51 protein-coding genes and 2 pseudogenes (1 of these 53 cut by a window edge) are annotated in these 57,031 nt (G+C 72.3%); 29 read left to right on the top strand and 24 right to left on the bottom strand.

Annotated elements, in window-relative coordinates; genetic code table 11:
- From ACLJQM_RS45930 to ACLJQM_RS45920, 3 genes are all read left to right on the top strand, one after another.
- A protein-coding gene (locus ACLJQM_RS45930; protein ID WP_247018560.1) for a helix-turn-helix transcriptional regulator crosses the window boundary here: on the top strand, positions 1-392 show its 3' portion. The gene continues 505 nt to the left of window position 1, outside the view; the window shows 392 of its 897 coding nt (coding positions 506-897); its start codon lies beyond the left edge, outside the window; it ends in the stop codon at positions 390-392.
- Positions 393-472: 80 nt separating this feature from the next.
- On the top strand, positions 473-1,315 hold the full coding sequence (locus tag ACLJQM_RS45925; RefSeq protein WP_410636390.1) for a carbohydrate-binding protein: 843 nt from the start codon (positions 473-475) through the stop codon (positions 1,313-1,315).
- A 133-nt stretch (positions 1,316-1,448) separates the two neighbouring features.
- The gene (locus tag ACLJQM_RS45920; protein ID WP_247018565.1) at positions 1,449-2,195 is read left to right on the top strand and encodes a thioesterase II family protein; all 747 of its coding nucleotides are present in this window, start codon (positions 1,449-1,451) and stop codon (positions 2,193-2,195) included.
- A 25-nt stretch (positions 2,196-2,220) separates the two neighbouring features.
- Here ACLJQM_RS45920 and ACLJQM_RS45915 read toward each other — a convergent pair whose 3' ends face one another.
- Positions 2,221-3,237 carry a chitinase gene (locus ACLJQM_RS45915; RefSeq protein WP_410636447.1) on the bottom strand — a complete coding sequence of 339 codons (1,017 nt, stop codon included), beginning with the start codon at positions 3,235-3,237 and terminating at the stop codon, positions 2,221-2,223.
- A 350-nt stretch (positions 3,238-3,587) separates the two neighbouring features.
- Positions 3,588-3,836 carry a hypothetical protein gene (locus ACLJQM_RS45910; protein ID WP_247018567.1) on the bottom strand — a complete coding sequence of 83 codons (249 nt, stop codon included), beginning with the start codon at positions 3,834-3,836 and terminating at the stop codon, positions 3,588-3,590.
- Positions 3,837-4,152: 316 nt separating this feature from the next.
- On the opposite strand from ACLJQM_RS45910, the gene ACLJQM_RS45905 reads away from it, so the two are divergent.
- Both ACLJQM_RS45905 and ACLJQM_RS45900 read left to right on the top strand, forming a co-directional pair.
- On the top strand, positions 4,153-4,329 hold the full coding sequence (locus ACLJQM_RS45905; RefSeq protein WP_247018569.1) for a zf-HC2 domain-containing protein: 177 nt from the start codon (positions 4,153-4,155) through the stop codon (positions 4,327-4,329).
- 45 nt (positions 4,330-4,374) lie between these two features.
- Positions 4,375-5,007, top strand: coding sequence for a class I SAM-dependent DNA methyltransferase (locus ACLJQM_RS45900; protein WP_410636389.1), 633 nt, complete (start codon positions 4,375-4,377; stop codon positions 5,005-5,007).
- A gap of 3 nt (positions 5,008-5,010) precedes the next feature.
- Here ACLJQM_RS45900 and ACLJQM_RS45895 read toward each other — a convergent pair.
- A pseudogene (locus ACLJQM_RS45895) lies at positions 5,011-5,910 on the bottom strand (Lrp/AsnC family transcriptional regulator).
- An 83-nt stretch (positions 5,911-5,993) separates the two neighbouring features.
- On the opposite strand from ACLJQM_RS45895, the gene ACLJQM_RS45890 reads away from it, so the two are divergent.
- The gene (locus ACLJQM_RS45890) at positions 5,994-7,118 is read left to right on the top strand and encodes an MFS transporter (RefSeq protein ID WP_410636388.1); all 1,125 of its coding nucleotides are present in this window, start codon (positions 5,994-5,996) and stop codon (positions 7,116-7,118) included.
- A 301-nt stretch (positions 7,119-7,419) separates the two neighbouring features.
- On the top strand, positions 7,420-7,824 hold the full coding sequence (locus ACLJQM_RS45885) for a hypothetical protein (RefSeq protein WP_410636387.1): 405 nt from the start codon (positions 7,420-7,422) through the stop codon (positions 7,822-7,824).
- Here ACLJQM_RS45885 and ACLJQM_RS45880 read toward each other — a convergent pair.
- Both ACLJQM_RS45880 and ACLJQM_RS45875 read right to left on the bottom strand, forming a co-directional pair.
- A complete protein-coding gene (locus ACLJQM_RS45880; RefSeq protein WP_247018575.1) occupies positions 7,802-8,209 on the bottom strand; it encodes a hypothetical protein in 408 nt (135 codons plus the stop codon). The two genes, ACLJQM_RS45885 and ACLJQM_RS45880, sit on opposite strands and share 23 nt — an antisense overlap.
- Positions 8,210-8,253: 44 nt before the next feature.
- A complete protein-coding gene (locus tag ACLJQM_RS45875; RefSeq protein ID WP_247018577.1) occupies positions 8,254-9,123 on the bottom strand; it encodes an oxidoreductase in 870 nt (289 codons plus the stop codon).
- Positions 9,124-9,437: 314 nt separating this feature from the next.
- On the opposite strand from ACLJQM_RS45875, the gene ACLJQM_RS45870 reads away from it, so the two are divergent.
- On the top strand, positions 9,438-12,044 hold the full coding sequence (locus ACLJQM_RS45870) for a tetratricopeptide repeat protein (protein WP_410636386.1): 2,607 nt from the start codon (positions 9,438-9,440) through the stop codon (positions 12,042-12,044).
- A gap of 27 nt (positions 12,045-12,071) precedes the next feature.
- Here the strand turns inward: ACLJQM_RS45870 and ACLJQM_RS45865 are convergent, their stop codons facing one another.
- The 5 genes from ACLJQM_RS45865 to ACLJQM_RS45845 form a co-directional block, all read right to left on the bottom strand.
- Positions 12,072-13,298 carry an RNA polymerase sigma factor gene (locus ACLJQM_RS45865; RefSeq protein WP_410636385.1) on the bottom strand — a complete coding sequence of 409 codons (1,227 nt, stop codon included), beginning with the start codon at positions 13,296-13,298 and terminating at the stop codon, positions 12,072-12,074.
- Entirely contained in the window at positions 13,295-13,618 is a 324-nt protein-coding gene (locus tag ACLJQM_RS45860) for a YciI family protein (protein ID WP_360782313.1), read from the bottom strand. Before ACLJQM_RS45860 ends, ACLJQM_RS45865 begins: the two co-directional genes overlap by 4 nt.
- A gap of 37 nt (positions 13,619-13,655) precedes the next feature.
- On the bottom strand, positions 13,656-14,270 hold the full coding sequence (locus ACLJQM_RS45855) for a dihydrofolate reductase family protein (protein ID WP_410636384.1): 615 nt from the start codon (positions 14,268-14,270) through the stop codon (positions 13,656-13,658).
- A gap of 91 nt (positions 14,271-14,361) precedes the next feature.
- A complete protein-coding gene (locus tag ACLJQM_RS45850; RefSeq protein ID WP_410636383.1) occupies positions 14,362-15,072 on the bottom strand; it encodes a hypothetical protein in 711 nt (236 codons plus the stop codon).
- Between the two features lie 45 nt (positions 15,073-15,117).
- Positions 15,118-16,299 carry a glycoside hydrolase family 3 N-terminal domain-containing protein gene (locus ACLJQM_RS45845; RefSeq protein WP_410636382.1) on the bottom strand — a complete coding sequence of 394 codons (1,182 nt, stop codon included), beginning with the start codon at positions 16,297-16,299 and terminating at the stop codon, positions 15,118-15,120.
- 137 nt (positions 16,300-16,436) lie between these two features.
- Between ACLJQM_RS45845 and ACLJQM_RS45840 the strand changes: the two genes are divergently transcribed.
- The 5 genes from ACLJQM_RS45840 to ACLJQM_RS45820 are packed head-to-tail and all read left to right on the top strand — an operon-like array spanning position 16,437 to position 21,409.
- Positions 16,437-17,015 carry a helix-turn-helix transcriptional regulator gene (locus ACLJQM_RS45840; RefSeq protein WP_360782319.1) on the top strand — a complete coding sequence of 193 codons (579 nt, stop codon included), beginning with the start codon at positions 16,437-16,439 and terminating at the stop codon, positions 17,013-17,015.
- A gap of 8 nt (positions 17,016-17,023) precedes the next feature.
- On the top strand, positions 17,024-18,280 hold the full coding sequence (locus tag ACLJQM_RS45835) for an ABC transporter substrate-binding protein (protein ID WP_410636381.1): 1,257 nt from the start codon (positions 17,024-17,026) through the stop codon (positions 18,278-18,280).
- The gene (locus ACLJQM_RS45830; protein WP_360782323.1) at positions 18,280-19,185 is read left to right on the top strand and encodes a carbohydrate ABC transporter permease; all 906 of its coding nucleotides are present in this window, start codon (positions 18,280-18,282) and stop codon (positions 19,183-19,185) included. Before ACLJQM_RS45835 ends, ACLJQM_RS45830 begins: the two co-directional genes overlap by 1 nt.
- Entirely contained in the window at positions 19,182-20,006 is an 825-nt protein-coding gene (locus ACLJQM_RS45825) for a carbohydrate ABC transporter permease (protein WP_247018591.1), read from the top strand. Before ACLJQM_RS45830 ends, ACLJQM_RS45825 begins: the two co-directional genes overlap by 4 nt.
- Positions 20,003-21,409: a GH1 family beta-glucosidase gene (locus tag ACLJQM_RS45820; protein ID WP_410636380.1), complete on the top strand. Its 1,407-nt coding sequence runs from the start codon at positions 20,003-20,005 to the stop codon at positions 21,407-21,409. The genes ACLJQM_RS45825 and ACLJQM_RS45820 overlap by 4 nt, the downstream gene beginning before the upstream one ends.
- Here ACLJQM_RS45820 and ACLJQM_RS45815 read toward each other — a convergent pair.
- A complete protein-coding gene (locus tag ACLJQM_RS45815; protein ID WP_410636379.1) occupies positions 21,368-24,997 on the bottom strand; it encodes a BTAD domain-containing putative transcriptional regulator in 3,630 nt (1,209 codons plus the stop codon). The two genes, ACLJQM_RS45820 and ACLJQM_RS45815, sit on opposite strands and share 42 nt — an antisense overlap.
- Positions 24,998-25,135: 138 nt before the next feature.
- Positions 25,136-28,369: a BTAD domain-containing putative transcriptional regulator gene (locus tag ACLJQM_RS45810; protein ID WP_410636446.1), complete on the bottom strand. Its 3,234-nt coding sequence runs from the start codon at positions 28,367-28,369 to the stop codon at positions 25,136-25,138.
- 267 nt (positions 28,370-28,636) lie between these two features.
- On the opposite strand from ACLJQM_RS45810, the gene ACLJQM_RS45805 reads away from it, so the two are divergent.
- Genes ACLJQM_RS45805 through ACLJQM_RS45790 form a run of 4 tightly spaced genes read left to right on the top strand, consistent with a single transcriptional unit; the run spans position 28,637 to position 31,153 of the window.
- Positions 28,637-28,897, top strand: coding sequence for a WXG100 family type VII secretion target (locus ACLJQM_RS45805; protein WP_247018598.1), 261 nt, complete (start codon positions 28,637-28,639; stop codon positions 28,895-28,897).
- Complete coding sequence (locus ACLJQM_RS45800; protein WP_247018600.1) at positions 28,894-29,151, top strand: hypothetical protein; 258 nt, start codon at positions 28,894-28,896, stop codon at positions 29,149-29,151. Before ACLJQM_RS45805 ends, ACLJQM_RS45800 begins: the two co-directional genes overlap by 4 nt.
- 46 nt (positions 29,152-29,197) lie before the next feature.
- Positions 29,198-29,800 carry a helix-turn-helix transcriptional regulator gene (locus ACLJQM_RS45795; protein WP_247018602.1) on the top strand — a complete coding sequence of 201 codons (603 nt, stop codon included), beginning with the start codon at positions 29,198-29,200 and terminating at the stop codon, positions 29,798-29,800.
- Between the two features lie 27 nt (positions 29,801-29,827).
- Positions 29,828-31,153: an amidase gene (locus tag ACLJQM_RS45790; protein WP_410636378.1), complete on the top strand. Its 1,326-nt coding sequence runs from the start codon at positions 29,828-29,830 to the stop codon at positions 31,151-31,153.
- A gap of 66 nt (positions 31,154-31,219) precedes the next feature.
- On the opposite strand, the gene ACLJQM_RS45785 is transcribed toward ACLJQM_RS45790, so the two are convergent.
- From ACLJQM_RS45785 to ACLJQM_RS45770, 4 genes are all read right to left on the bottom strand, one after another.
- Positions 31,220-32,404, bottom strand: coding sequence for a cell division protein DivIVA (locus tag ACLJQM_RS45785; protein WP_410636377.1), 1,185 nt, complete (start codon positions 32,402-32,404; stop codon positions 31,220-31,222).
- 116 nt (positions 32,405-32,520) lie between these two features.
- Positions 32,521-34,515 (bottom strand): SDR family oxidoreductase, encoded by a 1,995-nt coding sequence (locus tag ACLJQM_RS45780; protein WP_247018611.1) that lies wholly within the window; start codon positions 34,513-34,515, stop codon positions 32,521-32,523.
- Between the two features lie 100 nt (positions 34,516-34,615).
- Positions 34,616-35,290, bottom strand: coding sequence for a class F sortase (locus tag ACLJQM_RS45775; protein ID WP_410636445.1), 675 nt, complete (start codon positions 35,288-35,290; stop codon positions 34,616-34,618).
- Between the two features lie 460 nt (positions 35,291-35,750).
- Entirely contained in the window at positions 35,751-37,184 is a 1,434-nt protein-coding gene (locus tag ACLJQM_RS45770) for a collagen binding domain-containing protein (RefSeq protein ID WP_410636376.1), read from the bottom strand.
- 321 nt (positions 37,185-37,505) lie between these two features.
- Here ACLJQM_RS45770 and ACLJQM_RS45765 point away from each other — a divergent pair, with 321 nt between their 5' ends.
- Positions 37,506-38,339 (top strand): Bax inhibitor-1/YccA family protein, encoded by an 834-nt coding sequence (locus ACLJQM_RS45765; protein WP_360782338.1) that lies wholly within the window; start codon positions 37,506-37,508, stop codon positions 38,337-38,339.
- A gap of 206 nt (positions 38,340-38,545) precedes the next feature.
- Positions 38,546-39,253 carry a hypothetical protein gene (locus ACLJQM_RS45760; protein ID WP_410636444.1) on the top strand — a complete coding sequence of 236 codons (708 nt, stop codon included), beginning with the start codon at positions 38,546-38,548 and terminating at the stop codon, positions 39,251-39,253.
- 51 nt (positions 39,254-39,304) lie between these two features.
- Here ACLJQM_RS45760 and ACLJQM_RS45755 read toward each other — a convergent pair whose 3' ends face one another.
- Complete coding sequence (locus ACLJQM_RS45755) at positions 39,305-39,640, bottom strand: peptidase inhibitor family I36 protein (RefSeq protein WP_410636375.1); 336 nt, start codon at positions 39,638-39,640, stop codon at positions 39,305-39,307.
- Positions 39,641-39,911: 271 nt separating this feature from the next.
- On the opposite strand from ACLJQM_RS45755, the gene ACLJQM_RS45750 reads away from it, so the two are divergent.
- Positions 39,912-41,180, top strand: a complete 1,269-nt coding sequence (locus ACLJQM_RS45750; RefSeq protein ID WP_410636374.1) for a YeeE/YedE family protein — start codon at positions 39,912-39,914, stop codon at positions 41,178-41,180.
- 67 nt (positions 41,181-41,247) lie between these two features.
- Here ACLJQM_RS45750 and ACLJQM_RS45745 read toward each other — a convergent pair whose 3' ends face one another.
- Both ACLJQM_RS45745 and ACLJQM_RS45740 read right to left on the bottom strand, forming a co-directional pair.
- Entirely contained in the window at positions 41,248-42,468 is a 1,221-nt protein-coding gene (locus ACLJQM_RS45745) for an acetyl-CoA C-acetyltransferase (RefSeq protein ID WP_410636373.1), read from the bottom strand.
- Between the two features lie 101 nt (positions 42,469-42,569).
- On the bottom strand, positions 42,570-43,547 hold the full coding sequence (locus tag ACLJQM_RS45740; RefSeq protein ID WP_410636372.1) for a GlxA family transcriptional regulator: 978 nt from the start codon (positions 43,545-43,547) through the stop codon (positions 42,570-42,572).
- A 101-nt stretch (positions 43,548-43,648) separates the two neighbouring features.
- On the opposite strand from ACLJQM_RS45740, the gene ACLJQM_RS45735 reads away from it, so the two are divergent.
- The 8 genes from ACLJQM_RS45735 to ACLJQM_RS45700 all read left to right on the top strand — a co-directional run bounded on the left by ACLJQM_RS45735 (position 43,649) and on the right by ACLJQM_RS45700 (position 51,717).
- Positions 43,649-44,239 (top strand): cysteine hydrolase family protein, encoded by a 591-nt coding sequence (locus ACLJQM_RS45735; RefSeq protein ID WP_410636371.1) that lies wholly within the window; start codon positions 43,649-43,651, stop codon positions 44,237-44,239.
- 552 nt (positions 44,240-44,791) lie between these two features.
- Entirely contained in the window at positions 44,792-45,739 is a 948-nt protein-coding gene (locus ACLJQM_RS45730) for a pentapeptide repeat-containing protein (RefSeq protein WP_410636370.1), read from the top strand.
- A 13-nt stretch (positions 45,740-45,752) separates the two neighbouring features.
- Complete coding sequence (locus ACLJQM_RS45725) at positions 45,753-45,953, top strand: hypothetical protein (RefSeq protein WP_247018628.1); 201 nt, start codon at positions 45,753-45,755, stop codon at positions 45,951-45,953.
- A gap of 140 nt (positions 45,954-46,093) precedes the next feature.
- The gene (locus ACLJQM_RS45720; protein WP_247018631.1) at positions 46,094-47,464 is read left to right on the top strand and encodes a cystathionine beta-synthase; all 1,371 of its coding nucleotides are present in this window, start codon (positions 46,094-46,096) and stop codon (positions 47,462-47,464) included.
- Between the two features lie 128 nt (positions 47,465-47,592).
- Entirely contained in the window at positions 47,593-49,101 is a 1,509-nt protein-coding gene (locus ACLJQM_RS45715; RefSeq protein WP_410636369.1) for a hypothetical protein, read from the top strand.
- Positions 49,102-49,486: 385 nt separating this feature from the next.
- Positions 49,487-49,882 (top strand): hypothetical protein, encoded by a 396-nt coding sequence (locus tag ACLJQM_RS45710; protein ID WP_410636368.1) that lies wholly within the window; start codon positions 49,487-49,489, stop codon positions 49,880-49,882.
- 97 nt (positions 49,883-49,979) lie between these two features.
- Positions 49,980-50,420 carry a hypothetical protein gene (locus ACLJQM_RS45705; protein WP_410636367.1) on the top strand — a complete coding sequence of 147 codons (441 nt, stop codon included), beginning with the start codon at positions 49,980-49,982 and terminating at the stop codon, positions 50,418-50,420.
- Positions 50,421-50,559: 139 nt separating this feature from the next.
- Positions 50,560-51,717: a cystathionine gamma-synthase gene (locus ACLJQM_RS45700; protein WP_247018639.1), complete on the top strand. Its 1,158-nt coding sequence runs from the start codon at positions 50,560-50,562 to the stop codon at positions 51,715-51,717.
- Between the two features lies 1 nt (position 51,718).
- On the opposite strand, the gene ACLJQM_RS45695 is transcribed toward ACLJQM_RS45700, so the two are convergent.
- Positions 51,719-52,162, bottom strand: coding sequence for a VOC family protein (locus ACLJQM_RS45695; protein WP_247018641.1), 444 nt, complete (start codon positions 52,160-52,162; stop codon positions 51,719-51,721).
- Between the two features lie 9 nt (positions 52,163-52,171).
- Entirely contained in the window at positions 52,172-52,435 is a 264-nt protein-coding gene (locus ACLJQM_RS45690; protein ID WP_410636366.1) for a hypothetical protein, read from the bottom strand.
- 96 nt (positions 52,436-52,531) lie between these two features.
- Here ACLJQM_RS45690 and ilvA point away from each other — a divergent pair, with 96 nt between their 5' ends.
- Positions 52,532-53,734, top strand: coding sequence for a threonine ammonia-lyase (ilvA, locus tag ACLJQM_RS45685; protein WP_247018645.1), 1,203 nt, complete (start codon positions 52,532-52,534; stop codon positions 53,732-53,734).
- 52 nt (positions 53,735-53,786) lie between these two features.
- On the opposite strand, the gene ACLJQM_RS45680 is transcribed toward ilvA, so the two are convergent.
- From ACLJQM_RS45680 to ACLJQM_RS45670, 3 genes and pseudogenes are all read right to left on the bottom strand, one after another.
- Entirely contained in the window at positions 53,787-54,629 is an 843-nt protein-coding gene (locus ACLJQM_RS45680; RefSeq protein WP_410636365.1) for a ferredoxin, read from the bottom strand.
- Between the two features lie 2 nt (positions 54,630-54,631).
- Complete coding sequence (locus tag ACLJQM_RS45675) at positions 54,632-55,456, bottom strand: hypothetical protein (protein ID WP_410636364.1); 825 nt, start codon at positions 55,454-55,456, stop codon at positions 54,632-54,634.
- A 25-nt stretch (positions 55,457-55,481) separates the two neighbouring features.
- A pseudogene (locus ACLJQM_RS45670) lies at positions 55,482-57,031 on the bottom strand (hypothetical protein); the annotation flags it as partial.

Genomic DNA, 57,031 nt, shown 5'->3' with positions numbered 1-57,031 from the left:
ACGTCCTCGTCGTGCGCGCGGGACGGCTGCCGGGGACGCCGGAAGCGCCGCCCGCGCCCGCCGGGGCGGTGGCCGCGGAGTTCGCCCGGCTCGCCGCCCGCACCGAGCTCGGGCTGTGGTCGGTGACCGCGCACGCCGAACGCATCGGCGTCACCCCCGGTCACCTCACCGAAGCGGTGAAGGCGGCGACCGGCCGCACCGCCGCGCAGCTGCTGCGCGAGGCCCGGACGCGGGAGGCCCAGCGGTTCCTGCTCCGGACGGACCTGACCGTCCGGCAGGTCGCGAGCCGCGTCGGGTTCGCCGACCCGGCCTACTTCTGCCGGTTCTTCCGCCGCGAGACCGGGCTCAGCCCCGGCGACTTCCGCCGCGTCGGGGAGATTCACCACGACTGACCGGTCCAGTCCATCGTCGCCCGCCCGGTGCGCTGCCTACGTTCGAGGGGATCCCCCGACGCCCCCACGAGGAGCAAGGCATGGACGAAGAGAACAAGCTCAGCCGCAAGACGGTGCTCAAGGCCGCGCTCGCGGCGGGTGTCGCCGCGCCGGTCGCGCTGATCGGCGGCCCCGCGCTCGCCCGCACCACCGTCGCCACCGGCACCGTCCCGGCGCTGACCCCCGAGTGCCACGACGGCGACGAGCCGACGATCGAGCAGACCGAAGGCCCCTACTTCAAGCCGAACTCACCCGAGCGGACCAACCTCGTCACGCCCGGCACCCAGGGCACCCGGCTCACCGTCACCGGGTACGTCTTCGGCCTCGCGTGCCAGCCGGTGAACCGCGCGCTGCTGGACTTCTGGCAGGCCGACGTCAACGGCGCCTACGACAACACCGGCTACACGTTCCGCGGCCACCAGTACACCAACGCCCAGGGCGCGTTCACGCTCTCCACGATCGTGCCCGGCCTCTACCCGGGCCGGACGCGGCACATCCACGTCAAGGTGCAGGCCCCCGGCCGGCCGATCCTGACCACGCAGCTCTACTTCCCCAACGAGCCGCGCAACAACACCGACACGATCTTCGACGCGCGGCTGCTGATGACCGTGCGCGACAACGGCTCCGCGAAGGAGGCCGCGTTCGACTTCGTGCTGAACGTGCCGCAGACCGGCACCCCGACCCGGCCGACGTCCACGACGACGCCGACGAGCGGGCCGACCACCTCCACGCCGCCCGGGGGCACCTCCTGGGCGGTGGGCACCACCTACGCGGCGGGTGCCCGGGTCACCTACGGCGGCGGGGGATACGTGTGCCTGCAGGGGCACACGGCCCAGCCGGGCTGGGAACCCCCGAACGTCCCCGCCCTGTGGCGGGCCGGGTGACGTCCCCGCCGAGGCGCTCCTGAGGAGGGAGGGAAGAACCGGCGGGTCCCGGTCCGCACACCGGGGCCCGCCGACCCCAGAATCCGCCCGTTAGGGGTCGACGCGGGGCGGGGCGCCTGCCAGATTGGCGAGCATGAGCATTTCCCTCGAGGCCGCGGAGTGGATCCGGCGCTTCCACCCGGCGCCGACCGCGCCGGCGCGGCTGGTGTGCTTCCCGCACGCCGGGGGCTCGGCGAGCTACTTCCACCCCGTGTCGGCCGCGCTGGCGCCGTCGGTGGAGGTGCTGGCCGTGCAGTACCCCGGCCGCCAGGACCGCTACGCCGAACCGCCGGTGGACGACCTGTTCGTGCTCGCCGACCAGCTGGTGGACGTGCTCGCGCCGGAGCTCACCGGGCCGGTCGCGTTCTTCGGCCACAGCATGGGCGCGAGCCTGGCGTTCGAGGTGGCGCGGCGGCTCGAGGAGCGCGGCACGCGGCTGCTCGCGCTGTTCGTCTCCGGGCGGCGCGCGCCTTCGGCGTTCCGCGACGAGCGGGTGCACGAGAAGGCCGACGACGAACTGCTGGCCGAGGTCAAACGGCTCAGCGGCACCGATTCGCGGGTGCTGGAGGACGACGAGATCCTCCGCATGGTGCTGCCCGCGCTGCGCAGCGACTACAAGGCCGCGGAGCTCTACCGCTACCGCCCGGGCCCGGACGTGGGCTGCCCGGTCGTCGCCCTGATCGGCGACCGCGACCCGAAGGTCACCGAGGCCGAGGCGCGGCAGTGGGCGGAGCGCACGTCCGGCGGGTTCGAGCTGCACTCGTACCCGGGCGGGCACTTCTACCTCAACGACCACGCCGCGGCGGTCATCCGGCTGATCGGCGAACGGCTCGCCCGCTGAGCGAGCGAGCCGTCCGCGTCCCGGATCAGCAGTAGAGGTTCGCGCCGGGGTCGACGCCGAGGACCGAAGCGATCTGGCGGTACTTCGAGACCCGGCTCTCGACCTGGGCGGGGTTGCCGCCGTTGCACTCGATCGAGCCGTTGATGCTGCGGATCGTTTCGCCGAAGCCGCGGCCGTTGACCATCGCGTTGTGCGGGGTCATCGTGCCGGGGCCGCTCTGGGTGTTCCAGTACCAGAGCCCGGTCTTCCACGCGACGGCCGAGTTCTGCTCGACCTGCCAGGGGTTGCCGAGCAGGTCGATGCCGAGCGCGTCACCCGCGGCCTTGTAGTTGAAGTTCCAGCTCAGCTGGATCGGGCCGCGCCCGTAGTACGCCGCCTGGCCCGCGGGGCAGCCGTAGGACTGGCTGTAGTCACAGTAGTGCGGGTAGTTGGCCGTGTTCTGCTCGACGATGTAGACGAGGCCGCCGGTCTCGTGGTTGACGTTCGCGAGGAACGCCGCCGCTTCCTGCTTCTTCACGGTGTCGCTGCCCGTGTTCGCGAAGCCGGGGTAGGCCGACAGGGCCGCGGTCAGGCCGCTGTAGCTGTAGAAGCTGTTGCGGCCGGGGAAGATCTGGTTGAACTGGGCCTCGCTGACGACGAACGAGCCGGGGTTGCCCGGGTTCGTGCCGCCGCCGCAGTCGTACGGTTCCCAGTACCAGGTGCTGATGACGGGGTCGTAGCCCGGGTTGGCGTTCTTGGCGCGGTAGTAGCCGCCGTTGGTGTACTTGACGACCGCGCCGACGTCGTACCACTGGCCGGCGACCCAGTTGGGCGCGGTGCAGGTCGTGCCGCCCCCACCGTCACAGCTGTAGGGCTCCCAGTACCAGGTGCTGATGATCGGGTCGTAGCCCGGATTCGCGTTCTTGGCGCGGTAGTAGCTGCCGTTGGTGTACTTGACGACCGCGCCCACGTCGTACCACTGGCCCGCGACCCAGTTGGGCCCGCTGCAGGCGGCGGCCGCGGCCCGCGGGGCCTGGCCGGTGGCGGCGGGCACGCCGAGCACGAGTGCGGCGGCGGCGGCGAATGCTGACAGGACCGCGACAAGACGTCTTCTCAAGACTGGCTCACTCCTTCGGCCACGACGGAGTCCGGGCGCGGGGGCGCCCGGTGTCGGAGGGGGTTGTGCTCATCCGGCCGAGACGAGGGTGACACCGGTCACTAGAGCAGATTGGTCTAGTCCAGTCAAGAAACCCGGCGATCCGGGCAACGGGTCTGCGCGAACGTCCGCCGGGACGCGGCCCTGGATCCGGTCGGCGAGGCGGTACTTCACCGCGGGATCACGCGGTTTCGAGGTCGTGGCCGTGCGTGGGTTCGAGCGCGGGAGTGGCCGGGACGGTGCCCGGCCGTCCCTCGTCACCGCGCTTGCGGGATCCGCACCCGTGCGGCCGGCGCGAACTGCAGGATGCGCTGCAGCCGGGCGCGGCCCAGCCGGTGGAGCATCTCCCCGAGCTCCTCCGGCGCGATGCTCCCTTCGAGGTCGACCCGCGTCACCTTGACGACGCGGTCGATCTCCGAGGCGGGGAGCCGCCCCGCGAACTCCCCGGCCAGCCACACCCCGACCTCGTCCACGACGTCGTCCGCCCGGTGGCTCCGTACGGTCATCGCTCTCCTCGTTTCGGATCGCCCTGCTTCTCCAGGTCGAAGCCGGAAAATCCCGGTCCGACGCAGGTCGGACGACGCAGCCGGGGACCCATGACGCGGAATCGCCGAAGTTCCGCGCACAAATGCTTTCCGTGTCGTGACCGGTGGGTACCGTGACCGCTTTTGTCACTCACACGGACCGTCTGCCGCCGGTAGTTGTCCGCCGATCGGGTGGAAAACGAGGGAACCTCGCCGATGGCGCGTCCCGGCCAGGACCCTGGAGACGTCCGGTAGTGCGGGTGTTCCTTCGCGGGACGCGGAAACGGAGACGCGATCGATGGGCCGGTACGACCGGACCGACCTCGGGGCCTACAGCCTGGGGTTGCTCGAGACCGCCGAGGCGGCGCGCGTGGAGCGGCACCTGGCGGCGTGCCAGGACTGCCGCCAGGAGGTCCGCGAGTTCGAGGCCGTCCGCAGCATGCTCGACCACCTCGCCGAGGTGAAGTCCACTTAGGACGGTCGCCGGAAACTGTCGGTGCCCGCCGGTACGGTCCGCGGCGTGACCGACGACCAGTTCCTCGACCCCACCCGGGCCACGTACGCGATCGTGGCCGAGAGCTACGACAGCTTCGTGCCCCCGCTCGCCGAAGACGTCCAGGACCGCGCGCTGTTCACGGCGTTCGCCGACCTCGTCCGCGACGGCCCGGTCGCCGATCTCGGCTGCGGCACGGGTCGCGTGACGGCGTTCCTGGCCGAAGCCGGCCTGGACGTCGTCGGTGTCGACTTGTCGCCGGAGATGCTCGCCGTCGCCCGTCGTGAACATCCTGACCTGCGGTTTTTCGAGGGATCGCTGCTCGCGCTGGACCTGCCGGACGGCGGTCTCGCCGGCGCGGTGGCGTGGTATTCGATCATCCACACCCCGCCGTGGCGGCTGCCTGCGGTGTGCGCCGAGCTGTTCCGGGTGCTGCGCCCGGGCGGCTACCTGCAGCTGGGCTTCCACGTCGGCGACCGGCGGCACCACCGCAGCGACGGCTACGGCCACGACGGGTTTTCGCTCGACATCTACTGGCTGCCGGTGGAGCGGGTCTGCGGGCTGGTGACCGACGCCGGGTTCGAGGTCGTCACGCAGGTGCTGCGCGATCCGGCGGCGCGGGTGCCGCAGGGGAGGGTGCTGGCGCGGAAACCGGAGTGAACTTCAGCGGGACGCGGCGGCCTTGATCGTCCGCAGCACGGGCGCGGTCTCCAGCGTCCGGATCGCGTCGAGCGCACCCAGCCGGTGGGTCAGGTAGTGGTGCAACGCGGCCGCGTCCGGGCAGAGGGCGAGCGCGACCAGGTTGGCCGGGCCGGTCGTCGCGGCGACGAGGGCGAGTTCCGGGTGCGTCGCCAGCGTCTTCGCGACGTGGTCGAGGTGCGCCGGCGCGACGCCCATCCAGAGCAGCGCCTGCGTCGTCGCGCCCAGCAGGGCGGGGTCGAACTCGAGGTCGAAGAACACGGTGCCGCCGGCCTGGAGATCGGCCAGCCGCCGGGCCACGGTCGCCGCCGACCAGCCGGTGGCCGTGGCCAGCTCGGCGAGGCTCGCGCGCCCGTCGCGCTGGAGCGCGGCCAGCACGCGGCGTCGTCACCGGTCAGCGGCTTGCCTTCGCCCGGCGACGGCGGTGTCAGCGCCGCGTCGAGCGCGTTCGCCCGGCCGAGCCACGCGGTCGGGCCATCGAAGTAGCGGTGCAGGAGCTGGTGCGCCGACACGGCCGTGACGCTCCCCGTGCGCGGGATGTCCCGCAGCAGCAGCGAATGGTCGCTCGCGGCGGGCGTCTGGACGTTCACGCAGATTTCGGTGCCGCCGGAAATGAGCTTGATCCACGCGGTATCGGCGCGGCGCGCGGGCGAGGTCCCGCGCGGCGTGCGGTGTCGCGGTCAGCCGGACCATCCACTCGGCTTGCCCGGCGCGTTGCGGATCCGGCAAGCCGACGACGCGAAGTCCCGCTTCGGCGCGAAGCCGCCGGTAGCGCCGCGCGACGGTCTGCGTGGAGACACCGAGGACGTCACCAACCTTCGTGAACGGCGCCCGGCCGTCGACGTGCAGCGCGCGGTCGAGCACGGCGGCGTTCGATCCAGAGTGGCGGCCAACGAAGGGGACACCTCGTGCCGACCACCACGCGTCACCGCTGGGCCGCACTCGCCGTGCTGCTGACCGCCGAGGCGATGATCCTGCTCGACGCCACGATCGTCCAGGTCGCGGGCCCGGCGATCCACACGGCGCTCCCGGGCCCGGCCGCCGACATCCCGTGGTTCAGCGCGGCGTACACGCTGCCGTTCGCGGCGTTCCTGATCACGGGCGGCCGCCTCGGCGACGTCCTGGGGCGCGCCAAGGTGTTCAAGATCGGCGTGGCGGGCTTCGTGCTCGCGTCGCTGGCGTGCGCGATCGCCCCGGACGCGAGCGTGCTGATCGGCGCACGGGCAGTGCAGGGAGCGGCAGCGGCGCTGGTCATCCCGCAGACGATCGGCTTGATTCGCGCCCTTTTCGAGGGCGACGAGCTGGCGAAGGCCCTGGGCACGATTGGCCCGGTGATGGGCCTGTCGGCGGTGACCGGACCACTGCTGGGCGGATTCCTCACACAGGCGGCGTCGTGGCGGGCGGTGTTCTTGGTGAACGTCCCGCTCGGCCTCGCGATGCTCCTGGCCGCCGGCTGCTGCGCGAGGATCGGGCCACCACCCACCCGCTCGACCCAGCCGGAGCGCAGTCACGTGCAGCTCGACCCGCCGCCGGATCGCGGCTCGACCAGGTCGGCACCGCAGGTCTGGGTGAAGATCGGGCGGCCGCCCGCCCGCGGCTCGACCCGGTCAGTACGGGGCTGCGCGGGGAACGGCCTGCTATCCGCCCGGGGTTCGATCCGGCCGGTACGGGGCTACGCGAGGAAAATCCCGCTACCCGCCTGGGGCTCGATTCGGTCGGTACGGGGCTGCGTGAGGAACGGCCTGCTATCCGCCCGGGGTTCGATCCGGCCGGTACGGGGCTACGCGAGGAAAATCCCGCTGCCCGCCTGGGGCTCGATTCAGTCGGTACGGGGCTGCGCGGGGAACGGCCTGCTACCCGCCCGCGGCTCGACCCGGCCGGCACGCGGCTGCGTGAGGAACAGCCTGCTACCCGCCCGCGGCTCAACCCACCCGGCGCGGGGCTGCGCGAGAAACAGCCCACTACCCGCCCACAGCTCGACCCGGCCGACGTGGCGGGGCCGCGCAAAGACCGAGCCACCCCTCGCCCGCGGCTCGACCTGGTCGGCACCTCGCTCGTCGTCGCCGGCGTAGGACTGCTCGTGTTCCCGCTGATCGACCCCGCCGGGACCGACTGGCGCCTGCTCGTCGCCGGTGCCGGGTTGCTCGTCGGGTTCGGGTTCCACCAGCGCCGGTCGGCCGCGCCGCTGGTCGAGCCGAGCCTCTTCGCCCACCGCGGGTTCCCGGCCGCGCTCGTCGGCTCGCTGCTGTTCTTCGCGGCGATGACCGGGCTGATGCAGGTCGTGCCGATGCAGCTCCAGCTCGGCCTCGGCGCCGACGTCCGCACCGCGGGCCTCACGCTGCTGCCGCTCTCGGCCGGGCTCGCCGTGTCGTCGTGGTTCGCCGGGGCGAAGCTGGTACCTCGGTCGGCGCGCGCGTGGTGTTCGGCGGGCTGGCGCTGTTGCTGGTCGGCATCCTCGCCGCGATCGCCGTCGACGCCTCGGTGCGTGGCTACCCGTGGCCGCTGCCGGTCGCGCTCGCGCTGTGCGGGCTCGGGATGGGCACGTTCACGGTGCCGTTCTTCACCGCGGCGCTGGCCCGCGTCCGGCCGCACGAGACGGGCTCGGCGGCCGGGCTGCTCAACGCCGTGCAGCAGCTGGGCGGCACCCTCGGCGTCGCCCTCCTCGGCGGGCTCTACCTGGGCAGCGGCACGGCGGCGGCACCGCTCGGCCTCGGGGCCGGGCTGGTGGCCGCCGCCGCTGCCGCCGTGGTTCCGCTCAGTAGTCGTCGCGGCCGGTGAACTGCTGCTCCAGCAGCTCCGCCGCGCCGGCGACGAGCTCGAGGGGGTCGGTGAACTCGTTGATGTCGAGGTTGATCAGCGGGAGCGAGTGGCGCAGCACGAGGTGGTCGCCCATCACGGCGATCCCGCCCACCACGATCGCCTCGCCGACCTCGGTCAGCACGGCGAGGAGGTCGACCTCGTCGTGCCGGGCGAACGGCGTCGCGATCTGCACCCAGTCCTCGCGCTGGTCGAGGATCTCGCGGGCGATCACGACGATCTGGGCGCGCTGTTCGGTGTCGGGATCGTCGCCGAAGATCAGGCGGATGCGGATCTCGTCGGGCTCGTCGCGCACCACCCGGTACGACTCCCTGATGTAAGCGACCAGATCGTCCCACTGCGCCACGCTTTTCTCCGTTCTCGTGCCTGTGTGCGCGCTCAGCGTAGCGATCAGGGGGCGCCGATCCGGTCGAGATCGGCGAGAACGTCGGCGGGCAGTTCGAGCTCGGCGGCGGCGAGGTTCTCCCGCAGGTGCTCCGGCGACGAGGTCCCCGGGATCAGCAGCATCGACGGCGACCGCTGCAGCAGCCAGGCGAGCGCGACCTGCATCGGCGTGGCCCCGACCCGCGCGGCGCAGTCGTCGAGCGCCCCGGACTGCAGCGGGCTGAACCCGCCGAGCGGGAAGTACGGCACGAAGGCGATCCCTTCGGCGGCGCACTTGTCGACGAGGTCGTCGTTCTCGCGGTGCGCGAGGTTGTACTGGTTCTGCACGCACACGACGGGCGCGATGGCCTTGGCCTCGTCGAGCTGCTCGGCGGTGACGTGGCTGACGCCGAGGTGCCGGATCAGCCCCTGCCGCCGCAGGTCCGCGAGCACCCCGAACGGTTCGGCGAGCGACATCGGCACGGGGTAGTCCCCGGCGGCGTTGCTCAGCCGGAGGTTGACGACGTCGAGCGCGTCGACGCCGAGGTTCCGCAGGTTGTCGTGCACGGCCTGGGTGAGCTCATCGGCCGACAGCGCGGCCGGCCAAGCCTTGTCCTCGCTGCGCTTCGCGCCGACTTTCGTGACGATGCACAGGTTTTCGGGGTACGGGTGGAGCGCTTCCTTGATGACCGCGTTCACGGTGTGCGGCCCGTAGTAGTCACTGGTGTCGAGGTGGGTGACCCCGGCCCCGACGGCTTCCTTCAGCACGGCGACGGCGGTGTCGTGATCCCGCGGCGGCCCCCACACGCCGGGGCCGGCCAGCTGCATGGCGCCGTATCCCATGCGGGTGACCGGGATTTCGCCGCCGAGGGGGTAGGTGCCGCCCAGGTTCGCCATGGCGCTCCTTTGCTTCGAGTGCGTCTCGTGAGGAGTCTAGGCGAGGTCCTCACGCGACCGGTTTTGTCGGTGGTGCGCGGTAGGATTGAATTGGGGGCTGCTCACGACGATTTCCGTTGTGGGGCAAGGGAAATCATTGGTCGGTTTCACCCGATCCAGCGATGATCTTTCGTACGCTTGTTCGGTAGCGTTGGTGGTGTGGCCGGGAGAGTCGACCTGCGAAAGGAGATCGTCATGAAGGCCTGAGACTGCTCGACCTAGGAGGAATGGCATTGCGAAGAACCACCCTGGTTCCGATCCGGGACAATCTCTCGGTGGATGCGAAGACGCACGTCGACAACACCATCGATGCGGGCCGGGACATCGGAACGGTCGTGCAGGCAGGCACCATCGGAACTGTCAACCTGGCCGCATCTCCGGCCGGCACCGCCGTGGCCGTGGTGCTGCCGGTGCGAAGTGACGTCGGAAAGTACGCCGAGGTCTTCGTGGGCCGCGAGGACGAAGTCGAGCGCCTGTCGTCGCAGCTGCAGCCCGGTTCCGGGGCTTCGGTCTCGTACGTCGCCGGGATGGGCGGTGTGGGCAAGACGGCGTTGGCGTTGCACTGCGCGCGGGCTGTGGGCGAAGCCGGTTGGTTCCCCGGTGGCGTCTTCTCGGCGGACATGCAGGGTTACCGAACTGACGGCGGCGTTCCCGCACGAGCGATGCTGCGACCGTTGATGCGGCTCCTGGGGGCCGACCCCCACGAGATCCCCGTGGACGTGGGCGAGCAACTGGCCGCCTACCAGCAGGTGCTCGACCAGTTGGACCGGTCGGGTAACGCGGTCCTGCTGGTTCTCGACAACGTCTCCAGCGCGGAACAGATCCAGGGGTTGCTCCCCGCCGGCGGTGTTCACCGGGTGGTGATCACGACCCGCGAAACCCTGAGCCTTCCCGGGGCTCGCGGTTTCTCCCTCGATGTGCTGACGAACGAGAACGCGAGCGTTTTGCTCGACAGGGCCATCTGCGATCTGACTCCGGACGAGCGGCGGCTGTCCGCGGATCCGATCGGGACGCGGGAACTGATCCGTACTTGCGGGCGGCTCCCGCTGGCTTTGCGGATCGTCGCGGCCCTGCTCGTGGACGAACCCGCGTTGACACCCGCCCGGCTGGCCGCCGAACTGACCGAGGCCGGGATCGTGGGCTTCGCGCACGGTGAGCGAGCGTTGGCGGCGGTGCTCGACCTTTCCTGGCACCGCTTGCTCCGCCGCAACCGGGCCGCGGCCCGGCTGTTGCGGCTGCTCTGCCTGACCGTGGGGCCGGATTGCCCCACGGAAGTCGCCGCCGTGCTCAACGGCTCGTCCGACGCTCGCACTGTGCCACTGCTCCGCACGCTGCGTCAGGCACATCTGCTCGCCCATGCCGACCAGCGCTGGCGGATGCACGACCTCGTTCGTGCCCATGCGGAAACCTGCGACGCCGGTCTCAGCGTGTCCGATCTTCAGGCGGCTGACACCCGCCTGGTCGACCACTACGTCTTCACCACACAAGACGCCGTGTTTCGCATGGCCGACCTTGCGAAAAGACCAGGTCACCACCGTTTCGACCGCACCGAAGATGCCGACCGCTGGCTGGTCACCGAATACCCCACGCTGCTCGCGGTCGCGCACAAGACCGCTGAAGCAGGGAACCACCGCTACGCCATGGTTCTGTGCAGTCACTTGTTCGCGTACCAGAACAGGCACGGCTACCTGACCGATCTGCTCATGACCTCCCGACTCGGTTATGCCGGCGCGTGCCTTTCCGGCGAGATCGCGGCCCGCGCGGACGCGGCGAGCAACCTCGGCATCGCGCTGAACAAAGTCGGACTGATCGCCGAGGCGATCGACTTGTTCCGGGTCGCCATCGACCTGCACACCGAGAACGGCAGCACCCACGATGCCGCGAAGGCCTGGAACAACCTGGGAAACACGCTCGGCGCGGCGGGGCGGCGCGACGAGGCGGTGCACGCTTGCCGCACCGCCGTCGACGCTTACCGGAGAGCCGGCAACGTTCGGAAAGAGGCGGCCGCGTGGATCAACCTGGGTAGCGCACTGGCAGCTGATGAGCAGCCGGAGAACGCGGTCCTCGCCTTTGAGAAAGCCGCCGAGATGTGCCGGGAGATCGGCGACGTGGGGACCGAGGTGACGGCCTGGTCCAGTGCGGCGGGCGCGCTGCTGGACGCGGGCCAGTCCGAGGACGCCGTCCGGGCGGGCAACACCGCCGTCGCGGTCGGCCAGGCGAACCGGAACGTCGCGGCCGAGGCCGCCGCGTGGGCGAGCCTCGGCTTCCTCTACCAGCGCCTCGGCCGCTCCCGGGAAGCCGATGACGCTTGCCGGCGGAGCATCGCGATGGAGGGCCGGGAAGAACCGACGGGGACGGTCGCGTTGCGGTGGACCCAGTTGGGCCACGCGAGATCCGAAGAGGGGGACTACACCGGAGCCGCAGCGGCGCACCGGGAAGCTGTTCGCGCTTACCGCCGCATCGGCGACTGGCACGGCGAGGCGATGACATCGAACAACCTCGGGCACGTTCTGGCGGAGTCGGGCGATCGTCGAGGAGCGGCGGCCGCGCACCAGACCGCGCTGAGTCTCACCCGGGCTCACGACGACCTTTTCGGGCAGGCCATGACGCTGGCGAACATCGGTGCCCTGAACAACAGGACGGGGGAGGTAGCCGCGGCCGGTGCGGCCTTCAGCGACGCGACTGCCCTGTTCCGCCGCATCGGAGATGCCAAACGAGAAGCCGATGCGTGGCTTCACCGCGGCATCTGCCTGCACGACCACACTCGGGCGGAAGCGATTGCCGCTTACAAAAACGCGTTGTCCATCTATACGGAGGCGAACAACAAAGAGGGCATCTCGTCGGCAACCCGATGGCTGGTGAGTTTGCTGGTCCCCCGATGACGAACGAACCCCGGAAGCAGGTGATCGCTACCCGAGCTGGTCGCGGCGACGGCTCAACGACGCCGTCTCCGCGGTGTTCCCCGCCAGCTCGATGGCCCGGTCGTACGCCTCCCGCGATTCCGCGCTCCGGCCCAACCGGCGCAAGAGATCGGCGCGAGTGGCGTGGAACGAGTGGTAGCCGGCCAACTTCGGCTCAAGACGGTTTACCGCCGCCAGTGCCACGTCCGGGCCGTCGAGTTCGGCGACCGCGATGGCCCGGTTGAGGGCGACGATCGGTGACGGGTCGATGCGGACGAGCTGGTTGTACAGGGCCAGGACCTGCGACCAGTCCGTGTCGCGCATGTCGCGGGCGGACGTGTGCACGGCGTTGATCGCCGCGAGGATCTGGTAGCGGCCCGGCGCCACCCCGGCGGCGAGGCGTTCGCGCACCAGCTGGTGGCCCTCGGCGATCAGGGACGTGTCCCAGGCTCCGCGATCCTGCTCGTCGAGGGCGACCAGCTCACCGCCGGCGGAGAGGCGGGCGGGGCGGCGGGCCTCGGTGAGGAGCATCAGGGCCAGCAGGCCCGTCACTTCGCCGTCGGACGGGAGGAGGGCGCGGATCAGGCGGGTGAGGCGGATCGCCTCGGCGGTCAGGTCCTGGCGGACGGGGTCGGTGTCCGGGCCCGTCGCGAGGTAGCCCTCGTTGAAAACCAGGAAAAGCACCGCCAGCACACCGGACACACGGGAAGGGAGGTCCTCGGCGGAGGGCACACGATACGGAATGCGAGCGGCTTTGATCTTGGCCTTCGCGCGGGTGATCCGCTGGCCCATCGTGGTCTCGGCGACCAGGAAGGCGCGGGCGATCTCGGGCACCGTCAGGCCGCCGACCATGCGCAACGTCAGCGCCAGGCGGGCGTCCGTCGCCAGCGCCGGGTGGCAGCAGGTGAAGATCAGCCTGAGCCGGTCGTCGTCGATGGCGCCGAGGGGCTCGGGTGGGTCGTCGTCGTACACCATCAGAGCCTCCTTCTGCTTGTCGTCGCGTTTGCTCTCGCGGCGGATGCGGTCGATCGCCTTGCGGTTGGCGGTGGTGGTCAGCCACGCGCCGGGGTTGGGCGGAACGCCGTCGGACGGCCAGCGCTCGACGGCCGTCGCGAACGCCTCGGCCGCCGACTCCTCGGCGATGTCGAGGTCACCGAAGCGTCTGGTCAGCGCGGCCACCACCCGGGCCCACTCCTCGCGGTGGGCCCGGGTCACCGCCTCCTCGACGTCGCTCACTGGAACGGCCGGACCTCGATCTTGCGGTCGCAGACCTGGGACGCCTCGGTGGCGAGCTTGAGCGCGACGTCCAGATCGGGGGCCTCCCACACCCAGATCCCGGCGAGGTACTCCTTGGACTCGAGAAAGGGCCCGTCGGTGAGCACCGCCTGCTCGCCGCGGCTGTCGACGACCGTGGCCGCGTCGGTGTCCGCGAGGCCGCCCGCGAAAACCCAGTAGCCCTCCTCGATCAGGCGGTCGTTGAACGCGCTGATGGCGGGCTGCCGGTCCGTGCTGCCGGGGTTGTCCTTGTCGTCGATGACGGAAACCAGGTAGCGCATCGGGAAATCAACTCCTGTGGTTCGGGGGATGAGGACTTCACACCGCCGGCGCGTACTGCGGGCGACCGGCCGGCCGGAAGACCTGGATCGTGACGCCCTTCGAGTCGACCCGCGACTCGACCAGGTCGAGCGCGAGATCGGGGCCGCTGTCCGGGAACAGCCGCGTGCCCTGGCCGACGACGACCGGGATCACCAGCAGGATCATCTCGTCGACCAGGTCGTTCGCCAGCAGCCACCGGGTCAGCGTGCCACTGCCGTGCACCTGCAGCTCGCCACCCGGCTTGGCCTTCAGCTCGCGGACGGCCGCCGCGAGGTCGCCGGGCAGCACCGTCGTGCCCGGCCACCGCGGGTCGGTGAGCGTGGCCGAGGCGACGTACTTCGGGGTTTCGGCCAGTGCCACGCCGATGGGGCTGGTGCGCAGTTGCTCGATCGTTCCCCAGGAGCCGGCGAACAGGTCGTAGGTGCGCCGGCCGAACAGGAACGCGTCCGCGCGCTGGTAGGTCCGCGCGATGAACGCCCGGGTCTCGTCGTCGCCCTTGCCGAGGGCCCAGCCGCCGCGGTCGAACCCGTTGCGGCGGTCCTCGGCGGACGCGCCGCCGTTGCCCTGCACGACTCCGTCGACGGTCAGCTGGGTCACGGTCGTCAGCTTCATGATCGGGGCTCCTCGGCCTCGGTGCCGCCCCCGCGGGCGGCCTCACCCCTGCTACGAACACCCTCGCGCCGATCCGACACCGTCGCCGGAATTATTTTCGGAGACCCGCGGCGGACGCCACGAGGGCCATCGGCCAGCGCGCCGACGGCGGCCACGGCCCGGCCACGGCGGCCAGCTGTTCGGCGGGGAGCCGGCCGCCGGTGGCGAGGCAGCAGCGGACGAGGGCGCGGACCTCGTCGACCGCCGGGCCCAGCTCGCGGTCCGGCGCCGGGCCGGTGGCGGCCGGGCCTGCCAGGATCGGCGCGCCCTGCCCGCCTGGCCCGAGGTCGACCGCTGGGCCCGGCTCGACGTCTCGTGCCGGGCTCGGCCTGAGGTCTCGTGCCGGGGTTGGCCTGAGGTCTCGTGCCGGGCCCAGCTCGAGGTCCCACAGCTTCAACGCGTGCACGGCCGCTCGTCGCGACAACTCCGGCGTCGACGCGTACCAGTGCCCGCTCATCCGGCTCCGCGGCGGATCACCGGGTGGCGGCGGCCGCCGGCCGAGCCGCTTCTCGTGCACACGCGACGCCACGTAAGCCGTGACCTCCGCGCGCCACACCGCACGGCTGGCCTCCAGCGCCTCCAACGCGCGCAGCAAAGCCCGCTCGTGCCGCTGGTACGGCCCGGCCAGCTCGGCGAGGAAGCTCAGCGTCGCCCGGTGCCCGATCGGGTGGTAGAGACCCACGCACGAACACAGGGCCGCGACCCGCCGGCCGTGCGCCAAGCGACCGTCCCGCACCCGGCGTGCCCGCTCTCCGAACCCCATCGGGCGACACTACCGATCTCGCGGCGGCGCATCGAGCGGGAAAACTCAGGCGCAGAGGCCCTTGCCCCGCAGCACGCGCGTCACCGACTCCTGCACCCGCGCCGCCGGCAGCTCGCCGGACTGGACCGCCTTCACGAGCCGGTCCAGCACCTCGTCGACGCGGCCGCCGGAGGACCACAACGCCTGGTCCGCGCCGGCCTGCAAGGCCTTCAGCACCGCTTCCGGCAGCGAATACTGCGCCGTGATCGCCTTCATCGCGCCGAGGTCGTCGGTGAGCACCGGCCCGGTGAAGCCGAACTCGCCGCGCAGCAGCTGGTAGGCGGGCGGGGAAAGGGACGCCGGGACCCCGCCGGTCAGGTCGGGGACGTCGAGGTGGCCGACCATCACCGCGACCGGGCCGTAGTCGGCGAGGTCGCGGTAGGGGACCAGGTCGACCGAGCGCAGCTGCGCGAGCGGGGGCGTCACCACCGTGCCCTTGTGGGAGTCGCCCGAGCCGTGGCCGTGGCCGGGGAAGTGCTTCAGCACCGGCTGGATGCCCGCGTCGCGCAGGCCCTCCGCGAACGCCATCGCGTACGTCTTCACGCGCGCCGGGTCCGGGCTGAAGGACCGGTCGCCGATCACGTCGTCGTCCTCGGCGCCGGTGACGTCGGTGTCCGGGGCGAAGTCGACCGTCACGCCGCGGGCGCGCAGCTGGCGGCCGCGGTCGGCGGCCAGGGCGCGGACCTGCGCCGGGGACTTCGTCGCGGCCATCGTCCGGGCCGACGGGATGTCGCCGTCGAGGTCGTCGATGCGCTGGACGCGCCCGCCCTCCTCGTCGACCGACACCGCGACCGGGACCTTGGCCACCGCCTGGACCGCGGCCAGGGCGCGGTCTTTCAACAACGCTGTTGCGTTACCCCCGACGAAGATGCCGCCGACCTGGTGTTCGCGCACCAGGGAGACCGTGGCGGCGGGGTTGTCGCCGGTGACCCCGACGACGACCAGCTGCGCGACCTGGGCGCGGACGCCGAGGAGGCCGGCCTGCGACGCGCAGTCGCCCGGACGGGCCAGGCGTGACGTCGGCGCGGGCGCCGCGGGCGGAACAGCCGCGCTGAAGGAAGAAGGAGCGGGGGAGGCCAGGGGCAGCGCCAGCCCGGGCACGGTCCGCGGTTGCAGGCCCACGACCAGCAGACACCCGGCCACGATGGAGAACGCCACCCCGAAGGCGGCAAGACGTCGGCGGTTCATCGGTCCCTTCACTCGTCGGCGTGCCCCACGACCGTAGTCGACTTCACGGCGTGAAGAACGGCTCCATCGCGGTTAGAGAATTCGTGAAGGCGCCATCAGCAGAGTGAGGTTGTCGGAAAATGGCTGAGGAGGGCTCGATGGAGCAGGTGCGAGTGGCGGCGTGGGCGTCGGACCCGATCGCCCTGACCGGGCTGATCAACCACCTGAAGACGCGCCCGGAGCTGCTGGTCGTGCCGCGGGCCCGCCGGGGCGAGGCGGCGGTGCTGGTGTTCGCCGTCGGCCAGGTCGACCGGGAGGTCGTCGCCGCGCTGCGGGCCGCGGCCGCCGAGTCGCCGGCCGCGATCGTGCTGGTCGCCGGGCACGTCGACCCGGCGCACCTGAGCGTGCTCGCCGACTGCCACGTCTCCGCCGTGCTGCCGCGCACGGCGCTCGACCGGCTCACCGAGAACGTGCTCGCCGCCGCACGGGGGCGCACGACGTCGTTGCGGGACCAGGTCGAGGCGCTGGCGCAGGAAGGCAGCGGCGCCGCGTTGACGCCGCGCGAGGTGGATGTGCTTCGCCTGATGGCCGAAGGCTGGGACACTGCCGAGATCGCGGGCCGGCTCTGCTACTCGGAGCGGACCGTGAAGAACGTCATCTACGCCATGACCAACCGGCTCAACCTGCGCAACCGGCCGCACGCGGTCGCGTACGCCGTACGGGCCGGGGTGATCTGAGGGAGCCCGTGCCCACGACCGTCCGCCGGACCGCCGCCGCGGTCGCCGCGTTGACCCTGCTCGCCGCCTGCAGCCCCGCCGACTCCGGTGGCCCGACGAAGCTCACGATCGCCACCTTCGGCGAATTCGGCTACGCGCCGCTGATCGCGGAGTACCAGAAGCTGCACCCGGACATCACGGTGCAGAACCGCGTCACCGACTTCGACACCCACCACAAAAGTCTCGCGACGCAGCTCGCCACCGGCCGCGGTGCCGCCGACGTCGTCGCGATCGAGGAGCAGTACATCCCGCAGTACCGGAAGGCGAAGGACAAGTTCGCCGACCTCGCCTCCTTCGGCGCCCGCGACCTCCAGCCGCAGTGGGCGCCGTGGAAGTGGGCGCAGGGCACCGACGGCGGCTTCGTGCTCGGCCTCGGCACCGACATGGGCAGCCTAGCCCTCTGCTACCGGCGCGACCTCTTCCAGGACGCCGGCCTGCCGACCGACCGCGACGAGGTCGCGAAGCTGATCCCCGACTGGCCCGCCTACGCCGCCGCGGCCGACCGCTTCACGGCGAAGACGCCCGGCGTGAAGTTCGCGGACTCGGCGGGCACCGTCTACACGGCGATGCTCAACCAGTCGCCGGAGAACTACTTCTCCCAGCGGGACGACTCCTTCATCGCCGACACCAATCCCAGCGTGCGCACCGCCTTCGACCTCTCCGGCGGGATCGCCGCGAAAGGGCAGACGGCGGCGGCGACCACGTTCACGCAGGCGTGGAACGTCGCGATCAAGCAGGGTTCGTTCGCCACTGTCGCGTGCCCGGCGTGGATGCTCAGCCAGATCAAGGAAGCCGGCGGGGACGCCAACAAGGGCAAGTGGGACGTCACGACGGTGCCCGGCAAGAGCGGCAACCAGGGCGGCTCGTTCCTGACCGTGCCCAAGCAGGGCGCGCACCAGAAGGAGGCCTACGAGCTCGCCCGCTGGCTGACCGCGCCGGAGCAGCAGAAGAAGCTCTTCCTCTCCGACGGCATCCTGCCCAGCGAACCGTCCGTCTACGAAGACCCGCAGGTCGTCGCGCACACCGATCCGTACTTCGGGGACGCGCCGATCGGCCGGATCTTCGCGGCGTCGGCCGAGCAGCTGCGGCCGAACTACCGGGGCCTGCACGACGCCGACGTCCGGCCGGAGTTCGGCCGCGCGCTCGGGCGGATCGAGGACAGGACGCAGACCGTCGACCAGGCCTGGGCGCAGGCCGTCCAGCAAGCCCGAGCGCTGCTGAAGTAGTGCGCCACCGGCTCGCCCGCTTCGACCGCGAAGTCACCCCGCTGCTGTTCGTCGCGCCGTTCTTCGGGCTGTTCGCGGTCTTCGGCGCGTACCCGCTGCTCTACACGGCGTGGGTTTCGCTGCACGACTGGAACCTGCTCGAAGGCGGCCAGGGCCGGCTCGGCCTCGCCAACTACGGCGAGCTGCTCGCCGACCCGCACTTCTACAACGCGCTCGCCAACACGGTGAGCATCTTCCTGCTGGCCGCGGTCCCGGAATTCCTGCTGGCACTGGGCATCGCGGCGTTGCTCGACCGGCCGTTGCGCGCCGCGACCTGGTGGCGCACCGGGATCCTGCTGCCGAACGTCGTTTCCGTCGTCGCGATCGGGCTGGTGTTCGGGCAGCTGTTCAGCCGCGACTACGGCGTCGTCAACGAGGTGCTCGGCTGGGCCGGCATCGCGCCGGTCAACTGGCAGGCGACGACGTGGACGTCGCACTTCGCCGTGGCGAGCATGGTGCTCTGGCGCTGGACCGGCTACAACGCGCTGATCTACCTGGCCGCGATGCAGGCCGTCCCGAACGACCTCTACGAAGCCGCGGAGCTCGACGGCGCCTCGCGGTGGCGGACGTTCTGGTCGATCACCGTGCCGGGCATCCGGCCCGCGATCGCGTTCACCGCGGTGGCCGGCACGGTCAACGGCCTCCAGCTCTTCGCCGAGCCGCAGCTGTTCGACGCCGGTGGGTCCGGGGCCACCGGCGGCAACGACCGCCAGTTCCAGACCCTCGTCATGTACCTGTACGAAAAGGGCTTCACCCAGTTCAACGCCGGGTACGCGGCGGCGCTGACGTGGGTGATGTTCGTGGTCTGCGCGCTGTTCGCGCTGGTCAACTACCGGCTGGTGCGCCGGTTCGTGAGGGCGGCGTGACCGCGCGGCGCCGCCCGGGCGGCTGGGTGTACGCGGTGCTGACCGGTGTGCTCGGCGCGTCCGTGTTCCCGCTGTACTGGTCGTTCGTGGTGGCCACGCGCGACAACTCGGCGATCGGGGAGGCGGCGCCGGTGCTGGTGCCGGGCGGGCACCTCGTCGAGAACGTGCGCCGCGTCTTCGACACCGTCGACTTCTGGCTCGCCATCGGGAACTCGCTGATCGTCGCGACCACCGTCATGGCGGCCAACGTCGTGCTGGCGAGCCTCGCCGGGTTCGCCTTCGCGCGCCTGCGTTTCCGCGGCCGGAACACGCTGTTCCTGCTGGTCGTCGGCTCGGCGATGGTGCCGGCGCAGCTCGGCGTGATCCCGCTGTACCTCGTCGTCGGCGACCTCGGCTGGTACGGGCGGCTGGAAGCGGTGATCGTGCCGGCGCTGGTCAGCGCCTTCAGCGTGTTCTGGATGCGCCAGGCCTGCGAGAACGCGATCAGCGCCGACCTCGTCGACGCCGCCACCGTCGACGGCTGTTCGATCCTGCGCACCTACTGGCACGTCGCCGTGCCCGCGTTGCGCGCGCCGGCCGCGGTGCTCGCGATGCTCACCTTCATGGCCACGTGGAACGACTACTTCTGGCCGCTCGTGGTACTCGACCCCAACGAAACACCGACCGTGCAGGTGGCCCTTTCGCGGCTGGCGAGCGGCTACTACACCGACTACGCGCTGATGCTCACCGGCGCGACCGTCGGCGTCGTGCCCGTCATCGCGCTGTTCCTGCTGCTGGGGCGCTACCTCGTCAAGGGAATCCTGAAAGGGGCACCAGTGTGACCGGACCCGAATTCCCGCCGGGGTTCCTGTGGGGCGCGGCGACCGCGTCGTACCAGGTGGAAGGCGGCGTCGGCGAAGGCGGCCGCGGACCGTCCATTTGGGACACGTTCGCGGCCGCCGACGGCAAGGTGCTCGGCGGCGCGACCGGCGAAGTCGCCTGCGACCACTACCACCGCTACCCCGAAGACGTCGGCCTGCTGGCGGACCTCGGCCTGAACGCCTACCGCTTTTCGGTCGCCTGGCCGCGCGTGATGCCGGACGGGCGGACGACGTCGGCGGCCGGCCTCGCCTTCTACGACCGGCTGGTCGACGAGCTCCTGAGCCGGGCCGTCGTCCCGGTGCTGACGCTCTACCACTGGGACCTCCCGCAGGCGCTGGAAGACGACGGTGGCTGGCCGGAACGCGACACGGCCCGGCGGTTCGCCGACTACGCCGCGGTCGTGCACGACGCCCTCGGCGACCGCGTCAACCAGTGGACGACGGTCAACGAACCGTTCTGCGCGGCCTTCCTCGGCTATGGCAGCGGCGTGCACGCGCCCGGCGTCCAGGACCACGACACCGCGCTGGTCGCGGCCCACCACCTGCTGCTCGGACACGGCCTCGCGACGCGCGCGCTGAACGAGCAGGCGCGCCCGGGGCACGAGTTCTCGCTGGCGCTGAACTTCGCCCCGGCGATCCCGGACGGCGACACCCCCGCCCACCGCGAGGCGGCCCGGAAGTTCGACGGCATCCACAACCGGTTCTTCCTGGACCCCGTGCTGGGCAAGGGATATCCGGAAGACGTCATGGCGGACGTCGAGCACCACGGCGGCCGGTTCGCCGCGGCCGTGCGCGACGGCGACACCGACGTGATCGCGGCGGCGATCGACTGGCTGGGCGTGAACTACTACGCCCCCGCGCGCGTCACCCCGCTCGAAGACCCGCTGGGCCCCGGCAACTGCCCGCTGCCCGGCTTGCGCGGGTTGGACGTGCTGCCCGCGCCGCCGCCGCTGACGGCGTTCGGCTGGGAGCAGTCGCCGGGCACGCTGACCGAGCTGCTGACGTGGATCCACGAGCGCTCCGGCGGGCTGCCGCTGGTCGTCGCCGAGAACGGCGCGTCCTTTGTGGACGAGGTGGTCGACGGCCGGGTGCACGACCACGACCGCGTCCACTACTTCGCCGAGCACCTGGAGGCGGTGCACGACGCCCTGCGCGGCGGCGCCGACGTCCGCGGGTACTTCGCCTGGTCGCTACTCGACAACTTCGAGTGGGCGATGGGCTACACGCAGCGCTTCGGCCTGGTGCACGTCGACTTCGACACACAGCGGCGGACCGTCAAGGACTCCGGCCGGTTCCTCGGCCGGGTCGCGAAGGCCAACGCGCTAGGTGCGCCGCCGGACGGCGTCGGCGACGCCGGAGCGTGAAGGCGTTTCCAGCTTCCCGAGCAGCCGGGCCACGTGCGCCTGGACCGTCCGCCGCGGCAGCGACAGCTCGGCCGCGATGTCCGGGTTGGAGCGGCCTTCGGCGACGAGACCGGCGATGCGGACCTCGATCGCCGTGAGCGACTCCCAGCCGTGCCCGGGCCGGATCGGCGAGAACACCGCACCGCGCCGGACACCGAGGCGGCGCAGCCGGGTTTCCGCGCGCCGCAGGTCCCAGCGCGCGGACAACGCCGTGTAGAGCTCGGCGGCCTCCTCGAACGCCGCTTGCGCCGCGTCCAGCCGGCCCGCGCCGGCCAGCAGCACGGCCGCGTCTTCCAGCGCGGCCGCCAGTTCCGGGCGGCGGCCGACCGCGCGGAAGTGCTCCGCCGTGGCCAGCACCGCGGCCGGGTCGTCCTCGATCAGCCCGCGGCACCACGACGCCGCCGCGTGCGCCCGCGCCGGCCGTCGTTCCTTCGCCGCCTCTTCTTCGCAGACGTCGAGAGCGCGGCGGGCGCGGCCGGGGTCGTCCTGCTCCATCGCCAGCCGCACGAACGCCGGCAACCACTGGTGCCGCAGCATCATCGCCGCGTACGTCGGGTTCAGGATCGGCTCGAGGACGGTCAGCGCGCGGACCCGGTCGCCGCGCTGCTCGGCGGCGAGGGCGTCGGCGACCAGCAGGAAGTCGAAGCTCTCGCGCTCGGCGCCGGTCGCCGGGGCGTACTCCTCCGCCGCGTCGAGGTGGGCCGCGGCCTGGGCGCGGTCGTCGCGGCGGCCCGCGATCAGCGCCGCGACGCCGTGCAGCAGCAGCGCGGCCGGGCCCGGCTCGCGCAGGCCGTAGAACGTGATCGCCGGGCCGTCCTCGATGACCGTGTCCAGCTCGACCAGCGCCTCGTCCCAGCGGCCTTCCCAGTACCGGTGCACCGCCGCGGACACCTGCAGCCCGACCGGCAGCGCGTGCCGTGCCGCGACTTCTCCGGCCGCGCGCAGGGCGTCGCCCGCTTCGGCCAGGCGGTCGAGGTTCTGCAGCGTGAAGACGCGGTTGTCGAGCAGGTCGAGGTGCAGGTCGGCCAGCTCGTGCTCGTCGCCGACGGCCTCGATCGCCGCGTCGACGTGGCCGAGCGCGCGGTCGTGCTCGCGGCGCACGGAATCGACCAGCCACAACGTCTGCAGCGCGTGCGCGGTCACGTACCGGTCGCCGCCGGCGAGCGACTTCGTTTCGCGCGCCGCCTTTTCCGCGGTGTCCAAATCGGACAGATCGCCGCGCCGGAAGTTGGCCAGCAGCTGCCGGTGCTTGACCCGCCAGAGCTCGGGCACGGCCGGGTCGTCGACCGCGCCGGTCAGCGTCGCGACCGCGCCTTCGGTGTCGCCGCGACGGTGCCGCAGCGCCGCGGCCACGTGCCGCATCTCCTCGACGGCGTCCGGGTCGGTGGCCACCTCGATGGCCTGCTGCGCCTGGGTTTCCGGGCTGCGTTCCAGCCGGAACAGCACCTTGACCAGCGCGACGAGCAGGACTTCCCGGCGGGGGTCGGCACCGTCGATCGCGGCCAGGGCCCGTTCCAGCAGCTCGACGGCGATCAGCGGCGCCCGGTTGGAGACGGCCGCGTGGTGCCCGGTGAGCCAGTCCAGCACCCATTCGTCCACTGTGGCCGGTGCGGCCACCAGCTGTTCGGCGACGCGCTTGACCGGCGCGCCGATCCGGGCGAGCGCCTCGGCTGCCTGCCGGTGCAGCGCCGCCCGCGTCGCGCCGGGCAACCGGTCGTAAAGCGCTTGGCGCAGCAGGGGATGGCGGAACGCGAGCTGCGTCCCGGTGTCGATGAGGACGTTCGCCGCTACGGCTTCTTCGAGCGGCTCCAGCAGGTCCGACGGCCGGGTGCCGAGCACCGCGGCGACGTCCCCGACCGCGAACTCCATGCCCAGCAACGCGCCCCAGCGCAGCACTTCCTGCGTCCGCGCGGTCAGGAAGTCGAGCCGCCGGTCGACCGCGGCGACCAGCGAACCGGGCGCCTCGAACTCGGCCGGGTCGCCGACGTCGGCCTCGCCGCCGCTCACCTCGACCGCGCCGGCGCGCAGCAGGACGTCGACCATTTCCTTGACGTACAACGGGTTCCCGGCGCCACGAGCGGCCAGCTCGCGCAGCCCCGGCCCCGGCGGCGCCCCGATCCGGTCCTCGATCAGCCGGCCGACGTCTTCGCCGGTCAGCGGCGCGAGGTCGAGGACGACGCCGTCGCGCGCCTGGACACCGCGGCGCAGCTGGGCGAGCTCGGCGCGGTCGGGCGCCGGGCGGGTCGCGGCCACCAGCAGCAGCGGCAGCTGGCGGGTCGCCGCGCAGAGCCGGTGCCAGACCAGCACGGACGCCTCGTCGGCCCACTGGAGGTCGTCGATCACCAGCACCTGCGGCGAGTGCGCGCAGAGTTCGTCGACCAGGGCCAGCAGCCGGTCGACGGCGCCGAGCACCGGGTCGGCCGGGCCCCAGCTGCGCCGCACCGGCCCCTCGCCGGCGAGCTCCTGGGCCACCCGCGCGCGCCGCGGGTCGGCCGAATGCACGTCGATCGCCAGGCACTCCAGGATGACCTGCAGCGGGAACCGGGTGCTCAGCTCGTCCGCGGCGGCGGAAAGCCGCTGGTAGCCGGGGCCGTCGGGCAGCGAACCGGCGAGCAGCTCGGACTTGCCGATGCCCGCCTCGCCCTCGATCCAGACGGCCCGCCCCCGCCCGGCGCGGACGTCGGCGACGAGTTCGGCGAGGGTCCTGGTTTCGGCTTCCCGCCCGAACAGCCGGTGCCCGGTGACCACGATGGGCGCCGCGGGCGCGTCGAGCCCGGGGTCCTGGGCGAGGATCCGCTGGTGGAGCCGTTGCAGCGCCGGTCCGGGCTCGACGCCGAGCTCCTCGACGAGGGTGGCGCGGGCGTCGCGGAAGACGTCGAGCGCGTCGGAGTGCCGCCCGCTGCGGTAGAGGGCGAGCATGAGCGACTCGCGCAGGGATTCCCGCAGCGGGTGCTCGCCGGCCAGCACGGCCAGCTCCGGCGCGAGGTCGAGGTGCCCGCCGAGGGCCAGCACCGCTTCGGCGCGCCGCTCGAGCGTGTTCAGCCGCAGCTCGGCGAGGTATTCGCGGTGCCGCTCGGCGAACCCGCCCGGCACCCCGGAAAGCGCTTCACCCTGCCAGAGGGCGAGGGCGGCGTCGAGCTCGGTGACGGCGGCCCGCGGGTCGCCCTGGCGGAGGTGGTCCTGCGCGAGCTCGCGGTGCCGTTCGAACACGGCCGCGTCGAGCGCGTCTTCGGCGAGCAGCAAGGAGTACCCGGCCGGGTCCGACAGCAGGACACTGGCCGCCGACCAGCGCGACCGGTCCGGTTCGAGCGCGCGGCGGAGCCCGGAGACGTAGGTGTGGACGCTGCCCTCGACACTCGCGGGCGCGGAGTCGCCCCAGACACCGGCGATCAGCTCGGCCCGGTGGACCGGCCGCCCGGCGTTGACCGCGAGCACCGCGAAGATGGCACGCTGACGCGCGGGGCCGAGGCCGATTTCGGCCGCCCCGCGCCAGGCCCGCAGCGGGCCGAGCACACCCACCCGCAGGCCGGTGTCCGCATCCCCTGCCATGTCAGTGCCGTCCCCTCTGGGGCGTGCGCCCCAGACCCCGTTTCCCCCAGGGACATCTCGGTAACGACTACACCGGTGACCTTACTGACGTGGCAACCCCCACCCGGGTTGCGCTCGACCCGAAGCGGTGCCGTGCGGTCACTCGCCGGCGGCGGCTCGCTGGCGGACCGCGTGGGCGCGCCTGATGCCGAAGGGCTGCATGCGGGCCTCCGCGCGGCGGACGTCCCACACCGCGCCCATCCCCGTGTACGCCGTCAGCGCGGTCCGGAACGCCGTTCGCGCCTCGTCCAGCCGGTCCGACTCGGCCAGCAGGATCGCCGCGTCCTCCGTCGCCTTCGCCTGCTTGAGCAGCCGACCGGCCGCCCGGTAGTGGCCGGCGGCGGTGAGCACCGGCTCGGGGTCGCCGGCCACCAGGCCGCGGCAGTGCGCGGCCGCCGCCGCGTGGGCCGGCGGGACGTCTCCCTCGACGTCGAGCAGGCGCAACGCCTGGTGGGCGCGCTGCCCCTCGCCGAGGCGCAGGGCGAGCCGGACCAGGTCCGGGAGCCACTGGTGGCGGGCCGCCGGCGGGTAGTTCTCCTCCAGCAGCGGCAGCAACGCGGCCAGCGCCGCCTCCGGGCGGTCGTCCTGCTCGGCCAGCAACGCCCGCGCCGCGAGCAGGAAGTCGCCGCCGTCGGGCTCCAGGCCCGGGGGCCACTGGCGCCGGTCGGCCGCTTCGAGGTGCGTCCTGGCCCGGCCCGGGTCGCCGCGGTGGCCGGCGATCAGCGCGCCGACCCCGTGCACCAGCAGCGCCGAGCCGGGGCTGCGCAGCACGTACGACGCCGTTTCCGCGCCGTCGCGGATCACCGCGTCCAGCTCGTCGAGGGCCTCGGGCCAGCGGCCCAGCCAGTAGTAGTGCACCGCGCCGGCCAGGTGCATCTCGCCCGGCACCGCGCGGGTCGCGGCGATCCGGCGGGCGGCGTCGAGCGGCTCCGCGGCCTCCTCGAGGCTGTCGAGCTTCGGCACGGACAGCGCCGCGTCGTCCAGCGGGTGCAGCCCGGCGGGCGCCAGCGCGGTCTCCTCGCCGAGCCGCTCCAGCGTGGCCAGCAGCGACTCGTGCCGCCCGCGCCACATCTCCGGGACGTCGGTGTCGTCGAGGGTCCGCTTCAGCTCGGCGGTCGCCTCGGCGAAGTCGCCGCGCCGGTAGTAGACGTAGGCGAGGATCCAGCGCATCTCCGCCGCGCGCCTGCTGTCGGCCGTCCGCGCCACGACCGACCGCGCCTCGGCCTCGGGCTCCCGGCCGAGCCAGAACAGCAGCCGGGCCAGGGTCGCGGTCAGCGTCTCGCGCGCCTCCGGCGGCAGCGTGCCCTGCGTGACGGCGTGGCGCAGCAGGTCCACGGCGATCCGCGGGGTCTCGGTGGCGACCGTCCCGATGTGGTCCAGCAGCCACGTCGTCACCCACGGGTCGACCTGCGCGGGCGCGGCGGCGAGCTGTTCGGCGACGCGGACCGCGGGCGCCCCCGCGGCGGCGAACGCCTCGGCCAGCTGCCGGTGCAGCGCCACGCGCATCGCCGCCGGTGTCTTTTCGTAGAGCACCCGGCGCACCAGCGGGTGCCGGAACGCCAGCCGGTCGCCCGACTCGACGAGCACCCCGGACGCGATCGCCTCGTCGACCGCGCCGACCAGCGCCGTCGGCGGCCGTTCGGTGGCGACGGCGATGTCCGACAGCGAGAACTCGCGGCCCAGCATCGCGGCCCAGCGCAGGGTGTCGCGCGTGCCGCTGGAGAGGAAGCTCAGGTACAGCGTGATCCGCGACCCCAGCGGCGCCGGGATGGTCTGGCACGAGTTGCCGTCCAGGTGCGCGTGGACGCCGTCGAGCACGATCATCGACTGCGCCAGCAGCGTCTCGACGATTTCCCTGGTGTAGCGCGGGTTTCCGGCGCCGTAGGAGACGAGCAGCCCCAAGCCGGGGCCGGGCGGCGCCCCGACCAGCTCGGTGGCCAGCTCCCGGGCCGCGCTTTCGGTCAGCGGCGGCAGCGTCAGGACCGTCGTGTCATCGTTGTCAAGCTCGGCTCGCAGCTCGTCGAGCGCGGCCGGGCGTGGCACCGGGCGGCAGGCGCCGACGAGCAGCAGCGGCAGCTGCCGCGTCTCCCGGCTGAGGTACCGCCAGACGCCGAGGGTGGCGTCGTCGGCCCAGTGCAGGTCGTCGACCACGAGCACCAGCGGCGCCTCCGCGCACAGCTCGCGGACCAGCGCGAGCAGGCCGTCGACCGGATCTTCGCCGGGGTGCTCGGCGAGCCGGGCGGCGAGGACGGCCCGGTGCCCGGCGGCGCCCGCGTGCACGCCCAGCGCGTCGAGCAACGGCCGCAGGGCGAACCGCTGGTCGAGCGAGTCGGCGGCGGCGAAGGCGGGCTGGAGGTCTTCGGCCATGGCGAGCACTTCGGCCAGCAGTGCCGTCCGGCCGCTGCCCGGCTCGCCTTCGAGCCACACCGACCGGCCGATCCCCGCTTCGAGCCCGTCGACGGCTTCGCGCAGCCGGGCCAGCTCGGCTTCCCGGCCGAGGAAGAGGTCGGCGCGCTCGGGCATCGCCGCGACCGGGAGCCGCGTCGGGCGCGGCGGTGGCGTGGGCTTCGGTTCCGGCGCGGGCGCGGGCTTTTCCCGCAGCTGGTCGTAGAGCCGCCGCAGCGCCGGGCCGGGCTCGGTGCCGGACGACTCGACGAGCCGGTCGCGGACGTCGGTGTAGACGGCGATCGCTTCGGTCCGCCGGTCGGCGCGGACCAGCGCCCGCATGAGGAGCCCGCGCAGCGTTTCGCGGAACGGGTGCTCACGGGTCAGCGCGGTCAGCTCGGCGACGAGCTCGGCGTGCCCGCCCGACTCCAGGACGACCTCGGCCCGCCGCTCGACCGTCGCGAGCCGCACCTCGGTCAGCCGCGCGCGCTGGGCGGCGGCGAACGGCCCGGGCAGGCCGGACAGCGGGACGCCGTGCCAGAGCGCGAGCGCTTCCTCGAGGTCCTCGCGCGCGCCGCGGAGGTCACCGGCCGACTGCTTGCGCTGCGCCTGTTCGCGCAGGGCTTCGAACCGGTGGACGTCGATCGCGCCCGCGTCGAGGCGCAGGGAGTAGCCGGACCCGATCGACGCGAGCAGCTGCGGGCCTTCGCCTTTGGCGCGGCCGGGCTCGAGCGCCCGCCGCAGGCCGGAGACGTAGGTGTAGATGGAACCCTGCGCGCTCTGCGGCGGCGCTTCGCCCCAGACGGCGTCGATCAGCTCCTCGCGCGAGACCGTGCGGCTCGGGTTCATCGCCAGGGCGGCGAGGACCGTCCGCCGGTGCGCGGAGCCGAGGTCGAGCTCCACTTCGCCGTGCCACGCCTTGACCGGGCCGAGCAGCTGGACACCCAGCTCGGTTGGGGGGTCCAGGGGGGCTTGCCCCCCGGCCGGGGTCTGGGGCTTGGCCCCAGAGGGAGGCAGTGCGGAGCCGTCCGCAGCCGACATCGGTCTCCCTTCGTGCGCTGACGAAACGTCACGCGCCGGATGCCTGACGTGAGCATACGCGGCCATCGTGAACCGGCAGGCAATGATGGCGGACATTCGGGCAACGGCCGGGAGCGGGGGTTCCGCCGGTGCGCGGGGTTTGCCACCCTCGGGACGCCCGAGAGGAGTTCCCGCATGGCCACAGCGGCGCCGACGGACGAGATGCAGCGGGCGGCCGCCCGCTTCGCGCACACCATCGAAGCGGCCCGCTCCCGGCTTCGCGACGTCAACAGCGAGATGGCGGAGGTGCAGGCGTCGTGGCGGGGCGAGGACGCGGTGCGCTTCGGCCAGGCCATGAGCGACTGGGAGCAGGAGTACGACGTGATCCTCTCGCGGCTGGCCCGGCTGCTCGAGACGACGGGCGGCGGCCCGGTGCCGCGGCAGCGCGTGCCGTGACGCGCCAGGAGCTCGAGTTCAGCTACGCCGGTCTGGTGCTCGACCGGATGGGGGCGATCACCGGCGAGCTCGGCGAGCTGCTCGCCGAGCTGGAGACCGACGTCGAGCCGGAGCTGGCGGGCTGGACCGCGGCGGCTCAGGAGGAGTACCGGCGGGCCAAGCGCGAGTGGGCGCGCGCGGCCGAGCGGATGCCGGGCTGCCTGGAACGGGCGCGCACGGCGGTCGGGGGACTGGAGACGTCTTCACGCGCGTGAAGACGGAATAGGGAAGGCGTGAAGGCGCGCCCGCCACACTGCGTCCATGAAGCCCGTGGAAGTGACCGTCCTCGCCTCGGACCCGATCACGCACGCCGGCGCCGAGAGCCTGCTGGAGTCCCATCCGGACATCCGGGTGACCGACCTGGTCCCGGACGTCCTGCTGGTGATGGAGGAGCACGTCACCGAGGCCGTGCTGGGCGAGATCCGCGCGGCCAAGGCGTCCCACGTGGTCCTGGTCGTCGAGCACTTCCGCGAGAGCGACCTGATGTCGGTGCTGGAGTGCGGGGTCGTGGCGATCCTGCCGCGGCGCGAAACGGGCGGCGCCGAGCTGGTGACGGCGGTGCTCGCGGCGGGCGACGGCACGGCCAACCTGCCGCCGCGGCTGCAGGGGGCGCTGCTCTCGCAGGTCCAGCGGATGCGCAAGGACGTGCTGGAGCCGAACGGGCTGACGCTGTCCGGGCTCGCCGCGCGCGAGTGCGACGTCCTGAGGCTGGTCGCCGAGGGTTTCGGGACCGAGGAGATCGCGGCGAAGCTGTGCTACTCCGAGCGGACGGTGAAGAACGTCCTCTACGGCCTGATGACCCGCTGCGGCCTCAACAACCGCGCCCACGCCGTCGCTTACGCGCTGCGAGCGGGAGCCATCTGAGCCGTTCCGTGGGCTAGGGTCGCGATCATGGTGCTGACGGCAGTGGAGATCGCGGCCTCCGTCCGGGCCGGGACCCTCGACCCGGTGCAGGTGACCCGGGAAGCGCTGGACCGGATCGGCGCGGCCGACGGCGTCGTCGGTGCCTTCCGGCGGGTGCGCGCCGAAGAGGCGCTGAAGGAAGCCGCGGAGGTCGCCGCGCGGCCCGATCTCGCGTCGCTGCCGCTGGCCGGGGTGCCTGTCGCCGTCAAGGACGTCACGGAGATCGAGGGCGAGTTCGCTTCGCACGGTTCGCCGGCCGGCCCGTCTTCACCGGCCACCGCGGACGGCTTGGTCGCGACGCGGCTGCGGGCCGCGGGCGCGGTGCTCGTCGGGCTGACGCGCGTGCCGGAGCTGTGCATCTGGCCGATGAGCGACACCCCGGACGGCATCGCCCGCAACCCGTGGGACCCGACGTACGCCTCGGGCGGCTCGTCCGGCGGCAGCGCGGCGGCGGTGGCGGCCGGCCTGGTCCCGCTGGCCCACGGCACCGACGGCATGGGCTCGGTCCGCCTGCCGGCCGCGATGTGCGGGCTGGTCGGCCTGAAGCCGGGCGCCGACCGGCTGGCCGAGGGCGGCTGGTTCGGCATGTCGGTGCACGGCCCGCTGGCCACGACGGTCGCGGACACGGCGGTGCTGTTCTCGGTCCTGGCCGCGGACCCGTCGCTGGCCTCGGTGCCGACGCCCGAGCCGGTCCGGATCGGCATGTCCACGACGGTGCCCCTGCTGCACACGCCGGTCCCGAAGGAGCTGGTGGCGGCGGTCTCGACCGCGGCGGGTCACTTGTCCGCAGCGGGCCACACGCTGTCCACGGCGGCCCCGCGCTACCCGGCCACGATGGTCCTGGGCATGACGGCCCGCTGGCTGGCGGGCCCGGCCGTCCAGGCGGAGGGCTTCTCGTTCTCCGGGCTGCAGCGGCGGACGCGCGCACACGTCCGCGCGGGACGGCTGATCCAGCGTGCGGGGCTGATCCGCGAGCGGACGCGGGAGCTGTGGCTGGCGCGGGCGTCGGAGTTCTTCGAAGGCCACGACGTGCTGATGACGCCGACGTTGTCGCACTGGCCGGTGAAGGCGGGCCGCTGGCACGAGAAGCGGTGGCTGACGAACGTGCTGCCGTCGACGCGCTTGGCCGGCTTCACGGGCCAGTGGAACTTCGCGGGCTACCCGGCGATCACGGTCCCGGTGGGGCGCTCGGTCGTTTCGGGCCTGCCGACGTCGGTCCAGCTGGTGACCCGCCCGGGCGGCGAGTCCCTGCTGCTGGGCCTGGCGGCCCAGCTGGAGTCGGCCAACCCCTGGCCCCGCACCGCCCGCAAGTAAAGCGCCCCAACGCCACGTTGGGTGCGTCAGACGCACCCAACGCCGCATCGGGGCGCTTGGGGGTGTCTAGGAGCCGGGCTTGCTCGCGGTCGGGGAAAGCGGCTTGGCGCCGTTCCCGTTGCCGTTGGCCGGCTTCGTGGCCGGGCCGTTCGAGTTCGCCGGGGCGTTGCCCGGCTTCGCCGCGGGTGCCGGCTTTGCCTGCTGCGGCGCGGGCTTCGCGGCCTGAGCCGGCTTCGGCGCCACCGCGGGCTTCGCGGGGATCTGCGGCTGCACCACCGGGACGACCGGGGCCGACGGCGTGGTCGCCGATTCCGTGTCGCCGCCCACCAGCTTCGACGCCTGGGGGATCACCGCTTCCTCCGGCAGCGTCGCGAGCTGCGTCTCGCTGCGGTTGAGGATGTCCTCCGCCATCGCCAGGCTCTTGCGGGCCTGCTCGCGGATCTCCGCCAGCCGCTCGACCTTGCGGTTCGCCACCGTCGTGCGCTGGGCGGCCTGGGTGGTCGCCTCGTCGAGGCGGCGCTTGGCCTCCGCCGTGGCCTCGTCGAGCCGTCGCTTGGCCTCCGCCGTCGCCTCGGCGATCCGGCGCTCGGCCTGGTTCTTGCTCGCCGTGCGCTGGTCGGCGATGTGCTTGTCCAGCGCCGTCTTCTGCGCGGACTGGGAGGCGTCGAACTCGCGCTCGATCTTCCGCCGCTTCCGCTCCGCCTCGTTGTCGAGCAGCTCGCGCCGCTGGGCCGCCTCGACGGTCAGCCGCTGCACCTCGGCGCGCGTCTCCGCCAGCGCGTTCTCGTGCTCGGAGTGCAGCAGGTCGGCCTGCTTGTCCAGCTCCGCGACCAGCTTCGTGTACCGCTCACGCAGCTTCGTCGACGCCTCGGTCGAGCCCGCCCACGTCTTCTCCGCGGCGGCCTCGGCGCGCTTGACGATCTCGTCCGCGCGCGCCTGCGCGAGCGTCACCGTGCGTTGCATCCGCTCGTCGAGGTCCTCGAGCCGCTCCGGCGGTTTCTTGAGCTCCTCGACGCGCGCTTCGAGCGAAGCGACCTGCTGCCGGGCGGATTCCGCCTCCCTGGCCGCGCTCGCGGCCTGCGCCACGGCGGCGTCGCGTTCGCTGAGCACCCGGCGCAGCTGCGCCTCGACGTGGTCGAGGTATTGGCGGACTTCGTTGCGGTCGAAGCCGTGCCAGGCCTGGGTGTACTCACGACGGAGGGGGAGGAGGCCGTTGAGGGCGGTTGCGGCGGGGTCGCGCTCAGGAACCATGCGCCCGACCGTACCTGGGCACGGACCGCTTACGCCCTTCGGCTTAACAAATCACCAACACGTGTCGTGGTCCGGGCGGCGCGTCGCCGGAACGGCCGCACCCCGGAAACGCTGCGTCACCAGTGAAACCCGCGCGACAGCCGGGCGAGCGCCATCGCCGCGCGGGAAAGGTGTTTCTCGCCACGGCCGATCTTCAACCCGCCCGAACCACCCGCCGCGGCCGAGTCCGGGAAGATCCGGAAACCCTGGTACGCGACGGCGTCGGTGAGGCCCGGCGTGAGCGTGTACGCCAGCCCGATCGCCTGCCCGGCGGGCGTGCCGATGTGCTTGGGCCGCTCGACGAGCGCCTTCAGCACCATGTCCGCGGCCTGTTCCGGCGACTTCGTCGGGAACGCGTCGTAGATCTTCGTCGGGCGGATCATCGGCGTGCGCACCAGCGGCATGTGGATGGTGGTGAAGGTGATCCCGTCGCCGTGCGTCTCGGTGGCGGCGATCCGCGAGAAGTAGTCCAGCGCCGCCTTCGACGCCGCGTACGCCGAGAAGCGCGGCGCGATGCCCTGCACGCCGATCGACGACACGTTGACAATGTGCCCGAACTTGCGCTCCGACATGTGCGGCAGCACCGCGAGGATCAGCCGGACGGCGCCGAAGTAGTTGATCGCCATCGCGCGCTCGTAGTCGTGCATCCGGTCGTAGGACAGCTTGATCGACCGGCGGATCGACCGGCCGGCGTTGTTGACCAGCATGTCGATCCGGCCGTGCTCGGCCAGCATCGCGTCGACGGCCTTGCGCACCGAGTCCTCGTCGGTCAGGTCGGCCGGGTACACCGACGCGGTACCGCCGGCGGCGACGATCTCGTCGCGGACCTCCTCGAGTTCGTGCTGGCGCCGGGCGACGAGCAGCGGCACGCCACCCGCCGCGGCGACCTTCAGCGCCGTCGCGCGCCCGATGCCCGACGACGCGCCGGTGATGATCACGCGGCGGCCGTCCAGCTCGCCGCGCGGGCCGTGCTGGCGCGCGCGGAACGGGTCGAGGTGCTCGCGCCAGTAGCGCCACAGCGTCGGCGCGTACTCCGCCAGCCGGGGGACCTCGACGTTGCCGGCCAGCGCCTTGCGCGTCTCGGCCGAGGAGAACACCGACGGGAACGCCATGGTGTCCAGCAGCACCGGCGGGATGCCGAAGCGCTCCATGACGGCGTCGCGGGCGATGGTGACGCCGGGGATGTGCTCGGTCAGCTTGACCAGTCCGACGATCCGCTTGGAGAGGCCTTCGCCCAGCTGGACGGAGATCGTCGGCGCGCCCGCGGCCCGCGCGAAGGCGTTGTAAACGGACACGACCGGCTGCGGCTCGGGGTTGACCAGGTGGAAGGCGCGGCCGTCGAGCCCGGGCTTGACCACGAGTTCCAGCAGCGCCTTGGCGACGTAGTCGACCGGCACGATGTTGGTGTCGCCGAGGTCGGGGCCGACGATCGGCAGCACGTCGGGCAGCCCGGCGAGCCGGTTGATCGCGGGGAAGAGGTAGTAGGGGCCGTCGATCTTGTCCATTTCGCCGGTTTCGGAGTGTCCGACGACGACCGCGGGCCGGTACACCCGCCACGGCACCTCGGTCTGCTCGCGGACGATCTTCTCGGCCTCGAACTTCGTCCGGTGGTACGGCGTGATCAGCCGCTGCCCGGCGTCGAACATCTCCTCGGTGAAGACGCCTTCGTGGTCACCCGCGACGGCGACCGACGAGACGTGGTGCAGGCAGCCGGCGCGCAGGTCGGCGGCGAGGTCGACGACGCTGCGCGTGCCGTCCACATTGGCCTTGACGCTGGCCTCGTCGTCGGCGGTGAGGTCGTAGAGCGCGGCGAGGTGGACGACGTGGTCGACGTGCCCGCGCAGCTCCTCGCGGTCCGCTTCGGACACGCCGAGCAGCGGCTCCCCGAGATCCCCGGTCACCAGCGTGACGCGGTCGGAGTGCGGCCACTGGTCGACGAGCGCGGCCAGCTTGGCCTTGCTCGACGCGCGGACCAGCAGCGCGATGCGGTCGTCGTCGGGGCGGGAGAGCAGCAGCCGGGTGAACTGGCGCCCGATCAGTCCGGTCGCCCCGGTCACCAAGAACGTCGCCATCGTCTTCACACCTCTCGCTCCACGCCCTGACCCTGGGCATTCTGCTGCATCGGGGTGTTCGTGACCACCGTGGCGCGACGTGAAGTTACTCACGGGTAACTTATGCGGGCTCCGCGATGACGATGCGGTTCTCTTCGTAGCCGTCCGAACCGCCGACCCAGCGGCCGCCACAGGTCGCCAGCACCACGCGGTGCGGGCCGGACTGGCCGAAGAGGTCGTCGGCCTGCGCGGGCAGGTCGTTCTTGTGGACGGTGAGCAGCTGGGAGATGCGGTAGCGCCAGGTCTTCCCGGCGTTGTCCACGATGGTCACCTCGGCGCCGATCCGGGCGCTCCACAGCTCGGCGAACGGCCCGGTGGCGCCCCGCCAGTTGACGTGCCCGGCGAAGACGCTGGCACCGCCGGCCGCGTCGAGCTCGGCGCCCCACCAGGTCGCCTGGCCGAGGTTGTCGGGGACGGGCAGTTCACCGCCGGGGCCGAGGTCCTTGCGCACGAGGGTGGCGGTACCGCCGGCGGGGAGCCGCACGGTGCCGGGTTGCTGCGGAGCCGGCGGCGCGGTGGACGGCTGCGCGGCCGGGGCGGCGGGGGTGCTCGTCGCCGGCGTCGGCGGCCGCGGTGGTGTGGAGGTGGGTGCGGCCGGCCGGGCGGCGGGGGCGGCGGCACCGGCGGCGGGCAGCGCGGTCCCGGCCACTACGGCCACGGGTGGTGAGGTGACCACGGAGGACCCCAGTTGAAGGCCGACGACGGTCGCGGCCCCGAGCGCGAACCCGACGAGCAACCGCCCCCGACGCGCCTTCGGCCCACCCGGGCGGCGGCGATCGCCGGGTTGCTGGACGGAGGTGGCCCAGCCGGTGCCCTGCTGCTGCGAACCGTCGGCGGTCGCCCAGCTGGTTGCCGGGTGCTGCGGGTCGTGGTCGTCGGCCAAGCCGGTGCCCTGCTGCTGTGAACCGTCGGCGGTCGCCCGGCCGGGAGCCTGGTGCTGCCGGTCGTAAGCGGTGGCCCAGTCGGTGCCCTGAGGTTGCGAACCGTCGGCGGCTGCCCAGCTGGTTGCCGGGTGCTGCGGGTCGTGGTCGGCGGCCAAGCCGGTGCCCTGCTGCTGCGAAGCATCGCCGGCCGCGGCCCAGTCGGTGCCCCGGTGCCGCTGCTCCTCACCAGCCGCCCAGCCCACTCCCTGGTGCCACTCCTCGATGAACCAGCTCTCGCCCCGCCAGCGCTCGCCGGCGTCGTTCGCCACGCCGTTACCTCCGCGAAGCGCGCCGTGCCGCGAAGCCCGCCAGGCCGGCGCCCAGCAGCACCAGCAAGCCGATCCCCGCCAGGCCCAGCCCCGAATAGCTCGTCTCGACCGTCCCCCGCATCATCGCGACCGGGGCGTCGCCGGCCGGGATCGCGCGCGGGACCTCGTTCGGCTTGTTCGACACCGTCAGCGCCAGCGTCTCGCCCGGTTTCACCGTGCCGCACGCCGACGGCGGGTTGCCCGGGTCGTAAGCGTTCGTGTACCCCGGCGGCGGGCTCGCCTCCACCACGCAGATCTCCTGCGGTGCCCGGAGGTCCTCGACCGTCACCCCGCCGGTCGCGCCGTCGGTCGTGACGACCGCGGGCTTGCCGTCGGCGCCCGTCAGGGGCTTGCCGTCCGCACCGAGGGCCGCGGACGTCTTGTCCGCGCCCGTGATCCGCAGGACCGCGCCGCCGACGCCCTTGCCCGTGTTCGCGTCCGTCTTCGTCACCTGCACCTTGCCGGGCTTCGCGACTTCGACGACGCCCTGCGCGGTCAGCTCCTGCTCGCCGCCGGTGGAGACGACGCGCTGCGCCGCCGTGTCGACCGGCAGCCGGACGTAGGGCCGGGCGGCCGGCGCGGACAGCGACGCCACCAGCTTCGGCCGCTCGCCCGTCGGGGTCAGCTTCACCTTCACCGTGCCGTCGGGGCCGGTCTTCAGCGTGACGTCCTTCGCGGCGGCCTGCGGGCTCGAGTTGCCCGCCGGGTCCCCCGCCGGTTCGCCGAGGGTGCCGGCCGTCGCCGTCAGCTTCACCGCGACGTCCGGGACGCCCTTGCCCTTGGCGTTCTTCACGGTCGCGGTCCACTCGGCCGGTTCACCGAGGTGCTGGTCGCCCTTCGGCGCGGTCACCGACGCCGTCCACGGCCCGCGGTTGGTCTCGGCGTCGGTCCGCAACCGCTTGACGGCGTCGGCGGAGTCCTTGCTCATCGCCTTCAGGTACCCGTCCTCGTCGTAGGCGATCTCGTCCGCGGGCAGGTTCGGGTCGCGGTCGGTGGAGGTGCGTGACGGCGCGGTCCACGAGTGCAGCAGGTGCGCGAGCGCGGTCGCCTCGTCGGGGTTCTTCGTGCCGCCGTAGCGCAGCAGCAGGTACGAGATGTTCGCCGCCACGTCCGCGGGCAGCTTCGTGCCCCACTTCGTCAGCAGTTCGTCGCCGGGCTTGTACGGCTCGTCGGTGTTCGGCGCGCGGAGCCGGAAGCTCACGCAGAACACCTGCTCCCCGCCGACGACGTACGACCCCAGCCAGACCGGGCGCGGCGCCGGGTCGGCGCCGACCCGGTGGCCGATGCCCTCCTGGCTCGCGGCCGACGCCGCGGTCGCGGAGAGCGCGCCGAGCAGCGTCGCGGCGAACAGGGCGATGAGCACGCGGATGCCCGCGCGCGGGCGTGTCGACCACCTCATGGTGTGCAGGCTCCTTCGTCGGCCGCGCGGCGACGGCTCACAGCGTCTCCGCAGGTCACACGATTGATCAACTCCCCGACGCGCGTACGGTGAACGACCGGGCACGCCAGGTGAGCGTCGCGCCGAGGGGGCCCGGCTGTCTACCGCCCTTCGAGTGGCGGTCGCTGAACGGTCGTGATCGTGGTCGCATAACGTGTCCGCCGTGGCCAGGGGGCCGCCGTCGAGTAAAGTCGTCTTTACTCGACGGGAACCGCACGTCCCCGGCGGTCGTTGAACCCGATGCAGCGTCGATCCACAAAGCAGCAGATCCAGGAGGATCAGGTGCGTTCCAGTAGCAACCCGGCGTTCCGCAACCTGCCCCACGGCGGAACCCAGACTTACGGGCAGTACGGCCCCCCGGTGGGCTTCAACCAACCCCAGGGCGGCGTGCCCGGGTACGGCCCCGGCCAGGCCGCCTCCGGCGAGGGCGACCGCCCGATGACCGTCGACGACGTCGTCGTCAAGACCGGCATGAGCCTCGGCGTCGCGCTGCTCGTCGGGATCGTCACCGCGATCTGGGCCCAGAACACGCTGGCCGAGACCGGCCGGCTGTCCGGCCCGCTCCTCGGCGCGATGCTCGGCGGCCTGGTCGTCGGGCTCGTGATCTCCCTGGTGATTATTTTCCGCCAGAAGCCGAGCGGTCCGCTGACCCTCGTCTACTCCGCCGCCGAAGGCCTGTTCCTCGGTGCGCTGAGCGGCGTCTTCGAGGTCGTCTACCCGGGCATCGCGCTGCAGGCGATCATCGGCACCGCGGGTGTCTTCATCGGCATGCTGGTGGTCTACAAGACCGGCGCGGTGAAGGTGACGCCGAAGCTGACGAAGTGGATCGTCGGCGCCGTCGTCGGGGTCGCGATCCTGATGCTGTTCAACCTGATCAGTGCGCTGGTCTTCGGCTTCAACCCGCTGCGTGACGGCGGCCCGCTCGCCATCATCTTCAGCATCGTCTGCATCGGCATCGCGGCGTTCAGCTTCCTGCTCGACTTCGACCAGGCCGACCGGATGATCCGCGAGGGCATGCCGTCGAAGTGGGCCTGGTACACCGCGTTCGGCCTGATGACCACGCTGGTCTGGCTGTACCTGGAGATCCTCCGGCTGCTGTCCTACCTTCGTGAGTAACTCTGGCTCATAGCTTCCGAATGACTACACAGTGAAGGCGCTCCGTAATCAACGGGGCGCCTTTTCTGTGGGTAATTCGTGCATTCGGGGACCCCGCTGCGGATCCCGCTCACCCTGCGTGTTTGATGTGCCGGTCGGTTCTTCATTTCACATGTGTGAGGTTCACAGTGAGCGTTCCCCCTCCGGCCCCCGGGGGCCAGCAGCCGGTGGGTCAGCCCGATCCCTACGGACCGCCTCCCGGCGGTCAGCCGCAGCAGCAGTACGGCCAGCCCGGCACGCCGCCGCACGGCCAGCCGCAGGGGCAGCCCGGCCAGTACGGCCCGCCGCCGGGGCAGTTCCCGCCCGGGCAGTTCCCGCCCGGCCAGGGCTTCCCGCCCGCGCCGCCGGTGCCGAAGAAGTCGAAGGCCGGCACGTTCATCAAGTTCGGCATCGTCGGCGTCGTCGTGATCGTCGCCGTCGTCGTGGGGATCGTTTCGTTCGCGAACTCGCCCGCCAGCTCCGCCGCCGGTGACTGCCTCACGATCACCGAGTTCACCCGGGGCGGGGACGACCCGGCGAAGGCCGACTGCAACGACCCGAAGGCCAACGTCAAGATCGCCGCCAAGCTCGACAGCGCGTCCGACCAGTGCCCCGGCGGGTCCGACGCCGGCTACGACACCTACTCGGTCAGCGGCCGCAGCTCGTACAAGCTGTGCCTGATGATCAACGCGAAGCAGGGCGACTGCCTCGCGAACTTCACGTCGAAGACCAAGGGCTACCTGAAGGTGCCCTGCTCCGACCCGACGAAGGACGCGGAACTCGTGAAGGTCATCGAAGGCCAGGCGAACCAGAACCTCTGCGAGGGCACCGAGGCCACCAACGCCGCGGTCTATCCGCAGCCGCCGACGACGATGTGCGTCAAAGCGAACAGCTGACCGCCGGCCGGCGGGTGGCCTCTCGAACAAAGAGCCACCCGCCGGGTTCCGTCAGGGGGACACGGCGTCGATGGTCCAGCCCTGGGGCGTGAACGTTCCACCGGGGAATATCTTCGCCCACTCGCCCGTGCAGTTGTTGTACTGCCACACCCGCATCGCTTGGCGCTGGCGGTTGTACGCGACGCGGTATTCCTTGGTGTCGATGCACTTGAGCGGGTACCCAACGGTGGAGCTGTCGGGGGTGCCTGGCGCGGATGCCAAGTACCACATGCAGAACCGGCCTTCCGAGCAATCCTGCAAGGACGCCGTCGCGGTCGCAGTGGTTAGCGCGGAAAACGATATCGCTGCGGTCACTATTGCCGCGGCGCGGCGAACTGATGTCTTCATCGACCCCTCATTTTCGTTGCGGCTATTCAGGCCAAGATCGAATCTAGAGTTGATCGGTTTCCTTGCGTAGGGACTGATCGGGTGAAGGTCGTCTCGGGTCAGGCGGACAAGGGTCTCTGCGAGGGCACGGAGGCCACGCGCGTGGCCGTCTACCCGTCGCCGGCGACGACGATGTGCGTCAAGACGAACGAATAGCCCGCCGGTCACCGCGGCTCGTCCCACAGTGTGCGACGAGCTGCGGTGAATCGATCACCGGATCTAGCTTTGGCGGGTGGCGACGACCGAATCCCCAGCCGGTGACCAGAAGTTCCTCGAATTCCCCACCTCCTGCGCCGCGCCGGTGCCGCGGCCGGAGGATCCCGTCCGCGTCGTGCCGCTGGCCGTCGCGGGTGCGCTCGCGGCCGGCCTGACCTGGTACGTCTGGGCGAGCCACGGCGCCAAGTTCGGCGTCCTGCTGCTGCTCGGCCTGGGCCTCGGGCTGGCGCTGTTCCACTCGCGCTTCGGCTTCACGTCGGCGTGGCGCCAGCTCATCGCCGTCGGCAACGGCCAGGGCCTGCGGGCCCACACCCTCCTGCTCGGCACCGCCGCGACGCTCATCGCGCTGATCGCGGGCACCGGCAGCGGGCTGTTCGGCAGCAAGCCGGCCCCGACGGCGGGCGCGCTCGGCCTCGCCCTCTTCGTCGGCGCGACGCTCTTCGCGATCGGCATGCAGCTCGGCGGCGCGTGCGCGTCCGGCACGCTCTTCGCGGTCGGGTCCGGCCAGTCGACGATCGTGCTGACCCTCGGCGGCTTTATCGCCGGCTCGGTGCTCTACACGTGGGCGTACCCGGTGCTGTCCGGCTGGCCCGAGTTCAAGGGCGTGCTGCTGGCCGACCACGTCGGCTGGTTCGGCTCCTGGGCGATCACGATCGCCGTGCTCGCCGCGATCGTCCTGGGCACGCGCGCGGTGCAGCGCCGCCGGACGCCGCCGCCGACCGACGTCGTGCCGACCGCGCGCGGCTTCGCCCGTGTCTTCCGCGGTTCGTGGCCGATGCTCGCCGGCGCGGTCGTGCTGGGCGTGCTGGCCGGCGCGGTGTTCCTGGTCTCCGGCGGCATCTGGGGCGTCACGAGCGCGTTTTCGTTGTGGGGCGCGAAGATCCTGCAGGTCTTCGGGCTGCACCCGGAGTCGTGGGAGTTCTGGCGGCAGAAGGCGAACGCGACGTCGCTGGCCAACCCGATCTGGCGCGACAAGACCAGCCTGACCGACATCGGCATCATGATCGGCGCCGCGGTGGCCGCCGCGGCCGCGGGTGCGTGGAAGATCCACAGCTCGATCCCGTGGCGCACGGCCGTCGCCGCGCTCCTCGGCGGGATCCTGATGGGCGTCGGCGCGCGGATGGCGGGCGGCTGCAACATCGGCGCGTACCTCGGCGGCATCTCCACCGGCAGCCTGCACGGCTGGCTGTGGGGCGTCTTCGCCCTCGGCGGCACGTGGGTCGGCCTGAAGCTGCGCCCGCTGTTCGGCCTGGCGAACCCGGTGCCGACCGACAGCGTCTGCTGAAACCACGGCGAAGGCCCCCACTCGCGAGCGGGGGCCTTCGCCCGTTTTTCAGCAGACACCGTCGTGATCAGGAAAGGCGCTCGATGATCAGCGCCATGCCCTGGCCACCGCCGACGCACATCGTCTCGAGGCCGAACTGCTTGTCGTGGTGCTGCAGCGAGTTGATCAGCGTCGAGGTGATCCGGGCGCCGGTCATGCCGAACGGGTGACCGACCGCGATCGCGCCGCCGTTGACGTTCAGCCGGTCCAGGTCGATGCCCAGGTCCTGGTACGACGGGATGACCTGCGCGGCGAAGGCCTCGTTGATCTCGACGAGGTCGATGTCGCCGATGGACAGCCCCGCGCGCGAGAGCGCCTGCTTGGACGCCTCGACCGGGCCGTAGCCCATGATCTCCGGCGAAAGGCCGGTCACGCCGGTGGACACGATCCGCGCCAGCGGGGTCAGGCCCAGCTCGCGCGCCTTGGTGTCGGACATGATGACCAGCGCCGCGGCGCCGTCGTTGAGCGCGCAGCAGTTGCCGGCGGTGACCCGGCCGTCCGGGCGGAAGACCGGCTTGAGGCCGGAGACGCCCTCGACCGTGACGCCGGCGCGCGGGCCGTCGTCCTTCGAGACGACCGTGCCGTCCGCCAGGGTCACCGGCGTGATGTCCTTGGCCCAGAAGCCGTCCGCGATGGCCTTCTCGGCGAGGTTCTGCGAGCGGACGCCGAACTCGTCCATCTCCTCGCGGGAAACGCCCTTGAGCCGGGCGAGGTTCTCCGCGGTCTGGCCCATCGCGATGTAGACGTCCGGGACGTTGCCCTCGGTGCGCGGGTCGGTCCAGGTGTCGGTGCCGGACTCCGCGGTCGCCTTGGTGCGGCTTTCGGCGTCGGCGAAGAGCGGGTTGTGGGTGTCGGGCCAGGAGTCCGAGCTGCCCTTCGAGAACCGCGACACGGTCTCGACGCCGGCCGAGATGAAGACGTCGCCCTCGCCGGCCTTGATCGCGTGGAAGGCCATCCGCGTGGTCTGCAAGCTCGACGAGCAGTACCGGGTGACGGTGCAGCCGGGCAGGTGGTCGTAGCCCAGCTCGACGGCGACCGCGCGGCCCATGTTGAAGCCGGACTCGCCGCCGGGCAGGCCGCAGCCGAGCATCAGGTCGTCGATGTCGGTGGGGTCCAGCTGCGGCACCTTGGCCAGCGCGGCCTGGACCATCTGCACGGTCAGGTCGTCGGGCCGCAGGCTGACCAGCGAGCCCTTGTTGGCGCGCCCGATGGGCGAACGCGCGGCGGAGACGATGACGGCTTCGGGCATGACGGACACATCCTCGTATCGACGGTCACTAAGCGGTTGCTCACATAGTGCCGCCTGGATCCCGGCTCGCAAAGTCGAAGCCGGTGTGAGCTTGCCTGGCCCTACCGGATCCGGAACCGCTCGCGGTACTCGCCCGGCGTCGTGGTCAGCCGGCGGCGGAACGAGCGGGTCAGCGTGGACACCGTGCCGAAACCGCAGGTGGTGGCGACGCGCGAGAGCGTGTCGTCGGTGGTTTCCAGCCGGTGCCGGGCGGCCTCGACGCGCGCGTGCTCGACGTACGCGGCCGGCGTCATGCCCAGCTCCGCCTTGAACACGCGCGTGAGCTGCCGGTCGGTGAGGTGGGCGTGCGCGGCCAGGTCGGCGACCGTCAGCGGCTCGGCGAGGTGGGTGGCGACGTGGTGGCGCAGCTCTTCCACCCGCCGGGTCGCGGACGCCGGTTCGAGGGACACGCTGAACTGGCTCTGCCCGCCGGGCCGCCGGAGGAACATGACGAGCTGGCGGGCGACGCGGGCCGCCGGCTCCGGGCCGAAGTCGTCCTCCACCAGCGCGAGCGCGAGGTCGAGGCAGGCGGTCAGCCCGGCGCCGGTCCACACCTCGCCGTCGCGGACGAAGATCGGGTCGGCGTCGACGGCGACCCCGGGGTGTTCGGCGGCGAGCTGCCGGGCGGTGGACCAGTGCGTGGTGGCGCGCCTGCCCTCGAGCAGCCCGGCGGCCGCGAGCACGTGCGCGCCGACGCAGACGGACGCCACCCGCCGCGCGCTCCCGGCCAGCTCGCGCACGGCGTCGACGACGGCGGGATCGCACACGGCGACGATCTCCCGGTTCTCCCCGACGGTCACCGCACCCGGCACGATCAAGGTGTCGATCGCCCGGCCGGTCAGCTCCCCGAAGGTCACGTCCGGCAGCACGCGCACGCCGGCGGACGTCGTCACCGGGTCCGCCGCCCCGGCCGCGAGGACGACGCGGTAGCCCGACGGCCGGTCCAGTTCCCGGTGCAGCAGCGAGAAAACCTCGGCGGGACCGGTGACGTCGAGCAGGTCGGCCCCGTCGAACAGGACCACGACGATCAGCCGTTCCATCGGTCTTCGCTCCATGTCGGTTTCTGCGTCTCGCATGTCATTGCCGACACGCTCGGCCGACTTTAGCGTCGGTGGGGTCAACGAGAGCGGAAGGACGACAAATGCCGAGGACGACGCTGCGGGAGCTCAACGGGCTCGACCGGACCCCCGCCGCACTGGCCGGGTCGACGCTGGTCCTGGTCGACTACCAGAACACGTACACGCGCGGGGTCATGGAACTGGACGGCTGGCGGCCCGCGCTGACCGCCGCCAAGGACCTGCTCACCGCGGCGCGGGCGGCGGGCGCGAAGGTGATCCACGTCGTCCACGACGGCGGCGCGGGCAGCGCGTACGACGTCCGGACCGACATCGGCGCCATCCACCCGGACGTCGCCCCGGTCGACGGCGAGCCGGTGGTGGTGAAGGCCGCGCCGAACGCCTTCGTGGGCACGGATCTGGGCGAGCGGATCGACGCGGCGGGCCACGAGGACGTGATCGTCGTGGGCTTCATGACCAACATGTGCGTCACGTTCACCGCGGAGGGCGCGTTCCTGCGCGGCAACACCCCGACGGTGGTGGCGGAGGCGTGCGCGACCCGCCCGCTGGCGACGGCGGTCGCGGAGGTGACTTCGGAGCAGCTGCACCACAGCGCGCTGGCGACGATCGCGGATCTGTACGGGGTGGTCGTGGCGAGCGCGGCCGATCTGCGGTAGCGCGGCCCGGCGTTTCGGTGGTGTCCGCTCGGGAGCCGGGCCGTGGGCGGGCGGTCGCGGTGGTGGGCCGGGCCGGATCCGGGCGCCGGGTTTCGGTGGCGCTCGCCCGGAAGTCGGCCGCGGGCGGTGACCGGACCCGAGCGTGGCCGATCTGCGGTAGCCCGGCCCGGCGTTTCGGTGGTGTCCGCTCGGGAGCCGGGCCGCGGGCGGGCGGTCGCGGTGGTGGGCCGGGCCGGATCCGGGCGCCGGGTTTCGGTGGCGCTCGCCCGCAAGCCGGCCGCGGGCGGTGACCGGACCCGAGCGTGGCCGATCTGCGGTAGCCCGGCCCGGCGTTTCGGTGGTGTCCGCCCGGGAGCGGGCCCCGGGTGGCGGTCTCGGTGGCGGCCGCCCGGGTGGCGGTCGCGGCAGCGGGCCGGGCCGGATCCGGGCGCCGGGTTTCGGTGGCGCTCGCCCGGAAGTCGGCTGCGGGCGGTGTGGTCGCGGCCGGTGACCGGACCCGAGCGCGGCCGAACCCGGTGTGCGACCGGGCGGTGACTGGCAGGATCGAACCCCGTGGCCAACGAACTCGAGCGCGTGCTGCGGACCAGGACGATCCTGCTGTGGGGCGCCGGGCTCCTGGTGCTCGCCGCGCTGGCGGCCACCCTCCTGCTCGCCCTGCTGGGCGGCGGCCGTCCGGAGGACTCCGCCCGGCTCGACGCGCTCAAGACCGCCGCCAACATCGTCGTCGGGACCGGGGGTGCCGCCGCGCTGCTGCTCGCCGCGCGGCGGCAGCGGTCCGCCGAGCTGGATCTGGTGCAGAAGGACCACGACGCCACCGAACGGCGGGTCACCGAGATCTACGGCAAGGCCGCCGACCAGCTCGGCAGCGACAAGGCGCCCGTGCGGCTCGCCGGGCTCTACTCGCTCGAACGGCTCGCCGGCGGGTACCCGGAGCACCGGCAGACGATCGTCAACGTCCTCTGCGCCTACCTGCGGATGCCGTACGTGCAAGGCGACGAACACCGCGAGGAGCTGCAGGTCCGCAAGACCGCGCAGCGCATCCTCCTGATGCACCTGCGGCCCGGGAAGCCCGAAGCGCCGAACACCGGGTACTGGCCGGACATCGACCTCGACTTTTCCGGTGCGACTCTGGTCGGGCTCACCCTCACGCACTGCGTGATCCGTTCGATCGTCTGCTACGACGCGGAGTTTCTCGAACTCACGCTGTTCCGCGGTACCGAATTCCGCACCAAAGCCGACTTCAACAAGGCCGAGTTCAAAGATCGCGTCGATTTCCGGGGAACCGTTTTCGGCGGCGAGCGCGACTCCTTCAACGGCGCCGTTTTCGCTGGTCCGGCCGATTTCGGCACGAAGACGACCGCGCGGCTCGCCGGTGCGGAGGCGCAACGCGGGTTTCCGCGGACCTGGCCGCCGGGCTGGGAAGAACGGCCGATCGCCGACCGGCCGGGCTGGGCGGAATTGACACGAAAGGGTGAGCCGGGGCAACCGGCGGGCCGATAGGATCGTGTTTCCGATGAAGTCGCCGTTCCACGACACGGGAGGTGAACTGGCGATGATCACCACCTGGGCCGCTCGCTCCGGGCCCTTGATCCTGCGGACGGACTGCCGCGTGCCGATCGGCGCCGGGCGGACCCTCCGGGACGGGATGACGGCTCAGCGTGCGGCGGCCCTCGGGCCGGAACCGGTGTGGACGAGCGGCTTGGTGGCTGCCTGAAGGGTCCTCGCCGGGCGGTCCGACCTCGCCATCGCTGCCCGGCATCGCCGACGCGCACCCGGAGGCCCCCGGACCCCGATCGCGCGTGAGTGGACCGTGAGGTGGACAACGCCACCGGTCGGCCGTTTAGGCTGGCGGTCGTGGAGTACGCAGAGCACATCGCAGACCTCGTGGGCAACACCCCGCTGGTCAAGCTGAACTCGTTGACCAAGGGGCTCAAGCCGCTCGTGCTGGCCAAGGTCGAGTACCTGAACCCGGGTGGCTCGGTCAAGGACCGGATCGCGCTGCGCATGATCGAGGCGGCCGAACGCTCCGGTGAGCTGCGCCCCGGCGGCACGATCGTGGAACCGACGTCCGGGAACACCGGCGTCGGCCTGGCCATGGTCGCGCAGCGCAAGGGCTACCAGTGCGTCTTCGTCTGCCCGGACAAGGTCAGCGAAGACAAGCGCAACGTCCTCAAGGCCTACGGCGCCCGCGTCGTGGTCTGCCCGACCGCGGTCGCGCCCGAGCACCCGGACTCCTACTACAACGTCTCCGACCGCCTGGTCCGCGAGATCGACGGCGCCTGGAAGCCCAACCAGTACGCCAACGCGCAGAACCCGGAGAGCCACTACCTCTCCACCGGGCCCGAGCTGTGGAAGCAGACCGACGGCAAGATCACGCACTTCGTCGCGGGCGTCGGCACCGGCGGCACGATCTCCGGCACCGGCAAGTACCTCAAGGAGGTCAGCGACGGCCGCGTGCAGGTGGTCGGTGCCGACCCGGAGGGCTCGGTCTACTCCGGCGGCAGCGGCCGGCCGTACCTGGTCGAGGGCGTCGGCGAGGACTTCTGGCCGGACACCTACGACCGGAACATCGCCGACGAGATCATCCCGATCTCCGACGCCGACTCCTTCCAGGTCACCCGCCGGCTCGCGCTGGAAGAGGGCCTGCTGGTCGGCGGCTCCTGCGGGATGGCCGTCGCCGCCGCGCTGAAGCTCGCCGAGCGGCTCACCGAGGACGACGTCGTGGTCGTGCTGCTGCCCGACGGCGGCCGCGGCTACCTGACGAAGGTCTTCAACGACACCTGGATGTCCTCCTACGGCTTCCTGCCGCCGGACTCCTCCGGCGCGACGGTCGCCGACGTGCTCACCAAGAAGAGCGGGCACCTGCCGACGCTGGTGCACTCGCACCCGAACGAGACGGTCGCCGAGGCCATCGCGATCCTGGCCGAGTTCGGCGTCAGCCAGATGCCCGTGGTCAGCGCGGAGCCGCCGGTGATGGCGGCCGAGGTCGTCGGCGCGGTCAACGAGCGCGACCTGCTCGACGCGCTGTTCACCGGCAAGGCGCAGCTGGCCGACCGGCTCGACCGGCACATGTCGCCGCCGCTGCCCACGATCGGCGGCGGTGAGCAGGTGGGTTCCGCGATGACCGCGCTCGAGAGCGCGGACGGCGCCCTCGTGCTGGTCGACGGCAAGCCCGCCGGGGTCGTCACCCGGCACGACCTCCTGGGCTTTCTGGCCGGACGCTGAACAACGGCTGAGAAGTGTCTTGATCGGCGGACCCGGCAGGGGCGTTACGAGCGCCCTGCCGGGTGATCCGATAGCGTGAGCGCGAGTAGAACACTTTCGCGTCCTCGTCAAGGGGGTTCAAGACCCACATGAGTGCACCGCAGCCACCGAACCAGCCGTGGGGTGGCGGCCAGCCACCTCAAGGCCCGCCGAGTGGCCCCCAGCCGCAGCAGGACCCGTTCGGCAGCCCGGAACCGACCCAGGTCGTCCAGCCCGCCCAGCCTCAGCAGGGCGGTTCCCCGTTCGGGGAGACGCCTGAGCCGACCCAGGTCGTCCAGCCGGGTGACGGCGGGGCGGGCGCGACCCAGGCGATGCCGCCGGTCGACGCGAACGCGACCCAGATGGTGAACCCGGTCGGCGGCGGCGACGCCCCGGTCGCGGACTCCACGCAGCTGGTGCCCCCGGGCTCCCAGCCGCCGGCGATCCCGTACACCCCGCCGCCGAGCGCGGCCGACAACCCGGCCGCGGCGTTCGGCCAGCAGCAGGGCGGGTTCGGTCAGCCGGACCAGGGCGGCTTCGGCCACCCCGGTCAGCAGGGCGGGTTCGGGCAGCAGCCGGGCGGCTTCGGCCAGCCGGGGCAGCAGCCCCCGCAGGGCTTCGGCGGTCCCGGCTTCGGCGGCCCGCAGCAGCCCGGTTTCGGCGGGCAGCCGCAGCAGCCGTTCGGTGCCGCTCCGGCGGCAGGCGGCGGCAACGGCCTCTTCGGCTACATCGCCGGCGGCGTCGTCGCGGTGCTCGGCCTGATCGCGCTGATCATCTCCTTCGGCTACATGGGCGACGCGAGCGACTACTCGAAGCTCTTCGACAGCGCGCCGAGCCAGGAAGCCATCAAGGACGTCCTCGACCGGCTGGGCATCATCGGCCCGGGCACCGTGTGGTTCTACGTCGTGATGATCCTGGTGGGCTCGCTGCTCTCCCTGGCCGGCGGTGTCGGCCTGGCGCTCGCGGGCAAGCTGGGCGGCATCAAGAAGTTCGTCCCGATCGTGGTCGTCGCGGGCGGCGCGCTCCTCACGCTGTTCGCGCTGCTGCTCAAGATCGGCATGACGCCGAACGCCGAGGCGCTCGCGCAGGTTTCGGCGTCCGCCAAGGACACCTTCGGGCTCGGGCTGCCGCCGCTGATCATCGGCGTCCTCGTCCTCATCGCGGGCGTGCTCGGCCTGGTGCCGGCGACCGCGCAGTTCGTCGGCCTCGGCGGTGGCGGCGGTGCCGCCGCACCGGCCGGGCCGCAGGGCTTCGGCGGTCCGCCCCAGGGCTTCGGCGGCCCGCAGCAGCCGGGCGGCTTCGGCCAGCCGGGTCAGCCCGGCCCGCCGCCGCAGCAGCAGGGATACGGCCAGCCGCCGCAGGGTTACGGCCCGCCCCCGGGCTACGGCCAGCCGGGCGGCCCCAACCCGGCCAGCGGCGGGTTCCCGCAGCCGTCGAGCGGGGGCTTCGGGCAGCCGGGCCAGCCGCCGCAGCAGGGTGGCTACGGCCAGCCGGGCCAGCCGCCGCACGGCTACCCGCAGCAGCCGGGGCAGCAGCAGGGCTACGGCCAGCCGCCGGGCCAGCAGGGCCCGCCGAGCGGCGGGTTCGGCCAGCCCGGCCAGCCGCCGCAGCAGTGGTGAACTGAGCGCCTTTCGTGCCCCGGAGCCTTTCGGCTCCGGGGCACGCTGCATTTATAGCGGAATTCGCAATTGTCCGAAGAGGACAAAAGGCGTCCGTGCGATCGCGTGACATGATTTCTGCCGCTACCGCACAATAATGATCTTGGGTTCCGCCGTCCGGCCGAATTCCGTTCCGTTTCCGGACTACTTCCCGCATTCCGGTCTAAGGTGAGCGCCGTCGTACTTGAGCTTGCCCGATGGGGGACTGGTGACCGGCTATCCGGTAGCGCGTTCGCATTCGTATTCATCGACTCGGCCATCCGGAGTAACGGCGGTGCTCGCGGGTCTTCTCGGAATTCCGGCCGCGGTCGCGGCGGGCTACGTACCGGTCAAGATCTTTCTCGACATGCCCGCCGAATTCAGCCTCGGCGCATTGCCGGGTCTGGTGCTGGCGGACTTCGCCGGCTACCTCGTCGCGGGGCTCGTCCTGCTCATCGGTTCCCTGGCCACGCTGTTCCGCGCGACGGCGGGCGCGGTCCTGCTCGGCATCGGCGCGCTGCTGGCCATCGGGGCGCTGCTCACCGAGCCGCTGTCGGTCGGCGTACCGCCGGCCCGCTTCGCCGACGCGATGTTCACCCACGGCGGCCTCGCCATGGTCGACCGGGTCGGCCTCGCCACGCTGGCGGTGCTCGTGCTGGTCCTCGCGTTCCTGCCGCCGACGTTCCGCTACCTGCGCTACCGCGCCGCGCTGCCGGTGATGTCCGGTCCGGGTGCGTACCCGTCTTCGTCGCGGAGCTGGTGACTTCCGCCCCCGAGGAGCACGCACGGTAACCGGCCGTATCCTCATCAGCCGTACCCGCCCCGGCCGCAGGGCGGCCGACCACCGGGCCGGTGACCGCTTGACCACCTCCACCGAAGGCCGCACCGCCCTCGCCGCCGCGGCGCTCGCGCTGCTCGGCGGGCTGCTCTACGCCGCGGGGTTCGTCCTCGACGTCGTCACGCTGGTCCGCTTCCCGGCCGACGCCGCCCGCGCCGGCCTCCACGCGGCGGTCGACGCCGTCCTCGCGTCGGTCCTGCTGTCCGGTGGCGTCCTGCTGCCGCGGCAGCACCCGGCCGGCCGCCTCGGCTGCGTGGCCGGCAGCACGGCGGCGCTGCTCGCGACGCTGACGTCGCTGGTGCTGGCGGCCACCGGGCTCGCCGTGGTCGACCTCGGCGGCCCGGGCGACCTGGCCGCCGGCGGGGTCGCCGCGCTCGCGCTGGTGCTGCCGCCGTCGGTCGCCACCCTGGCGCTGGCCGCCTCCCGCCCGGCCGCCCGCTGGGTCGGGGTGAGCACCGCCTGATCTCCGGCCGTGCGGAGTTGGAAGGCGCCGGTGTCGATCTCCGCGGGCCCGGTGACCTGGGCCGCAGGCGGACCGGCTCACCCGACTGAGACCCATCCCACCTGACGGGAATGTTCAGGCCAGGCCTTACGCTGAACAGATGGTGGACGACTACTCCGAACTGGGCTTCGAGACCCGCGCGATTCACGCGGGGCAGAAGCCCGACCCCCGCACCGGCGCGGTGATCGTGCCGATCTACCAGACCTCGACCTACGCGCAGGACGGCGTGGGCGGGACCCGCGAGGGCGACTACGAGTACTCGCGCACCGCGAACCCGACCCGTTCGGCGCTGGAGGAGGCGCTGGCCTCGCTGGAAGGCGGCCGGCACGCGCTGGCCTTCGCGTCCGGCATGGCCGCGTCCGACGTGGTGCTGCGCAGTACCCTGCGCCCGGGTGACCACCTCGTGCTCGGCAACGACGCTTACGGCGGCACGTTCCGCCTGATCGACAAGGTGCTCAGCCTCTGGGGCGTCGAGCACACCGTCGCGAACCTGGCCGACCTCGACGAGGTGCGCGCGGCGATCCGCCCCGAGACCAAGCTGATCTGGTGCGAGTCGCCTACCAACCCGATGCTCGGCATCGCCGACATCGCGGGGCTGGCCGGGGTGGCGCACGACGCCGGCGCCCGCCTGGTCGTCGACAACACCTTCGCGACGCCGTACCTGCAGAACCCGCTCTCGCTGGGCGCGGACATCGTCCTGCACTCGACGACGAAGTACCTCGGCGGGCACTCCGACGTCGTCGGCGGCGCGATCATCACGAACGAGGACGAGCTGCGCGAGCAGTTCTTCTTCCTCCGCAACTCCGCCGGCGCGGTGCCCGGCCCGTTCGACGCCTGGCTGACGCTGCGCGGCATCAAGACCCTCGCCCTGCGCATGGAGCGCCACAGCGACAACGCCGAGCGCATCGTGCAGGCGCTGGTCAACCACCCGAAGGTGGCGAAGGTCTACTACCCGGGCCTGCCGGAACACCCCGGCCACGAGATCGCCGCGAAGCAGATGCGGCGCTTCGGCGGCATGGTCTCGTTCAGCCACGCGGACGGTGAGCAGGCGGCGTTGGACGTCGCTTCACGTACGAAGCTGTTCATCCTCGCGGAGTCGCTCGGCGGCATCGAGTCGCTGATCGAGCACCCGGGCAAGATGACGCACGCGAGCACGGCGGGCTCGACCCTGCAGGTCCCGGCGGACCTGCTGCGCCTTTCCGTCGGCATCGAAGACGGCCGCGACCTGGTCGCCGACCTGCTGGCGGCGCTGGACTGAGTCAGTCCAGCTCTTCGGCCAGCCCCACGATGATCCCCTCGGGACCGCGGACGTAGCACAGCCGGAAGATGCCCCCGTACGGCTCGATCTCGCCCACGAGCTCGGCGCCGTGCGGGCGCAGGCGGTCGAGGACGTCGTCGAGGTTCTCGTCGAGCGCGAACATGATCCGGCGGTAGCCGAGCGTGTTCGACGGCGCGACCTTCGGCTCCGGCACGACGGCCTTGGGCTGGTGGAACTGCGCCAGCTCGATGCCGCCCTGGCCGTCCGGCATCCGCAGCATCGCGATGTCCTGCTTGACGTCCTCGAGCCCGATCACGCGCTCCGCGAAGCGCCCTTCGAGCGGGCCCTTGCCCTCGAGCCGCATGCCCAGCTCGACGAAGAACGCGATCACCGCGTCCAGGTCGTCGACGACGATGAGGATGTTGTCCATCCGTTTGAGCGCCAACGGGGTTCCTCAGGGGTTGTAGTTGCCGTGCACCACGCCGCCGGACTTCGGCGTACCCGCGGCCGGCAGCTTCGCGCCGTCGACGCAGCCGCCGACCAGCTCGACGTGGCTGTCGTGGCGGATGTACTGGGCCGGTGAGCCGCAGGAGACGCTGTCCACCGTGATGTACGCGGCTCCGGTGAGCGCCGCGGCCGAGGCCAGCCCGATCACGAGCGGGACCAGCCCGGCGGACCGGGTGGCGCGAGCCCGTCGAGCGTCGTTCCCCCGTGCCATGAGTTGCTCCCTGTTTACCGCGTGTTGACGGGACCCAGGGTACCCGGCCCGCGGTCCGGTCAACCTGTGGATCTCCTGAGTGGCATAGTCCGGCCCATGGAACTCGTCACCCTCGAGCGCATCCAAGCCGCCCGGGAGCTCCTGACCGGAGTGACCCGGGTGACGCCGATGGAGCACGCACGCGACCTGCGGAAGCTCCACGGCGGTCCGGTCCACCTGAAGTGCGAAAACCTGCAGCGCACCGGCTCGTTCAAGATCCGCGGCGCCTACACCCGCATCGCCGGCCTGACCCCGGCCGAGCGCGAGCGGGGCGTCGTCGCGGCCAGTGCCGGCAACCACGCGCAGGGCGTCGCGCTGGCGTCGTCGCTGCTCGGCGCCAAGTCCACCGTCTTCATGCCGCTGCGGGCCCCGCTGCCGAAGCTGGCCGCGACCCGCGGGTACGGCGCCGAGGTGCACCTCCACGGCGCGCTGCTGGAGGAGACGCTCCGCGCCGCCGTCGAGTTCGGCGAGCGGACCGGCGCGGTGTTCATCCACCCCTTCGACCACCCGGACGTCATCGCCGGCCAGGGCACGGTCGGCCTGGAGATCCTCGAGCAGGTGCCGGGCGTGAAGACCATCCTGGTCGCCACCGGGGGCGGCGGGCTGGTCGGCGGGGTCGCGTCGGCGGTCAAGGCGCTGCGCCCGGACGTCCGCGTCGTCGGCGTCCAGGCCGCGGAGGCCGCCGCGTACCCGCCTTCGCTGGCCGCGGGCGCGCCGGTGCGGCTGGGCCAGACCTCGACCATGGCCGACGGGATCGCGGTCGGCGAGCCCGGCCTGGTCAGCTTCGCGCACGTCGAGTCGCTGGTCGACGACGTCGTCACGGTGTCCGAGCAGTACCTGTCCCGCGCGGTGCTGCTCTGCCTGGAGCGCCGCAAGCTGGTCGTCGAGCCGGCCGGCGCGGCGCCCGTCGCGGCGCTGCTGCAGCACGTCGGCGCCTTCGAACCGCCGGTCGTCGCCATCCTCTCCGGCGGCAACGTCGACCCGGTGCTGCTCCTGCAGATCATCCAGCACGGCATGACCGCCGGCGGCCGCTACCTGCGCCTCCGGCTGCGCGTCCCGGACCGCCCCGGCTCCCTGGTCGGCGTGCTGTCGTGCGTCAGCGAGCTCGGCGCGAACGTGCTCGACGTCGAGCACTCGCGCATCTCCGGCACCCTCGACCTCGGCGAGGCCGACGTCGTACTGGCGCTGGAGACCCGCGGCCCCGAGCACTGCAAGGACGTCGAGCGCGCGCTGACCGACGCCGGTTACACCGTGGTCTGAGGCCGCTTCCGGGGGATCCGGGTGGCGGAGCCCCCCCCGGATCCCCCGGATGTCACAGCTGTTCGCCGGTGATGGCCGTGAGCGCGAGGTCCTTCGCGGTCTCCGGCACCTCCGCCGGCGCGGTGAAGCGTCGGGCCCGGATGTGGGCGACCAGCTCCGGGTCCGGCGGCACGCCGTGTTCGCGCAGGTAGTACGCGACCGCGCCGGGCCACGCCCAGGCGCCGTCGGTGCGGAAGTTCATCGGCACCGCGTCCCCGCGGTCGGGCGCGAACGCGTCCGGCCCGTTGCTGCGGGACGCCAGGATCACCGGCGCCGCGTCGAGGTAGGTCAGCACCCGCTCGATCTCGGCGGGCAGGAGCGGCTGGCGGCGGATCAGCGGGCGCCCGGAGGCGTCGAGGCCGTCGTAGATGCGCGGGGTGCGCACCTCGCCGTCACCCGGCGGCGGCGTGAGCGGGGGCAGTCCCGCGCCCTCGCGCAGCCAGCCCGGGATGTGCTCCTCCGCGCGCGGGAAGAACCGCAGCTCGTCCTGGAACCCGATCGGCGGGGGCTGCTGCCGGAACGGCGGCTCGAGGTCCGGCCGCACGAAGTCGACGTCGGGCGCCTGCCCCGGCTCGAAGACGAGGATCGCGCCCAGCCAGGTGCCGAAGCCGGGCTGGTACATGCCCGACCGCAGCACGCCGAGCAGCCGCACGGCCTCCGGCGGCGGCTGCGCCACGCGAGGCCGCCCGTCCGGAGCGGTCACCAGCAGGTCGGACTCGACGTGCCGGCCCGCGGCCCGGTACTCCACCCGCAGCTGCTGCCAGCCCGGCGGGATCGCCGCGGTGAGCGCCGCGCCGATCTGCCGGACGATCTCCTGCTGCTGGTCCGGGCGCAGCGGCCCCGGTGGCTGGGTCATGGTCAGGCTCCTTCGGCGCCTTGGCGCAGCCAGTCGGGCATGCGCCGCTCGGTGCGCGGGTAGCGCCGCAGCTCTTCGGCGAACGCCCCGGCGGGCGGCCGCTCCTGGAAGCCCGGGTCCTCGGTGGCGTTGAACTGCGCCTTGACCGAGTCGGGGAACTTCATCTCGTACTTCACGCTCACCCAGGTGCCGCGGCCTTCGGACAGCGAGGCGGCGCGGTGGCGCCGGAGCAGGTCGAGCACCTGCTCCGGCGGGGTCCACGGGTAGACCGTGCCGGTGATCGAGTGCACGACCGCGCCCGACTCCTCGTGGTCGCCGACCGCCCGGTACTGCAGCTGGAGGTAGTCCCAGCCCGCGGGGAGCGTGAACTTCAGGTAGTCGGCGACGTTCTTCAGCAGCGCGTTGGGCTCGTCGGGCGGCTGCTCCCCGCCGGCCTCGCCCTTGACGCCCTCCCGGTACCAGGCAGGCGTCCACTCCTCGTCGCGGAAGTAGGCCTCGAAGTCCTGGTGCCAGACGTCGGCCTCGAGCGGCGGGTCCCACAGCGGGTCGAGGTCGAAGTTGTAGGAGACGCGGTACTCGCCGTCCGGCTCGATGACCAGCCGCAGCGACAGCCAGGTGCCGCGGCCGCGCAGGTACTTCTTGTTGCGCAGCTCGAACAGCAGCGGACTGACGTCGGGCGGAGGCTCCATGCGCGCGGCCGCGCCGTCGGGCATCACGACGGCCAGGGAGATCTCCTCGACCGCCGCGGTCAGCCGGACGGTCATGTCGATCCGCCGCCAGCCTTCGGGAGCGGCGTCCATCAGCCAGCCGCCGATCCAGCGGACCACCTGGTCCTCGTCCGCCTCCCGCAGGTCAGGTCCGGGTGGGGGGTACCACGGGGGCTGGGTTCGGGACATTCGGGAAGCTCCTGTAGTTGTACGTGCGGGTGCCGTCGGGGTGGATTCTCTCGGACATCACGTGCAGCCGGTCGGGTGTCTCCCCGGTCGACGGCGCGTCGGCGTAGACGCGTGTCGTGCCGTGGTCGCCACCGCCCCGCTCGAACGTCTGGCGGTCGATCTCCATCTGCCGCCAGTTGTCCGGGTTGCCGACGCTGTGGTTCTGCTCGTAGAGCTGGGGAACCATGCCCATCCGGCCCTGCAGCCCACCCGACCGGTGGTCGGCGGTGTGCCCGCCGCGGTTGACGGTGCTGCCCGGGTGGTCTTCCAGCCCGACGTGGCCGGTGCGCTCCTGCGGGCCGAGCCCGACCCGCTTCGTCGCCGGGCTGGTGTAGTCCGGCTCCCACGACACGGCGGCGTTGCCGTGCTCGTCGACGTGGTAGTGCATGTTCTCGGCGCCGATCTCGTACTTGGCGCCGCGCACCGGCATGCCGTCGGGCCGGCCGGCGTGCTGGTCGTGCATCGTGTGCTGATCACCCGTCTCCGGGTTGATCATGCCGCGCTCGTTGTCGTGCCACGTCTTGATGTGCGTGAACTCCGGCGGGTTGTCACCGCTGGTGTAGAACGTGCCGTGCCACTGATCGGTACCGTCGGGCGCCTTCGAATAGACCTCGTACCGGCTGTTGGGCTTGAGGTCCTCCGGCGGCGTGGCCCCGAACGGACCGTCACCGTTGTGCCCCGGGTCGTACCCGGTGATCCGCCGCTCCACCGGCGGCGGCGTCAACGGCGGATCGAAGTGGTCGATGTCCAGCTCGGGACGCCCGTCCGCGTCGGTGTGGAACTCGAACTGCCCCTCACCGGTGCTGACCCGGTAGTCGACGTCCCCGTGCAGGTGCGAAGCGTCCGGGTTCCCGACCTCGACGCCGTTGTTCCCGACCCGCGTGTTCGGCACGTCGGCGTCGATGTGCGTGATCCGCGGCGGGGTCTCACCGTTCGTGTAGACCCGGGTGAACCGCCCGTCCGGATCGGTGACCTCGTAGCGCGTGTTCGGCTCCAGGTGCCGCGGGTTCGCCGGGTCGAAGAACCGCTCGTGCCGCCCGAGCGTGACGTCCTCGTGCCGCGTGAACTCCGGCTCCCGCCAGCCCTCGCCGAGGTCGTGCATGTCCGGGTGGTCCTTGCCCCGCGCGAACGCACTGTCGGCATCGACGTCGTGCGCGTCCCCGTGGTGGCTGTCCGGCGCGAACCCGTCCTCGCCGGCCCGATGGGTCGAGCCGTCGGGGTGGTGGGTGTTCCATTCGCCGTCGGGTGGGATGCGGGGGCGCATGCGTCCGTCGGGGCCGATTTCGTAGTCGGAGGAGAAGACGCGTCCGTGGGAGTCGGTCCAGGCGGGTTTGGTGGGTGCGGTGACGTCGGTGTCGAGTTCGCGGGAGAGGCGGTGGGCGAAGTCGTTGGAGGAGGCGTCGCAGCCGATGAGCCGGATGGGGCGGCCGTCGTAGTCGGGGTTGCGGCGGAGGATGTCGGCGAATT

Source organism: Amycolatopsis sp. cmx-4-83, assembly GCF_046548815.1.
Classification (GTDB): Bacteria; Actinomycetota; Actinomycetes; order Mycobacteriales; family Pseudonocardiaceae; genus Amycolatopsis; species Amycolatopsis pretoriensis_A.
This window is presented reverse-complemented; position numbering and strand designations above follow the sequence as displayed.

Coding starts and splice junctions, on each gene's coding strand:
- ACLJQM_RS45735 (WP_410636371.1), top strand. CDS start 43,649: ATGCCGAGGACGACGCTGCGGGAGCTCAACGGGCTCGACCGGACCCCC.
- ACLJQM_RS45795 (WP_247018602.1), top strand. CDS start 29,198: ATGAAGCCCGTGGAAGTGACCGTCCTCGCCTCGGACCCGATCACGCAC.
- ACLJQM_RS45805 (WP_247018598.1), top strand. CDS start 28,637: ATGGCCACAGCGGCGCCGACGGACGAGATGCAGCGGGCGGCCGCCCGC.
- ACLJQM_RS45770 (WP_410636376.1), bottom strand. CDS start 37,184: ATGAGGTGGTCGACACGCCCGCGCGCGGGCATCCGCGTGCTCATCGCC.
- ACLJQM_RS45845 (WP_410636382.1), bottom strand. CDS start 16,299: ATGAACCGCCGACGTCTTGCCGCCTTCGGGGTGGCGTTCTCCATCGTG.
- ACLJQM_RS45850 (WP_410636383.1), bottom strand. CDS start 15,072: ATGGGGTTCGGAGAGCGGGCACGCCGGGTGCGGGACGGTCGCTTGGCG.
- ACLJQM_RS45905 (WP_247018569.1), top strand. CDS start 4,153: ATGGGCCGGTACGACCGGACCGACCTCGGGGCCTACAGCCTGGGGTTG.
- ACLJQM_RS45925 (WP_410636390.1), top strand. CDS start 473: ATGGACGAAGAGAACAAGCTCAGCCGCAAGACGGTGCTCAAGGCCGCG.
- ACLJQM_RS45920 (WP_247018565.1), top strand. CDS start 1,449: ATGAGCATTTCCCTCGAGGCCGCGGAGTGGATCCGGCGCTTCCACCCG.
- ilvA (WP_247018645.1), top strand. CDS start 52,532: ATGGAACTCGTCACCCTCGAGCGCATCCAAGCCGCCCGGGAGCTCCTG.
- ACLJQM_RS45725 (WP_247018628.1), top strand. CDS start 45,753: ATGAAGTCGCCGTTCCACGACACGGGAGGTGAACTGGCGATGATCACC.
- ACLJQM_RS45680 (WP_410636365.1), bottom strand. CDS start 54,629: ATGACCCAGCCACCGGGGCCGCTGCGCCCGGACCAGCAGCAGGAGATC.
- ACLJQM_RS45790 (WP_410636378.1), top strand. CDS start 29,828: ATGGTGCTGACGGCAGTGGAGATCGCGGCCTCCGTCCGGGCCGGGACC.
- ACLJQM_RS45910 (WP_247018567.1), bottom strand. CDS start 3,836: ATGACCGTACGGAGCCACCGGGCGGACGACGTCGTGGACGAGGTCGGG.
- ACLJQM_RS45745 (WP_410636373.1), bottom strand. CDS start 42,468: ATGCCCGAAGCCGTCATCGTCTCCGCCGCGCGTTCGCCCATCGGGCGC.
- ACLJQM_RS45840 (WP_360782319.1), top strand. CDS start 16,437: ATGGAGCAGGTGCGAGTGGCGGCGTGGGCGTCGGACCCGATCGCCCTG.
- ACLJQM_RS45785 (WP_410636377.1), bottom strand. CDS start 32,404: ATGGTTCCTGAGCGCGACCCCGCCGCAACCGCCCTCAACGGCCTCCTC.
- ACLJQM_RS45780 (WP_247018611.1), bottom strand. CDS start 34,515: ATGGCGACGTTCTTGGTGACCGGGGCGACCGGACTGATCGGGCGCCAG.
- ACLJQM_RS45740 (WP_410636372.1), bottom strand. CDS start 43,547: ATGGAACGGCTGATCGTCGTGGTCCTGTTCGACGGGGCCGACCTGCTC.
- ACLJQM_RS45815 (WP_410636379.1), bottom strand. CDS start 24,997: ATGGCAGGGGATGCGGACACCGGCCTGCGGGTGGGTGTGCTCGGCCCG.
- ACLJQM_RS45715 (WP_410636369.1), top strand. CDS start 47,593: ATGAGTGCACCGCAGCCACCGAACCAGCCGTGGGGTGGCGGCCAGCCA.
- ACLJQM_RS45755 (WP_410636375.1), bottom strand. CDS start 39,640: ATGAAGACATCAGTTCGCCGCGCCGCGGCAATAGTGACCGCAGCGATA.
- ACLJQM_RS45700 (WP_247018639.1), top strand. CDS start 50,560: ATGGTGGACGACTACTCCGAACTGGGCTTCGAGACCCGCGCGATTCAC.
- ACLJQM_RS45875 (WP_247018577.1), bottom strand. CDS start 9,123: ATGGCGAACCTGGGCGGCACCTACCCCCTCGGCGGCGAAATCCCGGTC.
- ACLJQM_RS45690 (WP_410636366.1), bottom strand. CDS start 52,435: ATGGCACGGGGGAACGACGCTCGACGGGCTCGCGCCACCCGGTCCGCC.
- ACLJQM_RS45710 (WP_410636368.1), top strand. CDS start 49,487: ATGCCCGCCGAATTCAGCCTCGGCGCATTGCCGGGTCTGGTGCTGGCG.
- ACLJQM_RS45860 (WP_360782313.1), bottom strand. CDS start 13,618: ATGCGCTACCTGGTTTCCGTCATCGACGACAAGGACAACCCCGGCAGC.
- ACLJQM_RS45855 (WP_410636384.1), bottom strand. CDS start 14,270: ATGAAGCTGACGACCGTGACCCAGCTGACCGTCGACGGAGTCGTGCAG.